General features: G+C 54.4%; 54 protein-coding genes, 2 tRNA genes and 1 pseudogene (1 of these 57 running past the window's edge). 30 read left to right on the top strand and 27 right to left on the bottom strand.

Annotated features, from left to right (window positions below; translation table 11 throughout):
• The 3 genes in view from K5R33_RS17965 to K5R33_RS17955 are tightly spaced (each overlapping or abutting the next) and all read right to left on the bottom strand, a layout consistent with a single transcriptional unit that may run on beyond the window.
• Window positions 1-164, bottom strand: partial view of a site-specific integrase gene (locus K5R33_RS17965; RefSeq protein ID WP_220750465.1) — the 5' end (the start) only. 700 nt of this gene lie to the left of the window's left edge; the window shows 164 of its 864 coding nt (coding positions 1-164); it begins with the start codon at window positions 162-164; the stop codon falls past the left edge of the window.
• A complete protein-coding gene (locus K5R33_RS17960) occupies window positions 151-414 on the bottom strand; it encodes a hypothetical protein (RefSeq protein WP_220750464.1) in 264 nt (87 codons plus the stop codon). Before K5R33_RS17960 ends, K5R33_RS17965 begins: the two co-directional genes overlap by 14 nt.
• Window positions 414-629: a hypothetical protein gene (locus K5R33_RS17955; RefSeq protein WP_220750463.1), complete on the bottom strand. Its 216-nt coding sequence runs from the start codon at window positions 627-629 to the stop codon at window positions 414-416. Before K5R33_RS17955 ends, K5R33_RS17960 begins: the two co-directional genes overlap by 1 nt.
• 118 nt (window positions 630-747) lie before the next feature.
• On the opposite strand from K5R33_RS17955, the gene K5R33_RS17950 reads away from it, so the two are divergent.
• Window positions 748-1,557, top strand: a complete 810-nt coding sequence (locus tag K5R33_RS17950) for a helix-turn-helix domain-containing protein (RefSeq protein WP_220750462.1) — start codon at window positions 748-750, stop codon at window positions 1,555-1,557.
• A gap of 366 nt (window positions 1,558-1,923) precedes the next feature.
• On the opposite strand, the gene K5R33_RS17945 is transcribed toward K5R33_RS17950, so the two are convergent.
• From K5R33_RS17945 to K5R33_RS17900, 10 genes are all read right to left on the bottom strand, one after another.
• Window positions 1,924-3,789, bottom strand: coding sequence for an ATP-binding protein (locus K5R33_RS17945; protein WP_220750461.1), 1,866 nt, complete (start codon window positions 3,787-3,789; stop codon window positions 1,924-1,926).
• A gap of 111 nt (window positions 3,790-3,900) precedes the next feature.
• The gene (locus tag K5R33_RS17940) at window positions 3,901-6,504 is read right to left on the bottom strand and encodes a DEAD/DEAH box helicase (protein WP_220750460.1); all 2,604 of its coding nucleotides are present in this window, start codon (window positions 6,502-6,504) and stop codon (window positions 3,901-3,903) included.
• Between the two features lie 3 nt (window positions 6,505-6,507).
• Window positions 6,508-8,643, bottom strand: a complete 2,136-nt coding sequence (locus K5R33_RS17935; RefSeq protein ID WP_220750459.1) for a site-specific DNA-methyltransferase — start codon at window positions 8,641-8,643, stop codon at window positions 6,508-6,510.
• Between the two features lie 333 nt (window positions 8,644-8,976).
• Entirely contained in the window at window positions 8,977-9,831 is an 855-nt protein-coding gene (locus K5R33_RS17930; RefSeq protein WP_220750458.1) for a pentapeptide repeat-containing protein, read from the bottom strand.
• Between the two features lie 78 nt (window positions 9,832-9,909).
• Window positions 9,910-10,230: a hypothetical protein gene (locus K5R33_RS17925; protein WP_220750457.1), complete on the bottom strand. Its 321-nt coding sequence runs from the start codon at window positions 10,228-10,230 to the stop codon at window positions 9,910-9,912.
• 312 nt (window positions 10,231-10,542) lie between these two features.
• Window positions 10,543-11,400, bottom strand: a complete 858-nt coding sequence (locus K5R33_RS17920) for a hypothetical protein (protein WP_220750456.1) — start codon at window positions 11,398-11,400, stop codon at window positions 10,543-10,545.
• Between the two features lie 75 nt (window positions 11,401-11,475).
• Complete coding sequence (locus K5R33_RS17915; RefSeq protein WP_220750455.1) at window positions 11,476-11,973, bottom strand: relaxase/mobilization nuclease domain-containing protein; 498 nt, start codon at window positions 11,971-11,973, stop codon at window positions 11,476-11,478.
• A complete protein-coding gene (locus K5R33_RS17910) occupies window positions 11,970-12,332 on the bottom strand; it encodes a plasmid mobilization protein (RefSeq protein ID WP_220750454.1) in 363 nt (120 codons plus the stop codon). The genes K5R33_RS17915 and K5R33_RS17910 overlap by 4 nt, the downstream gene beginning before the upstream one ends.
• A gap of 88 nt (window positions 12,333-12,420) precedes the next feature.
• Entirely contained in the window at window positions 12,421-13,899 is a 1,479-nt protein-coding gene (locus K5R33_RS17905; RefSeq protein ID WP_220750453.1) for a type IV secretion system DNA-binding domain-containing protein, read from the bottom strand.
• 12 nt (window positions 13,900-13,911) lie between these two features.
• Window positions 13,912-14,589 (bottom strand): helix-turn-helix domain-containing protein, encoded by a 678-nt coding sequence (locus K5R33_RS17900; RefSeq protein ID WP_220750452.1) that lies wholly within the window; start codon window positions 14,587-14,589, stop codon window positions 13,912-13,914.
• A 1,000-nt stretch (window positions 14,590-15,589) separates the two neighbouring features.
• Here K5R33_RS17900 and K5R33_RS17895 point away from each other — a divergent pair.
• Window positions 15,590-15,964, top strand: a complete 375-nt coding sequence (locus K5R33_RS17895) for a hypothetical protein (RefSeq protein ID WP_255576508.1) — start codon at window positions 15,590-15,592, stop codon at window positions 15,962-15,964.
• Window positions 15,961-17,286 (top strand): relaxase/mobilization nuclease domain-containing protein, encoded by a 1,326-nt coding sequence (locus tag K5R33_RS17890; protein ID WP_255588520.1) that lies wholly within the window; start codon window positions 15,961-15,963, stop codon window positions 17,284-17,286. Before K5R33_RS17895 ends, K5R33_RS17890 begins: the two co-directional genes overlap by 4 nt.
• On the opposite strand, the gene K5R33_RS17885 is transcribed toward K5R33_RS17890, so the two are convergent.
• Entirely contained in the window at window positions 17,283-17,894 is a 612-nt protein-coding gene (locus tag K5R33_RS17885) for a tyrosine-type recombinase/integrase (protein ID WP_255576510.1), read from the bottom strand. The genes K5R33_RS17890 and K5R33_RS17885 overlap by 4 nt on opposite strands.
• 230 nt (window positions 17,895-18,124) lie before the next feature.
• On the opposite strand from K5R33_RS17885, the gene K5R33_RS17880 reads away from it, so the two are divergent.
• Together K5R33_RS17880 and K5R33_RS17875 are read left to right on the top strand one after the other, a co-directional pair.
• Window positions 18,125-19,303, top strand: a complete 1,179-nt coding sequence (locus K5R33_RS17880) for a hypothetical protein (RefSeq protein WP_220750451.1) — start codon at window positions 18,125-18,127, stop codon at window positions 19,301-19,303.
• Between the two features lie 80 nt (window positions 19,304-19,383).
• Window positions 19,384-19,656, top strand: a complete 273-nt coding sequence (locus K5R33_RS17875) for a hypothetical protein (RefSeq protein ID WP_220750450.1) — start codon at window positions 19,384-19,386, stop codon at window positions 19,654-19,656.
• A 75-nt stretch (window positions 19,657-19,731) separates the two neighbouring features.
• Here the strand turns inward: K5R33_RS17875 and K5R33_RS17870 are convergent, their stop codons facing one another.
• The gene (locus K5R33_RS17870) at window positions 19,732-21,216 is read right to left on the bottom strand and encodes a hypothetical protein (RefSeq protein ID WP_220750449.1); all 1,485 of its coding nucleotides are present in this window, start codon (window positions 21,214-21,216) and stop codon (window positions 19,732-19,734) included.
• 386 nt (window positions 21,217-21,602) lie between these two features.
• Here K5R33_RS17870 and K5R33_RS17865 point away from each other — a divergent pair, with 386 nt between their 5' ends.
• The 3 genes from K5R33_RS17865 (at window position 21,603) to K5R33_RS17855 (ending at window position 26,920) form a co-directional block, all read left to right on the top strand.
• A complete protein-coding gene (locus K5R33_RS17865) occupies window positions 21,603-23,432 on the top strand; it encodes a type IV secretory system conjugative DNA transfer family protein (protein ID WP_220750448.1) in 1,830 nt (609 codons plus the stop codon).
• Window positions 23,433-24,024: 592 nt separating this feature from the next.
• Complete coding sequence (locus tag K5R33_RS17860) at window positions 24,025-25,068, top strand: SIR2 family protein (protein WP_220750447.1); 1,044 nt, start codon at window positions 24,025-24,027, stop codon at window positions 25,066-25,068.
• 40 nt (window positions 25,069-25,108) lie between these two features.
• A complete protein-coding gene (locus K5R33_RS17855; RefSeq protein ID WP_220750446.1) occupies window positions 25,109-26,920 on the top strand; it encodes an ATP-binding protein in 1,812 nt (603 codons plus the stop codon).
• A 44-nt stretch (window positions 26,921-26,964) separates the two neighbouring features.
• On the opposite strand, the gene K5R33_RS17850 is transcribed toward K5R33_RS17855, so the two are convergent.
• The 4 genes from K5R33_RS17850 to K5R33_RS17835 form a co-directional block, all read right to left on the bottom strand.
• A complete protein-coding gene (locus K5R33_RS17850; protein WP_220750445.1) occupies window positions 26,965-27,732 on the bottom strand; it encodes a hypothetical protein in 768 nt (255 codons plus the stop codon).
• 29 nt (window positions 27,733-27,761) lie between these two features.
• Window positions 27,762-28,271 carry an antirestriction protein ArdA gene (locus tag K5R33_RS17845; protein ID WP_220750444.1) on the bottom strand — a complete coding sequence of 170 codons (510 nt, stop codon included), beginning with the start codon at window positions 28,269-28,271 and terminating at the stop codon, window positions 27,762-27,764.
• A gap of 762 nt (window positions 28,272-29,033) precedes the next feature.
• Window positions 29,034-29,354: a hypothetical protein gene (locus K5R33_RS17840; protein WP_220750443.1), complete on the bottom strand. Its 321-nt coding sequence runs from the start codon at window positions 29,352-29,354 to the stop codon at window positions 29,034-29,036.
• The gene (locus tag K5R33_RS17835; RefSeq protein WP_220750442.1) at window positions 29,351-31,426 is read right to left on the bottom strand and encodes a hypothetical protein; all 2,076 of its coding nucleotides are present in this window, start codon (window positions 31,424-31,426) and stop codon (window positions 29,351-29,353) included. The genes K5R33_RS17840 and K5R33_RS17835 overlap by 4 nt, the downstream gene beginning before the upstream one ends.
• Window positions 31,427-31,623: 197 nt before the next feature.
• On the opposite strand from K5R33_RS17835, the gene K5R33_RS17830 reads away from it, so the two are divergent.
• Window positions 31,624-32,553: a hypothetical protein gene (locus K5R33_RS17830; protein WP_220750441.1), complete on the top strand. Its 930-nt coding sequence runs from the start codon at window positions 31,624-31,626 to the stop codon at window positions 32,551-32,553.
• Here K5R33_RS17830 and K5R33_RS17825 read toward each other — a convergent pair.
• Window positions 32,537-33,307 carry a hypothetical protein gene (locus K5R33_RS17825; protein ID WP_220750440.1) on the bottom strand — a complete coding sequence of 257 codons (771 nt, stop codon included), beginning with the start codon at window positions 33,305-33,307 and terminating at the stop codon, window positions 32,537-32,539. The two genes, K5R33_RS17830 and K5R33_RS17825, sit on opposite strands and share 17 nt — an antisense overlap.
• A gap of 229 nt (window positions 33,308-33,536) precedes the next feature.
• Between K5R33_RS17825 and K5R33_RS17820 the strand changes: the two genes are divergently transcribed.
• Window positions 33,537-33,818: a hypothetical protein gene (locus K5R33_RS17820; RefSeq protein WP_220750439.1), complete on the top strand. Its 282-nt coding sequence runs from the start codon at window positions 33,537-33,539 to the stop codon at window positions 33,816-33,818.
• 13 nt (window positions 33,819-33,831) lie between these two features.
• Window positions 33,832-35,391: a recombinase family protein gene (locus tag K5R33_RS17815; RefSeq protein ID WP_220750438.1), complete on the top strand. Its 1,560-nt coding sequence runs from the start codon at window positions 33,832-33,834 to the stop codon at window positions 35,389-35,391.
• Here K5R33_RS17815 and K5R33_RS17810 read toward each other — a convergent pair.
• Window positions 35,370-35,444 (bottom strand) — tRNA-Thr (locus K5R33_RS17810). The genes K5R33_RS17815 and K5R33_RS17810 overlap by 22 nt on opposite strands.
• A gap of 132 nt (window positions 35,445-35,576) precedes the next feature.
• Between K5R33_RS17810 and K5R33_RS17805 the strand changes: the two genes are divergently transcribed.
• Window positions 35,577-37,895, top strand: coding sequence for a calcium-binding protein (locus tag K5R33_RS17805; protein WP_220750437.1), 2,319 nt, complete (start codon window positions 35,577-35,579; stop codon window positions 37,893-37,895).
• A gap of 117 nt (window positions 37,896-38,012) precedes the next feature.
• Here K5R33_RS17805 and K5R33_RS19135 read toward each other — a convergent pair whose 3' ends face one another.
• Complete coding sequence (locus K5R33_RS19135) at window positions 38,013-38,135, bottom strand: hypothetical protein (protein WP_255576512.1); 123 nt, start codon at window positions 38,133-38,135, stop codon at window positions 38,013-38,015.
• Here K5R33_RS19135 and murA point away from each other — a divergent pair.
• From murA to K5R33_RS17715, 18 genes are all read left to right on the top strand, one after another.
• A complete protein-coding gene (gene murA, locus K5R33_RS17800) occupies window positions 38,125-39,399 on the top strand; it encodes a UDP-N-acetylglucosamine 1-carboxyvinyltransferase (RefSeq protein WP_220750436.1) in 1,275 nt (424 codons plus the stop codon). The two genes, K5R33_RS19135 and murA, sit on opposite strands and share 11 nt — an antisense overlap.
• Complete coding sequence (locus K5R33_RS17795; protein WP_220750435.1) at window positions 39,392-39,859, top strand: DUF2948 family protein; 468 nt, start codon at window positions 39,392-39,394, stop codon at window positions 39,857-39,859. Before murA ends, K5R33_RS17795 begins: the two co-directional genes overlap by 8 nt.
• A complete protein-coding gene (locus K5R33_RS17790; RefSeq protein WP_220750434.1) occupies window positions 39,856-40,350 on the top strand; it encodes a GNAT family N-acetyltransferase in 495 nt (164 codons plus the stop codon). The genes K5R33_RS17795 and K5R33_RS17790 overlap by 4 nt, the downstream gene beginning before the upstream one ends.
• Window positions 40,351-40,440: 90 nt before the next feature.
• Window positions 40,441-41,754 (top strand): histidinol dehydrogenase, encoded by a 1,314-nt coding sequence (gene hisD / locus K5R33_RS17785; RefSeq protein ID WP_220750433.1) that lies wholly within the window; start codon window positions 40,441-40,443, stop codon window positions 41,752-41,754.
• Window positions 41,755-41,915: 161 nt separating this feature from the next.
• Entirely contained in the window at window positions 41,916-42,389 is a 474-nt protein-coding gene (locus K5R33_RS17780; RefSeq protein ID WP_220750432.1) for a UPF0262 family protein, read from the top strand.
• Between the two features lie 3 nt (window positions 42,390-42,392).
• Window positions 42,393-42,833 carry an arsenate-mycothiol transferase ArsC gene (locus K5R33_RS17775; protein ID WP_220750431.1) on the top strand — a complete coding sequence of 147 codons (441 nt, stop codon included), beginning with the start codon at window positions 42,393-42,395 and terminating at the stop codon, window positions 42,831-42,833.
• Between the two features lie 21 nt (window positions 42,834-42,854).
• On the top strand, window positions 42,855-43,247 hold the full coding sequence (locus K5R33_RS17770; RefSeq protein ID WP_220750430.1) for a nuclear transport factor 2 family protein: 393 nt from the start codon (window positions 42,855-42,857) through the stop codon (window positions 43,245-43,247).
• Window positions 43,244-43,822: a GNAT family N-acetyltransferase gene (locus K5R33_RS17765; protein WP_220750429.1), complete on the top strand. Its 579-nt coding sequence runs from the start codon at window positions 43,244-43,246 to the stop codon at window positions 43,820-43,822. The genes K5R33_RS17770 and K5R33_RS17765 overlap by 4 nt, the downstream gene beginning before the upstream one ends.
• Window positions 43,819-44,685, top strand: a complete 867-nt coding sequence (locus K5R33_RS17760; RefSeq protein ID WP_220750428.1) for a carbon-nitrogen hydrolase family protein — start codon at window positions 43,819-43,821, stop codon at window positions 44,683-44,685. Before K5R33_RS17765 ends, K5R33_RS17760 begins: the two co-directional genes overlap by 4 nt.
• 71 nt (window positions 44,686-44,756) lie before the next feature.
• Complete coding sequence (gene infA, locus K5R33_RS17755) at window positions 44,757-44,975, top strand: translation initiation factor IF-1 (RefSeq protein WP_007205486.1); 219 nt, start codon at window positions 44,757-44,759, stop codon at window positions 44,973-44,975.
• A 16-nt stretch (window positions 44,976-44,991) separates the two neighbouring features.
• The gene (locus K5R33_RS17750) at window positions 44,992-45,564 is read left to right on the top strand and encodes a Maf family protein (protein WP_220750427.1); all 573 of its coding nucleotides are present in this window, start codon (window positions 44,992-44,994) and stop codon (window positions 45,562-45,564) included.
• The gene (locus K5R33_RS17745) at window positions 45,561-46,571 is read left to right on the top strand and encodes a ribonuclease E/G (RefSeq protein WP_220750488.1); all 1,011 of its coding nucleotides are present in this window, start codon (window positions 45,561-45,563) and stop codon (window positions 46,569-46,571) included. The genes K5R33_RS17750 and K5R33_RS17745 overlap by 4 nt, the downstream gene beginning before the upstream one ends.
• Window positions 46,568-46,759, top strand: a complete 192-nt coding sequence (locus K5R33_RS17740; protein ID WP_220750426.1) for a DNA gyrase inhibitor YacG — start codon at window positions 46,568-46,570, stop codon at window positions 46,757-46,759. Before K5R33_RS17745 ends, K5R33_RS17740 begins: the two co-directional genes overlap by 4 nt.
• A gap of 80 nt (window positions 46,760-46,839) precedes the next feature.
• A tRNA-Phe gene (locus tag K5R33_RS17735) sits at window positions 46,840-46,914 on the top strand.
• Between the two features lie 92 nt (window positions 46,915-47,006).
• Window positions 47,007-48,377 carry a site-specific integrase gene (locus tag K5R33_RS17730; RefSeq protein ID WP_220750425.1) on the top strand — a complete coding sequence of 457 codons (1,371 nt, stop codon included), beginning with the start codon at window positions 47,007-47,009 and terminating at the stop codon, window positions 48,375-48,377.
• A 146-nt stretch (window positions 48,378-48,523) separates the two neighbouring features.
• A complete protein-coding gene (locus K5R33_RS17725) occupies window positions 48,524-50,641 on the top strand; it encodes a hypothetical protein (RefSeq protein WP_220750424.1) in 2,118 nt (705 codons plus the stop codon).
• A 297-nt stretch (window positions 50,642-50,938) separates the two neighbouring features.
• Window positions 50,939-51,622 carry a recombinase family protein gene (locus tag K5R33_RS17720; protein ID WP_220750423.1) on the top strand — a complete coding sequence of 228 codons (684 nt, stop codon included), beginning with the start codon at window positions 50,939-50,941 and terminating at the stop codon, window positions 51,620-51,622.
• A gap of 203 nt (window positions 51,623-51,825) precedes the next feature.
• Window positions 51,826-52,737, top strand: a complete 912-nt coding sequence (locus K5R33_RS17715; RefSeq protein ID WP_220750422.1) for a ParB N-terminal domain-containing protein — start codon at window positions 51,826-51,828, stop codon at window positions 52,735-52,737.
• 906 nt (window positions 52,738-53,643) lie between these two features.
• On the opposite strand, the gene K5R33_RS17710 is transcribed toward K5R33_RS17715, so the two are convergent.
• The 5 genes and pseudogenes from K5R33_RS17710 to K5R33_RS17695 form a co-directional block, all read right to left on the bottom strand.
• The gene (locus K5R33_RS17710) at window positions 53,644-55,368 is read right to left on the bottom strand and encodes a coiled-coil domain-containing protein (RefSeq protein WP_255588519.1); all 1,725 of its coding nucleotides are present in this window, start codon (window positions 55,366-55,368) and stop codon (window positions 53,644-53,646) included.
• A 62-nt stretch (window positions 55,369-55,430) separates the two neighbouring features.
• Window positions 55,431-55,529, bottom strand: a pseudogene (locus K5R33_RS19255) (AAA family ATPase); the annotation flags it as partial.
• Between the two features lie 35 nt (window positions 55,530-55,564).
• A complete protein-coding gene (locus tag K5R33_RS19250) occupies window positions 55,565-55,996 on the bottom strand; it encodes an ABC-three component system middle component 5 (protein WP_373314193.1) in 432 nt (143 codons plus the stop codon).
• Window positions 55,997-56,072: 76 nt separating this feature from the next.
• Window positions 56,073-56,660 carry an ABC-three component system protein gene (locus K5R33_RS17700; protein WP_220750419.1) on the bottom strand — a complete coding sequence of 196 codons (588 nt, stop codon included), beginning with the start codon at window positions 56,658-56,660 and terminating at the stop codon, window positions 56,073-56,075.
• Between the two features lie 72 nt (window positions 56,661-56,732).
• The gene (locus tag K5R33_RS17695; RefSeq protein ID WP_220750418.1) at window positions 56,733-57,275 is read right to left on the bottom strand and encodes an esterase/lipase family protein; all 543 of its coding nucleotides are present in this window, start codon (window positions 57,273-57,275) and stop codon (window positions 56,733-56,735) included.
• Between the last annotated feature and the right edge of the window lie 396 nt (window positions 57,276-57,671).

Here is a 57,671-nt window from a genome sequence, read left to right as displayed (position 1 = left end):
ATCGCTTCGGCGTAAGCGATCAGAAATTTCGGATCACGTGGTTCTCTGACCGTGTCAGTCCAAAACTTAGGACCACCCCGCCAGGCATAGAAATGGTACTTCATGCCTTCGACGGTCTTGCGTCGAACCCTGTGGACGCCCTTCGGCAAGCTACTGCGCGGCACGTCTCGCCCTCCTCGCTTCCACAAGGTCGCCTTCGTTCGCGGCAGCCGCTGCAGCCGCAGGTAGCCCTTGGGCTTGATCCAAGCGAAGCCTTACAAGTTTGGGGTCGAAGAAGTTCGGGTTTCTTCGAACTGGCGTGATCCCCAGATTGCGACAGAACCCGCGAAACGCATCGTTCGGGGACGCAAAGCCAAGCGCCGATGCGAGGTCATCAGACGAAACCAGGCTGATTGCTTTGACGCTGAAATCCATCACTCTGCCCCCTTGTTCGAAGCATCAAGCCTCATGAGGGTTTCGAGCTGCTGGGCAGACAACATCATCGCACGACCAATCGAATAGTACTGACCATGCTCGCGCGCCTTGGTCCGCAATGCCCTTGCCGACACGATTGCGCCTGTCTTGCGCAGCTTCTTACACCACTCTTCCGGGGTCAGCATGTCGTCGAGATTTTGCACTTGCAGCCTCATCAAAATGTCTTGCTTTTCAGGTTTCTACAAGTTTCTGCATGTTTCCAGAGACAATCCCGGCCTAGACAAACCTTCCGGCCATATGGGAAGATATTTTCTCAGAATTTAGGAGGCGCGAATGTCCAAAGGTCGAGTTTTTGAGTTTCCCGGAAGTGATCTGCGCCGACTCGAGACTTGGGACCAGAAACAACGCGAAGCTGCGTGGCAGAAGCGGTATGAAATTACCCTTGCCGAAAAGCGCACAAAGGAACTCAAGCGAACACGAAAGCCCGCCTCACTCGCGAAGGGCATTACCGAGTACCGCAAGAAACGCGGGCTATCCCAAACAGACTTCGCCGATGAATTGGATATAACTCGCCGTTCACTCTACAACTATGAGACTGGCGCTACGCCCGTGCCGGGCGACATAGTCGAAGAGATCGTCACTCGTGGTGACGTTGAGCTATCCGATGTCTTTGGACTGCCACCGGAAGTACCACATAGGCGTTGCCGACTAGACGACGCCAGGCTTGCCATCAGCCTCTTTGCGGCTTGCCTGAAGGCCTATCGCTCCGCGCCAGTCGATAAGGTCGTAGCACACGTTGTACTCAAAGTCGCTGACTGGCCTCACTCCATTCGGCGGACGGATCATTCGATCAAGAGAGTCGCTCAACGGTTGACCGATGATCTGGCTGACGAGGAAATGGCTGAAGAACTAGACAAAGAGCTGAAGAACCCGAGCTACCAAAGCCCGATACTTGCCGGAGATAGCGACAAGGCTCTTGCCGAAAGCGTTGAACAGCAATTCCAGCTCTTGCAGCAATCCTACGCAACCGGCGACGATGAGCAATTTGACCAAGCTTTAACCCGCGTGACGCAAGCCCGAAGAATGAAGACCAACGGTGTGCTGGACATGATCCGGGAAAACTGTGCGGAGACTGATCCTTGAACCCCGGTCCGGAAAGCTTGCGGGAAAGCTTGCGGCCGCTTTCAGATCAATGCAAGGGCGGAACGCCGGTATTCGCGTTTGAGAGCAGGTTTTGTGACGTTATCTGTTAGCGAGCCCCAGTGTTCAACCGACTTCTCTTTCGGTATATTCACCGCGCCAATATCCTGGCGTAACCGAGGGAATTTCAAACCCTACAGTCAACATCACATTGCCGCCGCCTCGCCTTACGGCTGAAGGCGGGTATCGCCGACACTGCCAAACATCCTCGTTTGATACGCCAAATTTGCAGTTTTGGCACGCCGGTTTTCCTTCAAGCCCTTCCAATATTGGAGCTTTTCTTCGTTTAAACATTTGAGCAGCCTCATTCTACATTCGTTCAGCCAAACGTTCCCTAACGATTTGCGTCATGTCGCGAAACCACCCCACAACCTCGTCTGCTTGATCGGCTTCCCGTAACCGGTCCGCATTCATTTGCTTCGCCGCGCGCTCATTCAAAAGGCGTTTTGCAGTTCCTGCACCCATATCAGGAGCTAGTTGGGTGTTTTTGCTCGCTTCACTGACGAGGCTAGGAACATCAGCAAAGTCTGTGACTTCGACCTCTACGTCTAGCGCCTCTTGGATCGCCGCCGGGTGCAGATAATTTTCCGTTTCTCGCTTAGTAGTAAGGCGAGCCGAATTGGCATCCTGTGCATCGTTTACCTGATCTACGTATCCGCCATAGCTAGGGGCGTCGTCTGGTCCACAGTCTCGGTCATAGATGTGATATTCAACGCAACCAGCGCCCTTCAAATACTGTTTGGACACCCAGTGCTTTAGGTCCGAACCGCCCATGGGAACGATTGCAATATTCTGCGACGACTCCAAGTCGATTACGTCCGGGTCAATTCCGGCAACAGCACCGTAGATGTTTCGAAAGAAGTTTACGTCATTCGGCCCCTCGACCATTAAGAGAGCGACCAAACGGCTATCTGGGAGAACACCTAACTCGTTGGCAATTGCCTCAAGGATCCCGTCAGCATCGGGATCACCTTCGACCACTTGATCGATGATCGGAAGCTGATCATCATCTTGCTTCCGAACAAGCTTCAATGACGCAACAGGCAAGTTCTGAGCCACCAATGGCGAATGGGTTGTCAAAACAACTTGGGAATTTCCGCTTTCGGAAAGCCCTTTGAAGCTATCAAGCAAAAGTCTCTGATTTTCAGGATGTTGGGAGCTTTCAGGCTCTTCAAACGCATAGATTATGCCTCTTCCGTCCTCTTCCGAACGCCGTTCGGCCTCGGCACGAAAAAAATTCAACAGTACGAGGCGCTTCGTTCCAGAACCTCGCTTATTGAATGGTATGCCCCCTTCTGTCTTCAAGGTCGTCTTGAAGCCGTCCCACTTGGGATGTCCTGCAATGTCAGGACTTAAGCCAACCGCAAGTTCAGGCGCCATCTCTTGGAGCTTTTCAAGCGTTCGCATCACCAAATCAGTTGCTCGCTCTTCAACACCCTCGACAATCTTGGCAATTTCTTCTTCACGCTCAGCTATCGCGATCTTCGCTGCGGCGGCCAACGGGTTTTTCGCTTCATCATCTTGATCTGAGCTCGCGCGATCCACCTTGAACAGACAAAAGTACGGGATGTGCGGCCGTATCTGATCCCAGATTTTCTTTGCGTCGTCCTTGGTAATTGGCACCTCGACTTCAATGACAGGAGCAGCTGCAAAATATTCAAAAATAGCGGCACGCCAAGGCGGGTTTTTGGTCCGTTCGGCACCGGGAATACCGTCTTCCAATCCCAAATCTCTTCCAAGCGCGCGAAGGTCAGCCTGTTTCAAGAGAATGGGGTGACCGACACCGTCGATCCCAGGAACCATCGCCTGGATGAAAACCTCCGCAGCTTTTCCCGCCGCATAGCGCTTTATGATACGTAACAGAGGCGGCAACCCATCTCGAACGTACAACAACTTCTCAGCAGAAAGGCTGGTCGTGGACGTTGCATCCAAAACGATTTCTTCGGGAAAGCCGGTAAACTCGGCAACCAGTTCGACTTGCGCAACACCTTCCGAAACACAAAGATCGTCCTTGTCGAGCTTGGCCGCCGCATCAAAGAACAGGTCCATCGCATCCATCAAAGAGGATTTTCCCGCGTCATTTTTGCCGACGAATGTCGTCAAATTCGAAAACGCCACTTTTCGTTTTTCGCGATACCCACGAAAGCCGTGGATTTCAAAGGACTCAAGTTTCAAAGTACTACCTCAAAAAGTACGGCTTTAGCCGAGTATTCTTCGCCTTAACCGCCAGAAAAATCAAAGTTCTGAGCTTTTGCTATATGTGTTAAAAGCTTCAAGTCTGATTGCTCATACCTCGTAATCGTCCGCTGATTGGCCAGCATAGAGCCCTTCAGCACTTGTCCCCGCAAAAATCGCAGTTCTGACTTCTTCCCGAGTAAGGTCGAGCATCTTGTAGCGGTCCGGGTTCGTAAATTTCGTGATTGCTTCAATCCGGCGGAACAGCCTTGAATTGTTTGCAGCATAAGCTGCGAGCCCTTTAAGCTTAGGAAGCGCGTCTGCTAGGTAGTGTCCGTGCGGATCGACCAGATCGGCAACGACAGTTCCGCTTTCCGAGCGTGAGAAGAAAATAAAATCGGGACGCACAATGCGGTTCTCATCTGCTTCTTCATAAACGACCCCAAGAGAGTCCTGGCTTGCGCGCCCTGGATTGCGATACCAGCCGATATTTCCTTCACGGCTCAACTCAGCCTTCAAAACAGCAGGCTCCCAAGACGACTTAAAGAACTCCGGGAACATTCCCTCCTCATCACAGAGGAGATGTCGTTCAAACCTCTCCAACTCCCGCTCAACACCATTTTCACGAAGTGATGTTGGCTGGAGCCACATGTGCGGGCGTGCAATTTCAACCGGAAGAGGATCAGTGCTCATCTCTTGGATTTGGCGGTATACTTCTTGCCGCTCGTCAGTCAGCCCCTTGATCCCGTCTTTGTATTCACCCAACCACTGCCGGGCCAACTTCTCGGCCTCTGCTTCAAGATCGTCTTTGATCTTCGGCACTAATCCGAGTGCGGCAATGATCGTATGCGCTTCGATCAAAGCTTCCTCTTCGTCCTCTTCATCCTCCATGCTCGCTGCAAGATGTTCTGCGTAGCTGGTCGCAAGATCAGGGCTAATTGCTCGCCCTGCGCGCCTGTAAGCATCTTCGATAACGGCATAGTCCGCAGCTTCGACAAAGTCATTGAATGTTGTCTTCTGGGTCTCGGTGTCGGCCGTAAGAGTTTTCCCTTCGACCGTCATCACACCGGCACGTGCATCAGCGATTTTTGAAGCATATGTCTGTTGAGCTGTGTCAAGAACCGCATGCATCGCAGCATGAGCTTTGCTACCCGCATCTGGCAGAAGATCATCCATAGCCAGCTCATGGGCCAAAGCAGTCAGACGCTTGACTGGCCGGGCTTGTTTCTTCGGCAAGGTCTGTGAAGGTAACGATGTCAGCTTTTCGAACACGTCGTCATCGATGGCCGGATTGGGCTCCATCTCTTTGGGATTAATCAGAACACGGCGACCTGGTAGTTCCTCGCCACCATCTCCACCCTTCATCAACTGATCGACCACCGCCTCAACGGCTTCTTTGTTGAAGTTTGGCAGCAAACAATCGACGGCATTCAAACGGTCGTTGCCTGATATCCGGCGTGCAAGTGGTGTGCGGACCATCCGGCCCAAAAGCTGCGTGATATGAGTCTTGTCTGACGCGGCCCGCAGCGAAACCATCACTTCCGCCCTTGGGCAATCCCATCCGGTGCTGATCGCGTTCTTGGCGATTAGAATCCGCACCCAATCGTCCTGCTGCACCCGCTGCGGCTCGATATACGGGACAGTATGCTGCCCAAAGGTCTCGGTTTTGTGTTCGCCGAACACATTTGCAATACTTTCTTCTGGCAGCTCGGGATAGCGTTCGAGGATTACGTCGAGCCATTTCGCGATATCCATCTTGTCTGGCGCATCCGGCACCTGCAGGACCATGAGCGGCTCAACCTCGCTTCCATCTCCCTGCTCATCGGCATAGGTCGCCCAAGCCTCGCTTATCTCGCGAAGCTTGTCGGCCCCGCGACGCAGAAGGACGGTTTCGAAATCCCCGGCTTCATCGGGCACGTCCATTGTGATCGTGTCCTTCAGAAGTCCCGATGCTTGGACAAGCCCGGCATCCACCTGGACATGCGGCAGCGTTGTTCGCCCTTGCATCCCTTCCAAAGCCTTATTGAAGCGATCCACGGTAGCGGAGACCCCCCAGACAATGGGAATGGCAGGCGTCCCGCCTGACCCGTTGATAAGCTGCTTTACGATGGTCTGCCTGCCAGAGGCCGCAGACATACTGCCGTCGGGCTTCATGCCACGGTGTGCTTCGTCCAGCACTAAGTAGAGTGTCAAATCAGGATCATCGATGGTGTTGCGGATCGTGTCCCAGATGGTGAAGGCCCGCATGTCAGGCATTATCTTCTGTCCGTCCGCCGTTTCTAGGCTTTCGTCATCTTGGTCATGGCCGCGCGTCAAAAGGCTCGTTTTGGACAGTTTTTGGGTGTTCAGGAAGTAGATCTTCCCGGCCTCCAACGTCTCACGATTAAAGGTGTTCTCGACTGTTACCAGGTCGGAGATCGTCAGCTTGTCAGACGCTTCCTGCAAACGCCACTTGGATTGTGTGTTGAGTGAAGGATCATCGCTAAACCAAATAACAACTGCGCCGGGGTCCGGCTCAAACTCCAATTCGTCGTTGCCAAATAGCAGCGCTTCGAACACGGCGGCTGCCATCACGGTCTTACCGGAGCCGGTCGTCGCGGCTAGAGAAAACGCGGTTTTCATCTTCCGATCCTGCCAGAAGAACCGCGCATCTTTCATGTTGCGAAGCACCTCGGCGACGGCTTCGGTTTGGTAGTCTTTGAGCGTAAATTTCATGTCTTAGCGCCCCATCGCGAAGCGGAAATTGGTCAAGTAGGATTCGTAAAGACGCACCGGCTCGACACCTTTTGGCAATTCCCGCGTGATTGCCTGAAAGCGCCGCTCGTCGTTGGTGACAATGTAAGCGATGCGGATTCCGTTCTTGGCGGCAATTTCGCTGCAGAAAGGCCCCGCTCGATCGAGATTGGTGAGAAGGCCATATGTATCGGCCACCTCCCAACCTTCTGCCGGTTCAGCGTCGATCCGCCGCCCTTCGCTACCAGCCCGCATCCATAAGAGTGGAGCGATACGTGCGAATGCGCGGTTGTGGCTGACCGCGATAGGGGTTTCGTAGGTGAGGGTTAAGAACTCAGCGTTCTCGTCAAAACCTTCGGCTATGGGAAACTCATCGGTGAACTTGTAGTCGCCCTTGATCGGTTTGTTCTCGGGAGTTTTCCCGGTGATTGCTGCCTCGATGCGCGGTTTTGTTATGTAGTCGCAAATACCCCACTTTTCCCAGTCCGCATCACCCGGTCTAAGTCCATCTTTCCTAAGTTTCGACAACTCGGTGGCGCTTACTTCGTTGTTGGTGACTGAGATGCACTGTCTCCGTCCGCCGTCTTGCTTGTTCAGACGCATAACCGCATGAGCCGTGGTTCCAGAACCAGAAAAGAAATCAAGGACCGTCGCATTTGGCTTCTTTGAAACGAAGAAACGAAGTGCATCTTCAACGGCATACAGGGATTTGGGAAACGGAAATTCTCGCCCAAGAAAATTCAGTAGGAACGTCTTACCGTGTTCTGTTGCATCGTGAGAGCCAACATTCCAGATCGTCTTGGGAACTCGGGGGCGATTGGCCATATCTGGATAGCTAAGAATATGAGCACCATTTTCGTCGCGTCCGGAAGAAACGATTTCTCCCTCTTCCACGCGCTTTATGTCTTTCGTGATCAGATAGTTGACGGTCCACATGCCCGTCTGTGGGTTTTTCCTACCCAGTTTCACAAAGCCGTCAGCCATTCGCTTGCGAAGGTTCTCAGGGGTCATTTGCCAAACGCCTTCGTCTCCATTCCGTCGTATTGGCCAAGATGCAAAAAGACCCTGCTTCACAGGGGCTTCGCGTCGGCTTCTACCCGAACCAAGAGCTTCACCGATCTCCACGATGCGCTGATTTTCTTCGTCGATGTAGATCGGAAAAAAGCACCCCTCAGAATGGGTTCTTTCTGCGTTACTGCCCCTTCGCATTACTGGGTTCCAAATATCGGGCAGTCTTTCTTTTGTGATGCCTACACCGAGACCAAGAACATCCAATGGCGCGGGCTGAACCCCTGCATCTCCGAGTGCAACAAAGAACAAGTATTCATCAACTCTCGAGAACCCCTTGGCTCTTGCAACACCCTTACGGTTGATGACCGAAGAAACCATCTGAATTCGGGCTTCTGGAAAAGTCTGCTCCAACAAAAGACCGAGACGAAGGTATTCCTTCTCGTCGATTGTAACAATCAATGCGGAGTCGTTTGGGTTGAGTAGTTGCCTAGCAACCAACAGCCGCCGCTCCATCATGGCAAGCCACTTTGAATGACGATAGATATCGTCGCCTTCGACGTAGTTATTGTTGTACTTCCAATCCCTCGCGCCAGAATTGTATGGGGGGTCAATATATATCGCGTCAACTTTGCCACGATGGGTGAAGGTGAGCGCCTCCAGGGCGTGGAAGTTCTCGCCGTTGATCACTGTATGATAGGGCTTGTCGCCGCCGCGCTCGACCTTTCCAGTGCTGACGAGCCCTGGATAGATGTAATCGCGAAACTCGGCGATCACGATCAAGTCTGCAACCGCAACGTCTTGCGTCTCAGGCTCCGCCGCACCGATCAGCTCCAACTGCGCCATGCGCTCCGCCCCTCTGCCAGACAGGCTGCGCACCTTCCAAAGCCGTTGATCACCCTTCTTCGTCTCACCGCGCGGGGGGAGCACGCGCACCTTGTCGCCTTTGCGTACCGGCCTACCCGGAAGCTCAACACTCTCGGGCCGATGGCGTTCGAAGTTGAGCCCAAAGGCACGACGATTCGTCAGCGCCTTGAACTCTCGCTCAAGTTCCCGCCCGAGATCGGCGTCTTTGGATTTCGCCTGGGCGATTAGATCAGTCAGACGCGACATGTGGACCGATCCTTTGGTGAGGGCTCATTCGAAGTTCGATTTTGACTGCTACAGTTCATTTTTTTTGCTCTTGCGGCGAAATTGCCGATGTCCGTTAACGATTGAATCAGCGTGTTTTTCCAGGTTTCTACAAGCTTCGCACCTCGAAGCCTGAGTTTCTAGGTCCGAAATGGATGGAAAGCGGAAGGCTTGCGAAGAGGCTTGCCGGTTTGCATTTGTGGATCAAGAGAAAATCTTGTCCCAATCGGACAATATCGGAATGGCTGTGCGGCCCCCTAAACCATTGTGCCAAGAAACAATCCTGCCAGTTCGATCTGCAATCTCAGCTGATCCTTAAGGCTGTTCTGGGCTCGAAAAACCTTCCTGCAGCGTACAACCTTGCTCAATGACGCTCATTTCATAGGGAAAAGGCGGCTCTGCCCTGCACTCATATATTCGGTGGCTAGTTTGCTGCCAGAGAACCAACCCAAAAGGCTCAAACCCGGAAACAAAGAAAGCATTCAGGACACTGAAATCAGAGCCCGCAAAGTCTGCCGCTGAGATACTAGCCGCATCAAAAAATGCTCTATTCAGGGCAGCTGCTATTGGCGCGAATTGAACGCATTCAAAGCTTGCAGAACTGAGATCAGCACCTCTGAAAGAAACCTCATTAATAGTAGCTTCATCGAAGACAGCGCGATGCAATCGAGCGTTCGCAAAGTCGGCTCGCCAAAGTACGGTATCCGAGAAATCAGCTCCAAACGCGTCCAAGCCCATAAGGCCTGCATCTCTCAGATCAGCTTCGCCAAAGTTGGCGTCGGTGAATACTGCGTCAGTCCGTGAAAGGTTCAAACCCTGAAGATATACGCCACCTTCGCACTTCAAGTCCGGTGATATGCCTTGCATTGGATTGCAAGACAGGTCGATGCCGGTGAGGTTCACCCCAGCTGAAACCAAATACTCAATTGCCTCAATTTTGCCAGAGTTGCCCAGGGCCTGAGTCGTTAGCAAATCCCAAGCTGCAATTTCCCGCTGATCCTGACGCCCGCTCCAATCCAAAAAAAATTGGAGCGGAAATGCGAAAATGGCTAAGATAGCTAGAAGTCGTGTAAAAGGGTTTGCCTCAAAGGCCACGACCCGCGATGAGAGATTAGAAATTTTAAGTTTGACATAGGCGACAATGGCAGTTCGCCAACTACTCCACATCATCAACTCCGATCCTTAAAAAATTCTTACATCTATCGACAACCAAAAATGTCACGCGTTGAAGAAGTTGAGTCTCCATGGCTACTTGTTAGAAACCTCTGCGAGTACTTTTCTAGCCCAATGCACCGTAGACTGATCGCCATGCTCTTTGGTATCGCTAACCTGCTCGACAAGCTCTGCCAAGGCCCGAAGAGCATTGACTTGAGCTTTAGGCATCCCGCCTGTTTCTAAACTGACGCTCAAGTACTCGTATTTCTTATGGCATTGCGCGCTGCCGCCACATGCCTTGGCCAGCGTTTCAATAGTATTGGCAAGCACGTCCCAGCCCGGACGGTCCGGCCATCGTTCCATGTGGTTAGCTTCCGCGGTTTTGCCTTCGGTTTCGCAAATTTTATCGGCCATCGCTCAACGTTCCCGATCTTGTGTTTTCCCTATTGCCACAGAAGACCTCGGGGATCGCAGACCCGCAAGTGCATCCTTGGCCTTAGATTGTGCCAAGGATTTATCCTGCAGCGAACGCTTCTCGACTACGCCCCGGTCCTTGGCTGCCGCCTTCTTCTTCGCATGTTGCTGTCGCGCCTTTTGTGCGGCTTGGGCTGCCCGACTGTGAGCCTTGGCTTGTGCATCCACTCTTTGTTCCAAATGCGCCTTGGCCGCGTTTCTGTCCTGCTCACCCTGCTTGCGGTTTGCTTCCCGAAACTTGGCATTTCTCTCCTATAACTGGCTATCCAGTTGCTCCGCCTGCATCTTCGCCGTCGGGCCGTTTGACAGTGTTGGCCGAGCAACCGGTTTCGACTTGTTTTCAGCGCTTTGGACGTCATTGTTCATTTTTCTTCCCTCCATTCCAGTTCTGAGTGTTTGCAAAGATCGGGCAGCCCCGTCACTGGCGGCTCTGGTCTCCCGCCTCACACCTCGATCATTCCTGCGCTCGGTGCTTCGCCACTGCGATTGAAGCTCTTCGCGCTCCACTTTCTGCCGCGTGATGAGCTCTGCGCGTTCACCCTGGAACCGGGAATAAAGATCGCGGTGGTCCTGCGCCCGCGCCGCACTCAACCTGTCGAGGCGTCGGCGCAAAGGGCGGTCGTACCAATCCTTGAAGTTGGCCAAGTGTTGCTTCTCAAGGCCAAGGATCGTCGCGTTTCGCAGCCGTGCGTTTTGGAGATTTACCCAAGTGAGCTTAGCCAACCCGATATCCTTGAATGCAGGATCGCCTGAAGTGCGTTGCAGCCGCGCGGCCTGGATCGACAGCGACAACCGTCTGTAGAACGTGCTGTCGAGCTTGTCGAAATCACGCTTCCGCCGCCACTTGTCTCGGCCGTACTGCTTCCACAGGCCTTTGTTTGCCGCGTTGTAGACCTTCCGCTCGTTCCGTATCCGCGCCTTCCATCGGTCGCGCAGATACCCCTTCCGTGCTTGATATCTGGCACTCAGATCAGCCCATTCCCGTTTGTGCTTCGCGCTCAGCTCCTTTGACCGGTTGCGAAGGTCTTGGCGCGCATTGGATCGCGTATTCTCAGACTTCTGCCGCCGGACATGGTTTCTTCGCTCGTCCGCGTTGTACCGCTTCTTCATGCGGTCCTGCCGCTCGTGCTTTTCGGCGCGGTTGGGACTGACGATATTGCCACGGTCGCGCTCATATTCGTAGGCTCAACGGTCCAAGGCGCGGTTTTCGTTCGGGCCGCACTTTGCCAGTTTGCCGTTTTCTGGATTTACCCGGTTCACCACGACATGGACGTGTGGATGGCGCGTGTCGTTGTGGCAGATGATGATCGCTTGATGCTTCTCCATGCCGATGGCCTTGAGAGCTTCATTGGCCGCTCGTTCCATCTCGGCCCGGTCGAGCGATGCAGCCTCATCGGGATGCCATGACAGGGCGAAGGTCTTCACCGGCGTCTTGGCCTTGCGCCCAGTCGCCTTCACTCCTGCCTGCTGCTTCAGGCGGTTGGCGTCCTTCGCTGTCGAAATCATGATCGCCGTCGCGACTTCGGTTCGATCCGTCGCAAGGTTTCGCGTGGAGGTCCATTCAACCCGATCCGAGCTTGTTCGATGCTCCGTTTCGCCGGGCTCTTTGCGGTCATGCAAGTAGTAGTCCATCGCCCCCTTGAAGCTCATGCCGGGGGCATGATCCGCAAAGCTGCAATTCATGGATCGTGCCCCAATGCTAAGCGTTCTATGGCCGCCAGCACAGCGCTGAGCGTTTCCGGGAATGACCGGGGCAGCGGCTCGCCTCGATTGGCAACACGGGCGATCTGGTTGAGGTTCACACCGACGCGGTTCAACTCCACCAACGCCTCGGTATTGACCTGCTGCGGTTCGGTCGATGCGGTGACCCGATGGCCCAAGATCGCGCGGCGGCAATAGTCAGATAGCGACAGTCCAGACTGCGCAGCCTTGGCTTCCTCGCCAGCCCGCTCAAAGGTGGTCAGCCGGATACCAACCACCGCCACACGGCCCTCTCCCGGCGCGGCCTTCGGGCGTCCGATTGGCTCACCCAAATCACTCATGCCCGGCCTCTGGACGTGGCCCGCGTCGCGCAGCGACAAGCGTTTTTGTTTACAAAAACTATGCTTGCTACCCTAAACCCGAAATCGGTCATGGCTGATAGACCGGTATTGGTGTCAGGTAGGTCGTGTCCTCTCCTGCGAGTTTGACGAAGCCTTGGAGGGTTGGCAGCGCCGTGATCTCAGAAGCCAGAACAACACGCACGACTCCCTCTTTGACAGACTGCGTTGTCGAACGTTTTCCATCGGCACCGGAAGATTGGCCAAGCGACATGACCTGGTAGCGCGCATCGCCAATGAGCTTGGATTGGCGCTCTGCAGAGGTCGTATCCGTGGCCCGTAGGATGACCTTGTTCGAGAGACTGTTGGTGATCGTGATGGCACCATTTCGGCCATATAACAGTTCGACTTGTTCAAAGTTCTGGATGCCCGCGACAACGCGGAAACCAGTCTTCCGCAGCTCCGTGACCGCAGTTTTCAGCGACGGGATTTCGCCTAGGCCTGAAAGCTCATCAATGATAATCCAGACCCGATTGTCGCGGTCTTCTCCAAGATCGCAGGCGGTGGTGATGATTTGATCTAGCCAGCAGGAAATGAGATTCTTTGCCTCGGGCAGTTCCCGCTTCCGGTACGGGATGAAGATCGACTGTCGATCCTTGCCCCGCTCTACCCATTCGCGGACAGAGAAGCCGCCTGGTCGCAGATGCTCCCAGAATTTGAGCGTCTCAAAGTACGTCATCCTAACGTTATTCAGCGCCTTGTCATTGATCCCAAGTGATGCTGCCGCCGTTCCATGAATGAACGGAGCCAAGGCTTCGGCCTCCGCGCCCGTCAACAGATGGAAGAGCTCAGAGTGATCGAAGGTGTCACCGGCGTCTTCAACTATGCGCTGGTATCCTCGCGCGGTCGCAGAGAACATCGCCTTGGCCATCTGATGCCATTGCGCCGCTTCGCCCACGCCATCCCCGATGAACGACTGAGCGAGCGCTGACCAATCCGAAGGCGCGCGCACTTCGTTCATTGGCAACCAACCCGGGAACGCGGGATCAAACGGGGACAAGATCACATCGTCAGGCTGATTAAAGGCGGTCCACATGTCGTAGTTGGTATCGACCACAACGACGGTATCGCCGCGCGCTCTAAGGTGGGCCACCATATTCTTGAGTAACTGGGTTTTACCTGTACCCGTCGCCCCTTCGATCAGCATGTGCAACGATTCCAAATGCTCTGGGAGGCGCACGTTGCCAAGGGGAACCCCTTCGGCTTTCGTGTGCGTGTCCATTCGGCTGACCTGTGCACCGCCCTTGTGGCGACGTTGGGTGGCAGGCCGTCCTGGGCTTGCAGTCAGGCAGATCAGCCCGGCGATCCCGCCAAACACAACGCCAAGCGCTATGAGAAACACTCCCGGCCAGCCGCTATAGTCATTGGCACCGGTTAGCCCCATCAAAAGGCCTAAACCGGCAAGACCTGCAAACGGCATAACCCCAAACTTGAACATCGACTTTCGAAAATGTGCTTGCGCTTCAAGCCCTGCACGGCGGGCTGCAACATCATCTTCTCTGGTAATCATCGTCTGCCCTCCTCAAGCCGCGACAGCGAGTTCAGAAGCATTGCGATGCGCTTCCATCAGTTGTTTGACGAACAGGATTTGCTGGTCCCTTAGAGAGCTTCCTCGCCTTGCCGGACAGCGGTCAGGTAGAAGGTAGCCCTTCTGTCCATCTTTGATGGCTTGAGGCAGCGCCCTGTGCAGCGAAGACAAGCCGTAAGACCGCAGCGCGTCGTCCCATTCGCGCTCGAAGTACCCCCCGCCGCCTGGCACAAACCGCAAGGTTTCGCCGGGCTGCCCTTCATGGGGCAAGTCCGGCAACGGCGAAGGCCGCGCCTCTTGTTCTTTTGATTGTTCTTTATAGGAAAGCTCATAAGTGGACCCTTTCTGAGCCACCTGTGAACCCTTTTTCTTGGGGCGAAACGGAACGATCTTGCACGGTGCCAAGAGCTTGTAGTACGTGTAGTTTCCCGCACCGCGCCCTTCACTGCGTGACAACCAGCCCGCATCAATCAACTGCCTTATGGCGCGTTTCAGGGTTGATAGCGGCAGACCAAGAAACTCCATCAAGGTCGCCAAACCAGGACTAAGCTGGCCGGTTTCTTCGTTGGCGAACTGGACAGACAGGGCAGAGGCGACAAGCTTGGCGGTTGAATTCAGGTTTCTGACTTGCAGAACAGCCTTCTGCCATTCGAAGCGGTTGAGCCTAGACATTTGCACCTCCCGCGATTGCGTTGAGGGCCGCGAACGAGTAGAAAGCTGATGTAGATTGAAGACCAAAGCCGTTGAGGTGGGTGGCCGCCCCCTCGACGGTTTTTCCTTTTTTGGGGCTTGCAATAGCCCGGAAACCGTTTACCGTTTCCTCGCAAGCTGTTGATTTCCCGTCGTGAACAAACGGGGTCCGTTTACAGAAAAGCCTTTGAAAAACACTCCGCCCATGCGGATTGCAAATGCGTTTACACCGGTTCGATTCCGGTACTCGCCTCCAATATTTTCAAGCACTTATCTCTCTCCTCTCTTTGCCCATCGGGGTCGTTTACGGTTTTTCCCTCGCGGGGCTGCTTTTCGCGCTTCAGTAAGTCGAGGACTTCCGCGCTCTCAGCAGGCGAAACGGCGGCTTAGTGCTCGATCAAGGCAGCGGCCTAACAAAGCGACCAATTCGTGTCATTTGCCACTTGGTCGCGGCGGAGCCTCGCGCGACGTGGCCACGTGGCCGCTTTTCCGCGTGTATCTTCCAAGCGTCTTTTGGACTGTCGGCCTTGTACACGATGCGATCTGACGGGTCGCGGGTGCCGAGCGACGTCTTGACCACCTGTTTCCCGATTTTCACGGCGGATCGTTCGTCACCCACTGGCAAGGACACGCGGCGACCGCTCAGCCGCTTCATATCCGCAGGAACGCGAACGTTGAGTTGGAGGATTCCCGTTCTGGGGTCTTTCGTTGGAGAACCCATCCGCAACACTGTCATGTTCACACGCCTTGTTCACAGATGCGGCGCGAGAAAAGTGCGTATCGCCAACACCCTAGCAAAATCAATGGCTGAAAATGGTGCAAGTACGCTCCAAAACCTAGAACACGAAAACCCCGACGAATTGATCGCTGCATTGGAGGATTTGGAAGCCTGTCTGAGGGCTGATCCTGCCCTTGCTGCACGGCTAAGACGTGAGCCAGTTCGTGGTGCGATCCGTGCACCTAAGCCCTTGGAGCCAAGGCCATGACGCGGTTGGCTCCTTTCTCAATCCGTCTTACTGAAGATGAACGGCGGTGCCTTGAAGACAAGGCCGGTGGTCGTCCGTTGGCGACCTACATCAAAGCCGTAGTTTTGGACGAAAATGCGGAGCGGTTGCGCAAGACGCGCCCTCTGCCTCAAGCTGATCAAATGCTTCTGGCACAAATCCTTGCACGTCTCGGGCAATCTCGGTCGGCCAGCAATCTCAACCAGATTGCCAAAGCTCTGCATCAGGGAACACTCGCGCTGGACGATCAACTCGCGCGTGATCTCAATCAGGCATGTTTGGACGTCGCTTGGATGCGCACAACTTTGATGGAAGCGCTCGGGTCTCGCCGCAAAACGGAAAAGCCAGCATGATTTTGAAAGGGTCTCAGCGAGCTGGTGGGTGGGCCTTGGCAAACCATCTGATGAATGATCAGGACAACGATCATGTGATCCTGTTGGAGACGCGCGGCTTTGTTGGCGAGACATTGCACGATGCGCTTGACGAAGTGCATGTCATCTCAAAGGCAACGCAATGCGAGAAGTACCTGTATTCTCTGAGCATCAATCCTCCCCCTCATCATATTGCGAATGAGGATGAGCTGATAGATGCGATTGAACGGGCAGAAAGAGTATTGGGCCTTAGCGATCAACCACGCGCTATCGTCATCCACGAGAAAGAAGGCCGACGGCATGCCCATGTCGTGTGGAGCCGGATCGACGCCGATAGGCTCAAGGCCATTCCAATCTCACACGACAAACGCAAGCTGATGAGCTTATCAAAAAAGCTCTTCCTCGATCATGGGTGGGAGCTGCCCAAAGGGTTGCAAGCCTATGGGGGGCGCAACCCTTTGAACTTCTCCCTCTCAGAATGGCAGCAAGCGAAGCGTCTCGGCGTTGATCCTCGTGAGATCAAACAAAGCATCCGAGAATGCTGGGAACGGTCTGACAGCAAAACAGGCTTTATCCATGCGCTCGAAGATCGGGGGCTATTTCTGGCGCGCGGTGATCGGCGCGGCTTCGTCGTTCTCGATGTCCATGGTCAGGTCTACAGTCTGTCCCGATGGTCGGGTGTAACGAGCAAAGATATCAAAACCCGTTTGGGTGCCCCTGACGAACTACCCGACGTTGGTGATGTTCGGACACGTGTTTTGGGGGAGGCAAAACAAACGCTGCAAACCTTCATCGCCGATACGCGCAAGTCGCAACAGGCGGAACTCTTACCTTTGAACACCGAAAAGGTCCGAATGGTGTCAGCACACAGAGCGGAACGCGCAGCCCTCAAGCAGGCGCAAGAAAGGCGTTGGGTTGAGGAAACCCAAGCGCGTCAAGCGCGATTGAACGGAGGGCTGAAAGGCGTTTTCGATTGGATCAGCGGCAAAACGCGCCAAACCCGAAGGGAGAATGAGCAAGAAGCGTATTTCTGTTTGAAGCGCGATCAACACCAGCGGCATGTGCTGGTGGAAGCGCAGATGCGAGAAAGGCTGGCTTTACAACATAAATTCAGGCGCTTGCGGAACCAGCACACCCAAGAACGTGCATCGCTCGCGCGGGACGTTGGGAGATATTTGAAGAGTTTTGGCGATAGGAAAACCCGCTTCAACGGGCCGGTGCCAAACAACCCGACGAAGGCATTCAAGGCAATGCGCAAAGGATATGAACGGGATAGGTATCGCGGTCCTGATCTGTCGCTCTAAAGCTCCAGCCCGTATAAGTCCTGTATCTCGGTTTCTTGGATGCAGAGATAATCGAGCGTCTGGGCTTGGGTGGCGTGTCCGAACGCTGCCATCAGAAGCGCCACGGGCTGGTTCATCTGGACGCGTTGATGATAACCCCATGTCTTGCGCATGGTGTGCGAGCCGTAATTGCCATGAAGTCCAGCATCACGACACCAGCCTTTTACCAGCTTGTGGACGGATGAAACAGTCAACGCTTTGCCAGATTTTGGCGAGATAAACAAAGGCGCATGGCCGGATGGTTTGGGATGGACAGCTAGCCAGTCGGCGATGGCATCGACCACCATCCTGTTCAGCGTGATCGCTCGGTATTTGCCCGACTTTGACTGTTTAAGTTCCAGCCTGTCACCGACAGCAAGGTGCTTCACCTGTCCAACGTTCAGAGAAAGGATTTCTCCGGCACGATAGGCCGTGTTGATGCCAAAGGTGAACAAGCAAAGATCACGCGGTTTGGTTGCAAGCTGTGCCTTGATCCGCTTGATCGCATCAAGATCACGGATCGGTTCGACCTTGATCGACGATCCCTTCTTCGGGCGGTTGTCTGGTGCTTGTGTTTTACGTGGCTTCACGGATGGCTTTGTCTTCAGAATTGATAAGTATCTGGGATCACGACGTTAAATCAAACGCACATTAAAGCCAAGTCCTACTTAAAACTTGGCATACTATGACAAATGCCTGTGTCGCAAGCCTGATTTGAGAAATTGGCGAGGTTTTGCCACCGTCTAAACGACACTCAGCCTGCCCTAGGGAGCAAAGCCAACTTCTAAGTAGATGTTGTCTTTAATCGCAGGCTGAACCGATGCCCTCACACTCGATTTTCACCAGAACTGCCGCCTCTGTTTTTGCTCTTTCTCTCGGCTTTGGTGGCCTTGCCCATGCCGATCAGGCTTGGGAAAATCCCTCAGCCTTTGACGGCGAATGGACACCAGGAACCACCCAATCGCCGAACGCGATGATCCGGGCAACGCTTATCACTATTGGCGGGGTTGGTCAGGTGGAGTTATCGATCTCAGCTTTTGCGCAATCTCCCATGGCCAATGCCCGGTGCGGGTATCTGGTTGAACTAGATGGCGGTGTCGTCACTGCGAGCTATCCGCAAGATCTGCGCGGCCCATGTCCTCAGGATGTCGGATTTAACCTTGAGCGTGTGTCCAACAACCAACTGGCTTTGAAGCTCTCACCAACTTCGATTGAAGAGTTCCAAGAACCGCAGGCGATGATCTTGACGGGCAACCGTCGTCCATTGCTTGAAAGCGAGTTAGCAGCGCCAGTCGCCAATCTCGACATTCTTGGGATCGCTCCCGGCATGGAGCGTGCAGCGGTAGAAGCCAAACTCAGGGAGTTGGGGTTTGAACTGGTTGCAGAACCACAAATCAGGCTCGTTTTCGATGCTTCGCGAGAGACAGCCATTTGGGGACGCCAGCCGAGCGAAGATCGACGTCGCGGCGTTGGTGGGATGGGTGATGTGGTCTCAATCAGCTTTACAGCGGCTGGTGCTCGGTCAGAGATGCCAGCACGTGCAGCGTTTATCAGCCGTCATTGGTGGCCTGCGGATGGTGACAACTTCCCAGTGGAGTCCGTAAAGCAGAGCCTGATCGACAAACACGGCCCGGAATACCTGAACGGTAAGAGAATGTATCAGCGCGATGGTAGCCCGGCCAATCTCACGGAAGTTACTAACTGCACCTACAATGCTTCGATGCCGCTGCTGCAAGCACACCATTTCGAAGGCAGTAAAAGTGAGACCGTCTCGTACAAGAGACGAACCGAGGATGTCAGCATAGCTTGCGGCCCCACCGCCAACACACATGCCAAAGGCAATCCCTCCGGGATGCTCGATAGACTAACAGCTTTGGTCTTCAACCCAGATATCATCTGGCAGGATATGTGGAGTGATTGGGCGTACCAGAACTTTGTTCGTCTGTCTGATCAGATCGATACGGCAAAGTCGGCAACAACCGCCGCGCCCGAACTCTAGGCACAAAACCCGCCATGACCCGCGCCTTACCACGGACATGGCGAGAAGCGTATCCAGATACTCAATGCATGAGGAAAACCATGAACCATCAATACGGACTTGGCATGTCCGGCTCACAGCACGGCAACTACAACGATCCGAGCTACATCGTCGGCAAAAACAACCGCGCGGCGGCGGACAAGCTCGCAGCCTCTATGAGCAAGCCTTCGGGAAAAACACCCTCAGGCGCCACTTTCTCAACCGGGTCGGGTAAATCAGGCCGAAAAGAGCTGATGATTGTGGTCGGTGTGCTCCTAGGCTGCCTATCCGTAACTCTTGGGTTTATTCAGATTATCAGTTTCATCGGACCCTAATCGAACACACTTTGGACAGATAGCTTCCAATTTATAGCTTAGAAATAATGCGGCGAGGAGTTAAATCAAATCAGTTCAAAATCCGCATGCGTCATTCGAGGCCATTCGGTCAAGATGCACTAAAGAACCCACAAGAGAAATCGAGCCATAGCTAAGATCATTAACAAACAACGATGCTTTCAGACCATTTCGCAAGCTAAGAAAAAGGCTCTCCGGGGCAAAAAATGCGAACGAGAAGTTGTCCACTTTCCGTGCATAATAGCTTTGAACTGAGCCGTCGTCTATGGAAATCCCTATCTCCATGCCTTCTCCCAATTGAAGTCGAGGATCAAGCAGCTGTTCCTCATGATCTCCTTGCCCATATCGATGAAGTACTATGCCCGCAGAGAAAGCCCCATCGCATGCCATCGCAAAAGAAAATGCTCTAGTGCTTACAGATTTCAATAAGACACGCCCGTTTCCCGAGAGTTTCCAGTCGAAGAATTCTTCATCCCTTTCTGGGCTCATCGTATAATGAACGTAGATATTATCTTGAAGAGTCAAGCTATCACTAACCTCGCCGACCTCTATTAAATAGTTGCCACCTTCATAAACTCCAAAGAGAAAGCTTCCAATGCAAGTACGCCCTTCTCCAAAGCACTTCTTTCTTGCGGAACCATCGTTCGGCAGAACTGCCTCGTCGAAAAAGATATTGAACTTCGCGCCACCTTGTAGGATTTGAATTTTATTGCCAATAATCCTAAACCCAGTTTTCCCCGAAAAAAATCCGCAACACCTATTTTTCCCCAAGACGGCGTAATCCAAATACTGCGATCTAATAATCACATCAGAATCGGGTCGAAGGGAGAATAGATCAATTTCATCATAATAATTACCGATCCGCCGGTTTAATTCATTGAGTCTGTTTAGGATAGAGAATGTGAAAGATGTTTCACTCAACTCACAATCAGAGCCGGAGGCTATGAGTAGGAAGGGACTGCTAGCTATGCTAGTATCCTCACATAGCTTCTTTCTGAAACTGGGAAAGCGCTTTTGGTTCTGAATGTCCAAAAGTAAGGCGCGCAAATCAGCCCTTACAGAGTCGAGGAAGCGCACCTTGTAGGAGTGATCTAGTGCCAAAACTGCGTCTAGTATTCTTTCACGCTTGTATATTGGAAGATTGGGATTGGCCAAGAATTCAAAAATATCTTTTTTTGAAGGTATCACATTGGATGCAATATATTCATCCTCTAGGGAAACTCCATCTGCCAAGGAGTTCAGTAAGCCTAACTTTGTTAACGGATATCCAGCCGTGATGATCTTGTCACTAGCGGCGATACCGCCTTCGTCAGGGCTTCCTAAATCCGGTTTTTTTACATCCCCAAAAATTGATGATAATATTAACGGGATAATAAGACTTAAAAGACAAAAAAGCAGCCCAAGCCTAAAGTCCCTTTGTCCAAGTTTGGCATCTTTTATTGATTTCTTAGCATTCTTTAGGGTATTATTAATTATATGAATAATTCTAAAGATCATCTGCCGGGTGCGGTTCAAGAAAAAAACGAATTTAAGATCGCCCATTGTTTCTACATCGCTGCGGGATCCACTATAGGGACTGCGATCTCGCAGAGTCCTTTCGAACTTGGTGTGAACGCTAGCTCAGCTGCATATATTTTTGCGCTTTTTTCAACGATTTCTCTTTCATTAATTGGGGCGAGATCAATCGTTCTTTCTATTCTAAATTCCTCCTTAGACGCAAAAGAAGTTGACGAGCCAACAGTTAAGAGATCGGCAGAGCTACAAGCAAGAAAACCACAGTAGGCGTTCTTAGATCCCGCAACCGTCCTCCACAATGCAGGATAGATTGGTGTCATAACCTTTGGCAACCTTCTGTTTACCCGTGCAGTCAGAACTTTGCTTCGGCCACGATTGAGGCCTCTTTTTCTCAATCGTGATGGAGGTACGTCATGCGATGGCGTCAAAAATTATGCTTTTTTTCAGCCGGGTTCGGTGCGAGTTGCGTGCTTGCTGCGTCGCCAGCCTTAGCTGAATACGTCTACTTCAACGGTCAACTCATCGAACAAAGCACGCTCAATCTTTGGATGACGGTTGCCCGTATCGGCATACCTGTCCTGTCCGGTGGTGTCGGGTTCGGTCTGGGGTTTCTGTGCAGCCCCAAGGCTAAACCCGTGCGGATGATCGCTGGTGTTGGCCTGTTGGGTGCTGCGGGTCTGGCTCTGGTGTTCTCAAACGGCTGGCTCGGTTGGGGCGTCAGTATGGTTGCCAGTGCCGGAGCCTTCTGTGCGGCTCTTGGGTATTGGCTGGGTAAGGCGGCACAATCGCTCTTTGAGGTGCCACCAACATTCGGGTCTGCGTCTTGGGCAACTTCAAAAGAACTGTCTGAACGCGGGCTGTTTGCTGATGACGGTCTTCGCTTGGGTGGAGCTTTTAACGGCGAAGACCTGCAAACTCTGTCTTATTCCGGTGATCGGCATCTATTGACGGTGGCTCCAACGCGCTCCGGGAAAGGGGCCACTCAGATCGTTCCCAATCTCTTGACCTATGAGGGGTCCGTTCTTGTGATCGATCCGAAGGCTGAGAATGCCAAGATCACAGCCAATGCCCGGATCAATATGGGACAAGAGGTGTACTTGCTAGACCCTTGGGACATCGCAGGCATCACCACAGCAGACGGCAAGCTCGCCCCTTCCTGTCTCAATCCGCTTGATTGGCTGATGCCAGACGATCCCGATGTTGCCGAAAACGCCATGTTGCTTGCCGATGCGTTCATCGAACACGACAACAAAGGCGATAGCTTCTGGGTGGAGGAAGCCAAGGCCTTGTTACAAGGCGTGATCCTCTATGTCGCGTCCGATCCTCGGGAAGCGGAGCACCGTCATCTGGGTCGTGTGCGCGAACTGATGCTGCTGGATGGTGACGGGATCGACATGCTGTTTCATTGCATGTTGGAGTCACCCCATCACGTGGTTGCATCCACAGGTGCGCGGTCCTTACAGAAGGACCCGAAGCTCCTCGCCAATGTTTTGGCAGCGGCACAAGCGCAGACCCACATCCTCGATAGCCCGCGTCTGCAAGAAACTCTCAGCCGATCAGATTTTGATTTTGCGGAGTTAAAGCGCAAGCCGATGACAATCTACCTGATCTTGCCTGCGGATCGGCTGCACACCTTCAATCGCTTCTTGAGACTCATGGTGCAGCAGGCTCTTGTCGTGAATGCCCGCTCCATTGATGTACAACCCCAAAAGCCGGTGTTGTTCCTTCTTGATGAGATGGCGGCTCTCGGCAAACTGCCCATGATCGAAGAGGCTTACGGCCTGATGGCCGGGTTCGGGATTCAGCTTTGGGGGATCGTGCAGGACCTCTCTCAACTGGAAAAGCTCTATGATAAAGGATGGCAGAGCTTCATCGCCAATAGCGGTGCGATTGGCTACTTTGGCTCACGCGACAAGAAGACGGCGGAGTATTTCTCAAGCCTATGTGGTGTCACCACCGTCTGGTCTATCGCGACGGCCCTAGGCCGCGCATTTAGCGTCACATCTTCCCAGCAAGGCGGCTCGACCACCAATAACTCGTCCTCAACATCTACGTTCACTCCGGCACAGCGCAATCTGGCCTATCCCGATGAGCTTATGCGGTTGTCGCCAGAGAAACAGCTCCTGTTCATCGAAGACATGAACCCGATCCAAGCCCACAAACGGCCTTGGTTTGAAGATGATGACCTTAAATCGCGAGGTGTCGATCTTCATGCACCCGAGGCGGACAAACCCTTTGAGTGACGAATCAAACACACCTTTCCCATCCCGATAACGGGGTGGATTTTTCCTTGTTCTCATGCAGACGCACCCACCATGGAAGATATCCACAAGAAAGGCGACCGCGCCACAAACGCATTCCGGTATGCGTCCAAGGGGTTAGAACGCCCTCAGTTCAAACCGCCACAACCAAAGCTTCGCGACAAAGACAACGCTCAACCCCGCATCCAACCGCCTCGGTTCGTAACTACGCCAGCTCCGAACCTTGCTCCACCGGGAATGTCGGGTATCAAGACAAACAAGCGGTTGTACGGGCAAGAGAGAACAGTGCGGGGCAGCGCGCCCAAACCACCGCAATACAAGCCCGGTGAACGCGGCACGGTCGCCAAGACGTTCAAATCCATCGCCGGGAAAGATCATGACAGAGGGATCGAGAGGTAGGGTGTTGAACGGAATCACAATTTGGATGCGTCGTCGATAAGGCCATCGTACGGCGGTACATATGCAAGTTTTTTTGAAGTTTTCTGCTTTTATGTGCATAAGCTGGTTGGAAGACCTTACTACCGATAGGAACTCTGACGTAAGCTTCTCATGATTAAGTAAGAGTGTGAGGCGCATGGAAATTCTCAAACTAGACGACGCCGAGAAAGTCGCAAGGCTTTTGGAGCGCTACATTCAGTCCGCTCACCTAAATTTTCTATTCGGCTCTGGTGCTTCGATGCCGGCTATCCAGCTTGCTGGAAACGTTGAGCAAGAAGTCGATCAACACTTAGTGGCATCAGAATATGAAGAAGCAAATAAGAAAGCCCTCACTTTCATTGAAGAATTGGAGTATCAGCATGGCTTTCTTCCAGCAGGTTATACAGAGGGCGACGACACCGATATAACCCTGAAAAACTACCTCCATTTCTTGAGCTCCATCGATCGCATTCTCTTTGAGCGTAAAAATATACTTCTGCCTCGCCAAGCCAATGTGTTCACGACGAACTATGATGAGTTTTTTGAAGTTGCAGCATCGCTTCTTCCTTCACTAGTTCTAAATGATGGCTTCAATCGACGCATTGGGAATTCAGGATTTGAATTTGCACCAGAACTGTTTTTCGACCGAGTATATAGATCGGGCACAGTGTATCAGCATCAATCTGAAATACCGGCGATAAACCTAATTAAAGTTCATGGATCGATCTCATGGAAGCGCCAAGCCAACGAAAAGATAACGCTTGGCGAGCCAGAAACAGATCAGCTCACGGTGGTCCAGAAAAACAACCCGAAGGACGTTAGTGATGCGCTTGCTAAAAGAGCCGTGATTTTACCAAATATGCGGAAATTCGAGTCCACACTATTAGATCGAGTATATTTTGACCTGTTACGTTTATACTCGAACGCAATGGAGATGGAGAACGCATTACTCTTTGTATTTGGTTTCTCGTTTGCTGATGAGCATATCTTGGACATCACTCGAAGAGCACTACGCAACCCTACCGCACAGGTCGTAGTATTTAGCTATAGTCAGAAAGGTGCTGTCGATCTCGAGGCAAAGTTTTCAGCCTATCGCAATGTAATAATTATTAAACCCACCGATTCTCAATATATTGATTTTCCGGTGCTGAACTCTTTGTTTGATAAGATCGGTGCTGTCCCCGAGGCGCTTCATGACTAGTGGGCGGCTTCAGCAGGAAGCTGTACTCAGGGTTGGCGAGGTGACCGAAGTCACAGGCCGCAAAATTTCAGTGACAGTGGATAAGGACAAGAACCTATCTGAACTGTTCTTTGACGGTGAGTTGATCAGGAACGTAGCAGTGGGTAGCTACATCGATATTCGAAAAGGCTTTGTGAGTCTAATAGGTAAGGTAGATGGTGAATACGCTCGTCCCGATTCGCCCTATCCTGTGGAAGCTACTAGGGTGCCAAATTCAAAGAGGTCGCTGTCAATAAGCCTTGTAGGCTATGTGGACCGCTCCGGAACGTTCTTTGGCGGGACCAAGGAGCTACCCTTGGTAGGTAACGAAGCCTACTTGCTGACCAGCGAGAAAGTTCATCAAATACACAACCTCGTTTCGGAAGACGCAATACCTTTGAATGTTGCGGTCTCGGATTATGAGGGATTTGAGATCAGCCTTCCAGTCGACGGGCTAATGAACAGTCACATCGCTATTTTCGGCAATACAGGCAGCGGAAAATCGAACACAGTTGCTTTGTTGTATCAGAGCTTCATCGAAGCTATGCGAAACAGAAATCAAGTATTGTTTGACCAAAGAGTGCGAATTCTGTTCTTCGACTTCAACGGCGAGTATTCCCGAGAGAACTGCTTAACCACAGATAAGATAGTTTACAATCTGTCCACCAGACATGACCGGGGTGATAAGGTTCCGCTATCTGAGGCTGGGTTTCTTGATTTTGAAACTTTGGCCATACTTTCAGATGCGACTGAGAAGACTCAACGCCCTTTCATACGACGAGCCCTAGGTTTAGCTAATCGGGTTGGACAGGGTGAGGAAGGGAGGAACCATCTGCGAAATATGTTGCGCATGCAGATTACGCAGATCTTGCAAATGGCGGACAAGGAGCGCGCCTTTCTCCTTATTGACTACATGCGTCAAATCCTACCTGAGCGCGAGGAAGACGGCGTCGATGTACCTCTTGAACGCGACCTGGAATGGCACAACACGACGGCCCAGTTTATTGGCGCTGGCGATTATCTAACCAGTAATCCAAATGCAATACCAAATACAGAAATCTATCAACGTGTTGAAGTCTACGAATTTTCCAATGATATTATTGCCGACTTTATATCAACTTGTTACGTTCAGCTGATTTGGGATGTCCTCAACAATCGCGCTCAAAACGATCATATTGCTCCAGCAATAAACAAGCTCAAGAGTAAGCAGGCGGACATAAGGAAAGTCTTTGATCCTGAGAACACTGGCGACGTCTTCGGTAGAAATGTGGTCGTCATAAACCTGCACGACGTCAATATTGAAATGAAAAAAGCGCTTCCTCTTTTGATTTCTAAGCGTATTTATCAAGAGCAAAAGGACCGTGCCGATATGGATACTGCGTTGAGCATCGTCATTGATGAAGCCCATAACATCCTATCTTACGAGTCGTCTCGAGAAGCGGAAAGCTGGAAAGATTATAGATTGGAAACATTTGAAGAAATCATCAAAGAAGGTAGAAAGTTTGGGGTCTTTATAACCGTATCTAGTCAACGCCCGAGCGACATATCCCAAACGATCACTTCACAAGCCCATAATTATTTTATTCATCGGCTGATTAACAACCGTGATCTGCAGTCTATTGCTACCGCAGTCTCTTACATTGACAAAATCACGGAAGACTCGATCCCCACGCTGCCGACTGGAACTTGCATCTTCAGTGGGATGGCGGGCCAGATGCCCATGAAACTAGCGATGAGACCTCTGCCCAATATGCAGCAGCCCAAGAGCACAACACGGAAGTTGTCTGATATCGTTCCCTCGGCACAAGCTGATATCATTGATCAGAGTATTTAGGCTTTTGCTTACCTGAGCAACTTAATTTGGTATCACTTGACCATTTATCGCTGTGGGAACTGAGACAACCATTTCTCTCCACCCTCCAAGGATCGCCACAGATCATAAGCCTGCACTGCATGAGCCTTCGCCTCTTCAATCGATCCAGCCGCTACCCATTGCTCGTTAGTTCTCTTGGGATGACGCTTGAGAAGTAGTTGCCCGACCATGTAAGGGTTTGCCTTTCTGGCTGAGGCCACCAGCTCAGCCGCTTTGTCAAGATTGCCGTCTTTGAAAGCATATAGCGCAGCCCACATACTCATTTCGGTGCGGACGTTATCCCCGCAGTCTGCCAGCACTTCTTGACCGATCGACCATCTGCCTTGTCTGGCCAACCACTCAGGCAAAAGAAACCTCATACCGATATTGTCGTTTGGGCAGATACGAAGCATGTGAAGTGCGATTTCAATGGCCTCTTCTTTCGCGCCCTTTCTACTATCTTCCCAAAGTGACAGGGCTAGAGTATGCAGGCCCCGCATGTATGGTCGAGTCCTTGTAATGCCCCAAAACGGAAATTCATCCGAAGGCGCAGCAGCTATTTCTTGTTCGAACTCGACTTCACCTAGGCGCACTGCTTCCCTTGCATAGGCCTGTTTTTGGCCTACTACATGGGCTAGCTGGGCAAGGATGACATAGCAATCAATCGCGTCCGGCTCCAATGCGATGGCTTTTAGTGCCGCATGGCGAGCGCCAGTATGGTCGCCAACTTCCAGCTTGCCCCACGCCAAGTCTTCAAATTCTTGCCATTTTGAAGGCTGCCAATCTGAATGCACTAAAGTCTCCTATTCTTTTGCTCAAAGCCTTACACTGCACGATAAATCAGGCTCTCACTGGCAACATATGTCTCTGTGTAGTCAAAGGCCAGATCACGCGCGATAGCGTCTAGATCGATGTAGTTGGCAAGGTGTTCGGGGATGTCACCGAACAAGCCTTCATCAACAAACTGCTCGGCAAGCTCGCGCATGCTCTCGACATAGTGTATGTCTACATCAAAATCATCTGGTGCAACGGTCTCGGGATCGAATGTGTACCCGGCCTCTCCAACAGCGATGATGAACACACGCTTGTCGTGATCGTCCCACGCATCCACGGCATCGAAAAACGCACCTAGACTAGCTTGGTTAACTTCCCATGCCTTTGCGAGCGCACAGTCAATTGCTTCACCGTCGATGAACTGAATTTCATACCCTTCGACAGGGTCATCACCATACGCGTTTCGGTTCTGGGCGACCTTTTCGGTGTATTCCTCAGCTGAACCAAAGAAGAACCCGTTTGCGGTGATGTCATAGGGTTGTGCGAATAGCTGTGTCATCTGTCTTCTCCTCTTTGAACTGACGTGTTGCGCATGCAACCGTCTGGCCTCCGCCGAGGAGTGGGGGTGCAAGGATCAAAGACAGGCGAATGCCTGGGACCGGAGCCACGCGCAGCTGCACATCAGGAAGCGAGCATGGTGAGGACCCACTCTTTGATCTGCGCGGGGGCGGCAGCCCTAGTTCTTTTTGATCGTGGTCCAGCGGACGAACCCGCTGCGCCATAGGGGTTTTGGGGGAGCATGGAAGCTCCCCCCGAATGGCGATTAAACGGCCAATCGTTTATGCATGGTTCGGTGCAGGTGGAGAGGCATATCTCCAAGCCCTGCGAGTGTTTGACCGGCGATACGGTCTCTCGGTTGGGGTTAGGGTCAATCCCGATCTCAGCCGACAAGCCGGGGGGATGCAACGGGGGCGCGCAGCGGGTCCCCTTGCCAAGAAAGCGTGGTACTACCACGCACATCTTGCGATCATCACAAAGACACCTCCTACGCCAAAACTCTGTAAGTCTGCTTCACCCATGACCCAATCCACCGCGTCACTTCTTGGTAATGCTCTGGGGCAATGAGCTCATTTTCTATAACCGACTAATATTACAACTCTCGTAGTTTCATCGGTTGTAACAATACCGCTACCATCAAGGAACTTATACCTTTTATTTTCCCTCCAATATTTTTTGACACCACTACAAATACAATTCTCTAAACATCTTGGAGGTACGCTTGACCCATTTCCTTGCAAGGTGCGTGCAGGTGATGACTATGCTAAGAATTCGCAGTTGACTCTGGGACCAATTCGAGTTGAAGACGCTCATATACTTTATCGATTATCCGCTCGACTAAGTACATATTAGGAGCAGGATTGATAGGATAAAAATCACCATCTCCCACTAATCTAATTATTTTCTGGCCTTTGTCAGCTAAAAATTCTCGGAAATCCTTTTCTCCAACGCACAAAATATCTTCCGCAGTTAGTTTAATATTTATAGCCAAGCGAAGGGATAGCTTGCCGTCAAGAGGTCCTTTTTTTCGCACCTCTTCAATAGCCTCTATAATTTCTTTTACATCATCAATGTACGCGCTCATTTCCCATAGCCAACTGAAATAACAAATTTTTTACTGAAATCTGTTATAACTCTAACATTTCCATCTTTGAATTTGTATCTATTATTTGGCTGCAATTCTGACGATCCATTTCGGATACAATTTTCAACAAAACGAGGCGATATACTATGGCCAGTCTCGATGTTCTTTTTTACACCCACATAGTTCTCATTGGCTACCGCTGGATCACCCGCATAAAAGCCAAAGGCTGGCAGGTTCATGCCTTGCACAGCATGGTGAGTGTAGTACCGACCGGCAAGCTTAGCGTAGACCTTGCCATCGACAGTCTCTTGCGGATAGTGAGCCCACGTCGTCCATTCGGGTCTTATGGACTCCCAGTTGAAGTCTTTTTTGACTGACGGCGCACCCTTTTCGTCGTCAAAGATTGTTCTAGTACTTTCTCCTCCAGATCCTCCAACGCCTTTTGTGAACAGTGTTTTCTGTGTCGATTTCACCTTAGCGGTAGCTTGTATCTCCACCCCTCCCGTGCAGAAGCATCCACCTTCATGAAAGGGTCTTGACACTAACTCCTCTTGCGCAACAGTCCGCTTCAACGGTCCTATAGTTCTTTTCAGGCGTGCTTGCTCAGAAGCGCTGAGTTTTACCCCTGCATGATGGGCATAATTTACTGCCGCCATCAGGCCAGCAAGCAACCTCACCCGCTCAAACACAGGATACATTCTTGAAACTTCGTAGTAATTCTGATGAAAGGTCTGAGCCTGCATTCCTGCCAGCGTCTCGGGATCATTGCGCCTAAAATGTTCACGAGTTCCATCGGCAAGATCACGATACATGCTGCTATCAATCCAGACAGACGGATGTGGGCGCAACTGTATAACATCACCATTTTGCGCAACATCCAGAGGCGTTTCCATTGCTACAATGGCACCGCGATTTTGAAGACCGGCCTGTTGAACACCCACCTTTCTTGCAAGCTCATCAAACAATGGTGGCTGCTGCCAACTGTTGTCCATGGCACTACTTTTATGAGGTTCTAAAACGGACGGAACACTGCCCATTGTTAGCCCCTTCATTAGCCAATCCGCAAAGAACATGCTTTGCCCAAAATTGGTTGCTGCCAACCATGGCGGATCAAATACTTTTAGATTGAGATGAACTACATCGGCTCCCGTTCCCTCAAGAGAAAAGGTCGGGGCAATGGGCGAAGAGTGAGCAAGATATGTCAGATACAGAGCAACATCTAAATCTTCTGCGATCAGCAACGGAGGGACATGTTCTGCTGTCTCTCCAACGACAAAGAATGCTCCATCCTTCACTTCAACGAAGTCCAGACCGTGCCATCCACTAGGTAGCGGAGCAGTGTTTTGAACATATCGCTGTGGTAGTGGGACACCGTTTTCGTTCAAATTGTTGTGCAATATGCCCACTCTAGAGATTGAGCGCTCTAAGCGGCTTGCCGTATATCCCAGAACTTCTGCATCGGCATAGGTTCTAATCTCATGCCATAATTTCTGCGGGGCGCTGTCAGCGTTCTGTTTCTTTGCCTGTGCCGCATATTCAGAGGCGATGACTATGGTTCTGTAGGCTGCTTCTGAGAGTGTTCCATCATCATCACGCCAACTATCAGAGAGCTGGATTTGATCTTCTGGTCCGTTGGCCTGATTGATATCCATTTGAAAGAAGCTCTTACCTTCCTCTATCCATCTCGAGAAAAACCTGGCGTTGGGGTGACTACCTCTAAGGGAGCGCCGATAGTATTTTTGCGCTGATTTGAGGTGTTTAGGTCCTGTGAGATTGCAGGCCAAGCCATATTTGTAGCTTAAACAACAATCTATGAGAAAGCGGCTTGGTAGGTCTTCTGGGTTGAAGTTTTCGTCCTTGTAATATGATATCCAAAACGCAAAGGACCCAAAAATCATTAATGCTGTAACAACAAATCCAAAAAATCCAGCTAGATAAAAGAGGAGCGGAAAATTTGAAAGAAGACGCATGATTGCAGCTGAAGCGGCGACAGCTATGGTAGCGAGGAGTATGCAGAGTAGTGAGTGGGTCAGATAAGCTTTCTTTTCTTCAGTCCAAACCTGATTGGTCATATTTCCTCCAGAATAGAAGAGGTATTTTCTAGTGACGAAAGTGAAGAGGTCACTGGCTTCTTGCCCCCTGACGAATGTAATACCGGCACATTCTGTCTCTGTTCTACGCTCAAGCTGACCGGGTTAGTTATAACTGTTCCATGATTCAATCCACAGCGTCACTTCTTGGCAACGCTCTCGCGCACTATGAGTTTGTCATGGAAGAGCCGTTTGGTATTGCTGTTGACGCGACTGACGTTGACGATGCGACCTTTTGGGCAACAGCAAGTATCAAGGGCAACGTTCTGCACATCGATGCCAGCACCGCCGTCGCAGAACAGATCACAGAGCTTTGGGAACGACTTGACGGTTTCGAAGGTATCGACGCCGACGTGATGGTTCGTAACTCTCTGGTCTGGCTCCTTCTCCACGAAACACAGCACGCCGAACTGGGCCACTTCACCCTCATGGGGACCGCTCGAATTTCCGAGGGACATCCTCCGTCCTTTGGGTTGGTTAGCCGTCCACAGATGCCACAAGCCTTCGGTGACCTTCCGGCTGCTACCTTGGCCGCTCTGCCGTTTTGTCTAGAGATGCAGGCTGACCACAACGCCATTGCGTTGATGGTTGAGCAATACAGCACTGGCGAATGGGGTATTCTGAGGAAACGCGTTGCGGCGATGGTCGCGATGACTGTTCTCATCGAGCGTGCTGATCTGGACCGCAAAGGTAATCCTCGAAGCCATCCACAAGCCGCAACGCGCCTGTTCCAGCTTTTGGGATATGTCCATCAGTTGCCTCTAACCCCGGCCATGATGGAAGCTCGGGAACATGGGCGCGGATCGCTCAACCCAGCCGATATCCCGGATCAAAGCGAGCTAAATGCGTATTTTGAGCAAGTTACTAAACCGTGTTTGGAAACCGCTCGCCACATCATCGCACAAAGCGAAGTGTCATCGCTTGATGACCTTGGCAACGATGAAGCGTTCTTTCATGATCTGGATATCATCGCCAACAACCAGACGGCGCGGTTCTCTCGGTTGCAAACACCCGGCGCACAGGAACTCGTTCGCCTCATTGATCACAACAACCTGATCATGGCTGCGCTCAACCAACCGATCCCATGGGCACCTACGCCACAAACCTGACCGCCACGCGGAACAGCGCGAAGCGTTCTAAAGAACGGGACTTAATCTCGCTTGCAAGGCTGTTCAGCAATGCGGGAGCGATAGGCCCACCTAGCTGGGGAACTGCTTTCTCAATCGTTTTAAGGGAAGCAAGCTTGATCTCCTCATCAATCACCAAGCAAACAAACTGATGACGCCCGGTGTCATCGTTCTCCGTTAGAGAGATTGGCTTGCTATCCCCTGAGTGCGGCACAACATTGATGCCTGCACCAACCATGCAGCGTAATCCTGTACCATCTTTCGATAGCGGCAAAGGATACCAATAGCCTTTGTGCTCTTGGAACATGATTGCCGATCCAGACCTTGGCGCGTCAATCTCAAAACAAAACGGTGTGCCGAGTTGTAGGCTGGTTATCTCCTCCGCGCTGTCACGAACGCGTTGAACGATCCCGAACTGATCCAGACGTTGGATTTTAAGTCCTGTTGCCTGCGCCCGCTCTTCTATCAGACGCTTCCATGGGCCAGCTTCAGGGGCTGGAAACAGGTCTGGCACAACCTCATGCACATCTGCCCAGTGGTTCTGAGACAGCCATGAGTGGATTTTGCGGGCGCGTGCTTGTGCGATGTTGCCACGCCTGAAGTTGGAGATGTAGTCCGTCCCAAAAACGATGTCTTGACCAACCGCCCGAATGATCAACACCTCAATATGAATGTTGGATAAATCAGCCACAGCGCGCAAAGCGCGATAGAGCTGCTTGCGGTCTTCGATGCTCATATCATGCATGTGTATTCACCCGCCTTAACCGCCTCATTACCCCCAGCTTTCATGGCTGATCTGACATAGGTTTATCGCAAAACCACTGCCTATAGGCCTGAAAATTTTCTTGCCAATTCAGACCAATAATGGCAGTATGTTCCCTTTTTGTTCTCACGTGAGGGTGTGAGAGAAAAGGAGCTTAACACTAAAAATAATCGTTTGGCAGGCCAGACAGAAAGGACGCGATATGACCTCAGATTTCAACGACACAGCACACCACAAGGATCAGTCGAGACCACCCAGCCTGTCAATCGATTGGGATGCTTATCTTCCCTACCTTGAGGATGATGATATCTCTGATGCTGACAAGCGCGCGTTGATTGAAACGCTTTGGTCCATCGTGACGTTCTTTGTCGATCTGGGGTTTGAGGTTAGGTCTCCGTCCAAACCTTGTGGACAAGAGCAACCCAATATCCCGCAACGAGTCGCGGATATGGTAGGCTCTCACCATCACCAGAAAAACCAATAGCAAAGGAGGTCGTATGCAGGATCACTCACTCAGGATTCAAACCGCACAGCAAAGGGCCGTCATCTACGCGCGCGTGTCCTCCATCGCGCAAGAAACCGAAGGCCATGGTCTAAAGTCGCAAGAAACCCGATGTCGGGAATATGCCCTATCCAAAGGGTATGACGTCGCCGCAGTATTCCCTGACACGATCTCGGGTGGTGGGGACTTCATGAAGCGCCCCGGCATGGTCGCGCTATTGTCCTTCTTGGATGCGCAGCCAGATACGAGCTTTGTTGTCATCTTTGATGATCTCAAACGCTTTGCGCGCGATACGAGGTTCCACCTCGACCTACGTGAAGCGTTTCGCACGCGCGGTGCGACCATCGAATGTTTGAACTTCAAGTTTGAAGACACGCCTGAGGGTGAGTTCATCGAAACCATCATGGCTGCGCAAGGCGCGCTTGAGCGCAAGCAGAATGGTCGTCAAGTTGCCCAGAAAATGAAAGCCCGGATGCAGAACGGGTATTGGATTCACAACCCACCTGTCGGCTACCGCTATCAGACTGTCAGAGGGCATGGGAAACTTCTCATTCCGAACCCGCCACTCGATGAAATCATCATGGAAGCGTTTGAGGGATTTGCCTGTGGGCGATTTCATTCTCAGGCGGATGTCGCCCGTTTCCTACAAAGCCATCCTGAATTTCCCCGGAACAAACACGGCGTGGTTACGCAGAAGCGCGCCGTCGATGTCCTAACGCAGCCCATTTACACAGGGCATATTTGTAGTGAGCGATATGGCTTGCACTGGCTCAAAGGTCATCACCAACCTCTGATCTCTGTCGATACGTTTGAGAAGGTCCAGCAAAGGCGTGCAGAAGCGACCTATGCGCCAAAGCGCAAGAACATCGGGGAAGACTTCGCCTTACGTGGATTCGTTTGCTGCGATGGGTGCGGAGCGCCGCTCAGGTCGTCTTGGCCCAAAGGAAAGTACAAGCGATACGCATACTACCTGTGCCAAACAAAGGGCTGCGATAGCTACGGCAAGTCCATCCCTCGCGACAAGTTGGAAGGCGAAGTTGGAGACCTGATCAAGACCTTGGAGCCAACCAAACCGCTCTTGGCGCTTGTTACCAAGATGTTCTCTGACGCGTGGGATGCGCGGATCGCGCAAGCACAAGACAAAATCAAGGCGGCCAAACGCCAGATCGCGGATGCTGACAAGCAGATCGAGTCTTTACTCGACCGGATCGTCGGCACAACCAACGCACGGGTCATCTCTGCCTACGAGAAAAAGATCAGCGAGCTTGAACGCGCCAAGGCTGGATTTGCCGAAATCGCCGCAAATCATCGTCCGAACCAAGGTAGGTTTGAGGAATTACTAGAACTCTCTCTTCGGTTCATATCAAGCCCTTGGAAACTCTGGGAAACAGGCGACATAAATCTACGCAGAACAGTGATAAAACTGACTTTTTCAGGCCGATTAAACTATTGCCGGATCAAAGGAACTAGAACACCAAATCTGTCTTTACCTTTCAAGGCTTTAGGGGTGTTTTCGGGGATCGAAATGAAAGATGGTGCTGCTGGAGAGAATTGAACTCTCGACCTCTCCCTTACCAAGGGAGTGCTCTACCTCTGAGCTACAGCAGCGCCGTGCGGGGCGATTACTGCCTCCTGCGGGCGGGTGCAACCCCTGTGATGTGACCTCCGGCATCTTTGCAATTGATCGGGCTTGTGGCGCATGATGTCGCCGCGACGCCATTGTTCTCGGAGGTCTTGTTTATGTCTTTTGCCTTTGATCCCTCCCGGTATGCACTGACGGGCTTTGTCGTGACATTCGATGGGGCGGGGCGGGTCGCGACATCGGCCGCTGCAAGTCTTCTGGTGCCGCGGACCCCTGATTTTGGGCTTTTGCGCTACGTGTTCGATACAGATCCGCTGGCCGAGCCCGGAACGGCAATCGTGACCAAGGGCGAGCAGGTTCTTGTGGACTTAGACGGCGACGGTGACGACCGGCTTCGCTTGTCGCTCAGCCCAGAAGAGCCTTCGACCACAGTGCGCGCCATGACTTACGAGGTTGATGGACGGGGCTATACCGTTCTTGAGGTGGACATTGCCGGAACAGACGAGCGGGTGTTGATCCCGATCTCACCCTTGCCCCTTGCACGCGCGCCGTCCGCGGACGTGCAGACCGTTCAACGGCTGCTGGACGCTGTTACAGATCGGCGGCCGGCGGATGCGGGCACTGGCTTTGGACCTGGCGAAGAGATTGATACGCTTGCGGCCCGTCGGTTCGGTGGCGAGTTTGATATGGGCGACGTCTTCCGTGCGTCCAGCGAAGGCCGAAGCACCGTCAAGGGAACCGAGGGCAACGACGTGCTTGTGGCCCGGGGGCCGCTCGACGTGCCAACACAACTGCAGGGCAACCGAGGGGACGATTGGCTCGACGGGTCGCTGGATGCCCGCGCCATCTTGGACGGAGGTTTCGGCAACGACACGATGATCGGTGGAGAGTTGGCGATCGTGCGTGACGCGGGTGACGTTGTCATCGGCACCCGGTCGGTGAAGTCCTTCGTGGACTATACCTTGGGGGAGGGCACCGAAGACGGGCAGCTTGTGGGCACGCGGGCGCGATCTCTCGTCGGAAATGACGAAGACAATCTGCTGATCGGGAATTCCGCTTGGAATGCGACCTTGAATGGCGGTCTGGGCGACGACACGATTGTTGTGGGCCGCGGGCGTGGGTCTCAGATCACCGGGGGGGAGGGACGCGATGTCTTCGTGTTTACCACCGCAGACTTCGCTCGCAGGATCACCGACTTCGAGACGGGCGTGGACAGAATCCTAATAGACGACGCAGCGCGCTTTGCGCCGGTGCTCGATTTCTATGATGCGGACGAAGGGACGTTCGTCCTAGACCCGATGTATACCGAGTTTTACCGTGAGGGCGAAAACGGCGCTCGCGTCAGGATCAGAGAATACTCTTCTGACGAAAACACCTCTTACATTTCTGTAATGACCCAGCATTACCACCGCGATGGGAGCCCGAACTTTGCGCGCTTACTAAGCCTGGTTGGCGTGACGGGTACCGTTTCTGCATCGGACATCTTCGTCGGGTCGCGCACAGCGGACCCCTCCACCTGGGTAAACCTCGCGGACTTTGTACCGCCGCCCGTCGTCCTGCCGCCGATACCGGACGGTCTTGGGCCGTTCGACGCGCAGGGAATATCGTCTGATGAGGAACCCATCGCACGTGGCACCAACGGAGATGACTACCTGACGTCACACGGCGATACCGCTGGGGTGCCGACGCAGTTGCGGGGCTGGCATGGCAACGACTACCTTGATGGCAGCCTCGATCCGCGCTCGATCCTTGATGGTGGGCGGGGCGCGGATACCATGGTCGGTGGTGATCTGGCCGTGGTGGATAGCCGTGACGACGTCGTGATAGATGTCCGCGCCGTCCGCACGGACATCTTTGATTACACGCTGCCGGATGGTGTCATAGAGGGACAGGTCGATGTGCACAGCGAGCGGGACAGCGGAGACCTGACAGGTAACGATGCCGACAACCTGTTGATCGACCTATCGGGGCGCGGCTTTAACGTCCTGCGTGGCGGCGAGGGCAACGACACCTTGATTGCGACCCTGGATGGCGCCGGTTTGCCAGGTGAGTTCCGCAAGATCGACGGTGGGCCTGGCGCCGATGTATTTGTATTTGCCAACCTGCCAGAGATGGTCGTTGGTGGCTTTGAACCTGGTGTGGATCGTATCTTGTTGGATGGAGAGACGACCTGGGCCCATGTACTCGAGAACTATGATGCCGAGGCTGGCGGCTTTACAGTCCCGCCTGTCATCATCGCCCCGCCTGACGAGGTGAGTGATGGCGGTGGAACGTATTTCTTTCCCGACGGCACCAGTCTCTGGATATCGCACAACCGCTCGAACTCAAGTCTGTGGCAGGTTAAGACGGATAGGCCGAACGACACCCCCTTAGGTTGGCTCTCGTTATCCGGCGAGGTCACACCGTCGGATATCTATATCGGCTCGATCGCCGCGGACGAATCCACCTGGATTAACCTCGGCGACGTGATCCTGTAGCGGACCGGCAGCGGCGTCAAAACGAACCCCGCTGGACCCGCCCGCGACGCTTCGCTATGCGTCGCGTCTATGGGCAAGAGCGATCATCCAAAGGGTGCGGCGGACCGTGATGCACGGTTAAAAGCCGCACTGAAAGCGAACATGGGCCGCCGCAAGGCGCAGGCCCGCGCGCGCAGGCAGGATGACACCCCAGACGCTGAGCAGGCCGAGCAGAAGGACGACGCACAAGATGGATAGCATTCTCGTCACCGGAGGCGGTCCCTTATCGGGCACAATCCCCATTGCGGGGGCTAAAAACGCCTGTCTCACACTCATGCCTGCCACGCTGTTGTCCGACGAGCCTTTGACGCTGACCAATGCGCCGCGCCTGTCCGATATCCGCACCATGAGCACCCTGTTGGAGTCGCTCGGGGCCGAGGTCAGCGCGCTGTCCGATGGTCTTGTTTTGGCGATGTCGTCCCATGCCTTGAACGGCAACCGGGCCGACTACGAGATCGTGCGGAAGATGCGCGCCTCGATCCTCGTCCTCGGACCGCTGCTGGCCCGTCTGGGGGAGGCCGTGGTGTCGTTGCCCGGCGGTTGCGCCATCGGGGCGCGGCCCGTGGATCTGCACCTCAAGGCGTTCGAAGCCATGGGCGCGACCCTTGAGCTGCGCGATGGCTATGTCCACGCCAAGGCGCCCGAGGGTGGGCTGCGTGGCGGCGAGGTCGAGTTTCCCTTTGTGTCCGTCGGTGCCACCGAAAACGCCCTTATGGCGGCCACACTGGCCCATGGGACGACGATCCTCCGCAATGCCGCGCAGGAGCCGGAGATTATCGACCTGGCTAAATGTTTGACGGCCATGGGGGCCAAGATCGAGGGCGCGGGGACGGATACGATCACGATCCATGGCGTGCCAAAGCTGCACGGTGCAACGCACCGGGTCGTCACCGACCGGATTGAGCTGGGCACCTATATGCTGGCGCCGCTCGTGGCCGGCGGTGAAGTCACCTGCCTTGGGGGTAGCCGCGACCTTCTTGAGGCCTTCTGTGCCAAGATCGAAGAGGCCGGGGCAGAGGTAACGGAAACGCCCGAGGGATTGACCGTCAAGCGCGCCAACGGCCCCATGAAGGCCGTCAATGTGGAAACGGAGCCGTTCCCCGGCTTTCCGACCGACCTTCAGGCGCAGATGATGGCTCTGCTGTGCACCGCCCAGGGCGAGAGCACGCTGGAAGAGACGATTTTTGAGAACCGGTTCATGCATGCCCCCGAACTGACCCGCATGGGTGCGCAAATCGACGTGCAAGGTGGGCAGGCCAAGGTGACGGGCGTTGCCCGGCTCAAGGGAGCACCTGTCATGGCGACGGATCTGCGGGCGTCGGTGTCCCTGATCCTGGCGGGCCTGGCGGCAGAGGGAACCACCCGGGTCAGCCGTGTTTACCACCTGGATCGTGGTTACGAACACGTGGTCACCAAGCTGCGCGGTGTTGGGGCTCAAATCGAACGGGTCCGCGAGGATGGCTGACGCCCGCTTCCGCGACGGTGATGATCGCCCCCTGCGGCTGTGGGCGACCGATGGCGAGGACTTGCAGGTCGTCTCGGCGCTTTGTCAGGATGCGGTCTTGCCCGCCTCAGAGATGCGGTGGCGCAAGCAAGCGCGCAGCCTGGATTTGCTCATAAATCGGTTTCGCTGGGAAAATGGCGCCCGCAGCGCGGAGCGGGTGCAATGCCTTCTGACCATCGGCGATGTCACCGCCGTGCGCGGGCAAGGTGTCGTCCCGGGCGATGCCGACACGGTTCTGTCGCTGTTGTCGCTGACGTGGGTGCCGGCGGAGGGGGACGGGGCGACGGACGGCCTGTTGGAATTGACTTTCGCGGGCGATGGCGCGGTGCAGGCGCGCTGCGACTGCCTTGACGTGACCCTGCGCGATGTCACGCGGCCCTACGGCGCCGTCTCAGGCAAGGTCCCGGATCACCCCGAATGATGGTGCGTCGCCTGAACGCGGGCGATGCCGCCGCGTGGCACGGGTTGATGACCGAGGCCACGCGCAGCCACCCGGCGGCCTTTCTCTTGTCGCCAGATGAACTCGCCGCCATGACGCCGGAACAGATTCAGGCAAACATGGACCAAGGGCGCTTGCGGGGCCTGTTCCATGGCGACCGTCTTCTAGGGTTTGCCGGCTTGCACCTTTGGCAAATGGACCGCTTGCGGCACCGTGCGGATATCGGGCCGTTCTATATCACGCCTGACGTGCGTGGCGCGGGTGCGGCAGATCGCTTGATGGATGCGCTGGCGGATGTGGCGCGGGCAAACGCCGTGACCTGGCTCGATCTTTGGGTCGCGGCGTCCAACGGGCGGGCGCGGGCCTTTTACAGGCGCCATGGATTCAAAGAGATCGCGACGCGCGAAGATGCGGTGCGCATGGGCGATGTCTCCGAGGACGACGTTCTGATGACCCGCCGACTTGGCCGTTGAGCGTCGCACAATCGCGCCGCGACCGGGCGACACCTTGAGGCTGCGGGGCAGGGGGGCTAGGTCCGCGATGACCTAAGTTTCGAGAGCCCAATGCCGCAGTTCCTGTCCACCACCGATGCCGATTTCGAGACCCGTTTTGAGGCGCTGCTCCATATGAAGCGCGAAGACGCGCCCGATGTGGACGCGGTGGTGGCTGAGATCATCGCCGATGTGCGGGCCAGGGGCGATGACGCCGTGATCGACCTCACGGCCAAATTCGACCGGTTGACCCTCACGCCGGAGGCCCTGCGGATCTCAGATGCGGAGATCGCCCAGGCCGCCGCGCAGGTCTCGCCTGAAGACCGCGCCGCGCTGGAATTGGCGGCGGAGCGGATCCGTGCCTACCATGCCCGCCAGATGCCCGAGGATGCGCGTTGGACCGACGCGTCGGGGGCAACGCTTGGGTGGCGCTGGGGCCCAGTGGACGCGGCGGGCCTCTATGTGCCGGGGGGGCTCGCGTCCTACCCATCGAGCGTTTTGATGAACGCCATTCCCGCGCGCGTGGCGGGCGTGTCGCGCCTTGTCATGTGTGTGCCCAGTCCCGATGGCGTCTTGAATCCGCTGGTTCTGTTGGCGGCGCAAATCGCGGGCGTTACCGAAATCTATCGCATTGGCGGGGCCCAGGCCGTCGCGGCCATGGCCTATGGCACGCAGACGATCGCGCCGGTCGATAAGATCACGGGGCCGGGCAACGCCTTCGTGGCGGCTGCCAAGCGCCGTGTCTTTGGCAAGGTCGGGATCGACATGATTGCAGGCCCGTCCGAGATCCTGGTCATTGCCGACCGCGACAATGATCCAGACTGGATCGCGGTCGATTTGCTGTCCCAGGCCGAGCACGACGAAAGCGCGCAGTCCATCCTGTTGACCGATGACGCGGCCTTTGGGCGGGCCGTGGCCGAGGCCGTTGAGGCGCGCCTGGAAACCCTGGAACGCCGGGCGATTGCTGGCCCGTCCTGGCGGGATTTCGGGGCGGTCGTCACCACGCGGGACCTGGACGAAGCCGCCACACTGTCGGACCGCTTGGCGCCGGAGCATTTGGAACTGGCGGTCGCGGACCCTGATGCCTTGGCCGATAAGATTACCCATGCGGGAGCGATCTTCCTCGGCCAATGGACGCCCGAAGCCATCGGGGACTACATCGGTGGGCCAAACCATGTCCTGCCCACGGCGCGCTCAGCACGGTTCTCCTCCGGGTTGTCTGTCATGGACTTTCTGAAGCGCACGACACTTGCGCGCATGACGCCTGAGTCCTTGCGCGCCATTGGCCCTGCGGCTGTGCGCCTTGCGACCTCCGAAAGCTTGGAGGCCCACGGCCTGTCCGTTCAGGCGCGCCTTGGCCGCCTCAACTCCGACGAGACGGCCTGAGCCATGCCTGCCGTTCGGGCATGGCGTTGTTGCTGATTGGCCCGTTTCCGGACTGATGCCTTGGCCCGTGCGGCCAACCCTTCAAAGGTGCCTTGCGGTCCGGGCGCTGTCACGCAATGGTCACGCAAGATTCTGTCGTCGCCAAAGGATATCGCCGGCCCATGACTGCCGACCGCCTGATTCACATCGAAATCGACGACCGCGGCTTGCCCACACCAACGCCGGAGATCGAGCAGGAACGGGCCGTGGCGATCTTTGACCTGCTCGAAGAAAATGCCTTTTCGTTGGAGGCGGATGGCGCGCCCGAGGGGCCGTACCGCCTTCACCTGGCGATCCGGGACCGCAGGTTGGTGTTCGATATCTCCACCGAGGCGGCCAAAGCGGGCGAGTTCCACCTGTCCCTCGGCCCATTTCGGCAGGTGGTCAAAGACTACTGGCAGATTTGCGAGTCGTATTTTGACGCTGTCAAAAAGCTGCCGCCCAGCCAGATCGAGGCCATCGATATGGCCCGGCGCGGGATCCACAACGAGGGCGCGCGCATTCTGCAGGAGCGCCTCGAAGGGAAGGCCCTGATCGACAAGGATACCTCTCGCCGCTTGTTCACCCTTATCTGTGTTTTGCATTTCGGGGCTTGAGCAATGGGCGACAAGCCGCAATCGGTGCTTTTCTGCTGTGATCACAATGCGGTCCGCTCCCCCATGGCAGAGGGTCTGATGAAAAAGCTCTGCGGCATGGACATCTACGTTCAATCCGCCGGGGTCAGAAACGATCTGGAAATCGACGGCTTTGCCATCGCGGTCTGTGAGGAACTTGGTGTGGAACTGGCCCGCCACCGCGCGCGGTCCTTTGATGAGATGCAGGAATGGGGCGACGATTTGGAAGGCTTCGACCTGATTGTCGCGCTGTCGCCCGCGTCCCAGCGCCGCGCGCTGGAGTTGGCGCGCCACGCCCATATCGACGTGGAGTACTGGCCGATTATGGATCCCACAGGGCTGGGCGAGGGGCGGGAGGCCAAGCTGGCCAGCTACCGTCAAACGCGCGATCAGATCATGTCGAAACTGACCGCGCGGTTCGCCTGAACCCTTTGTAGGAGGTGAGCGATGTCCAGCGACCTCATCGTCCGATACTACGGGGCCTTTAATGCTGGCGACCTCGACGGGATGGCGGCCTGCGTGTCCGAAGATCTGGCCCACCATGTCAACGAAGGTCAGGTTCGCAGGGGGCGGGCGGCCTTCGTGGCGTTCAATGCCCACATGGCGCGCTGCTATCGTGAAGAGCTGCGGGACCTCGCCGTACTGTCTGGACCTCCGGGGCGCTTTGCGGCGGAGTTCACGGTGCATGGAACATACCTGCGCACGGATGACGGGCTGCCCGAAGCAAGGGGGCAAAGCTACGTCCTGCCTGCGGGCGCGTTCCTTACCGTTGCCGAAGGCGAAATCACCCGCATTGTCACCTATTACAATCTCGCCGATTGGCTGCGTCAGGTGGCATGACTGTGCGCCTGGAGGTTTTGCGCGGTGACGCCATCGCGCCCCACCTGACGGCTTTGGCAAACCTCCGGATCGCCGTGTTCCGCGACTGGCCATATTTGTATGATGGCGACCCAGGGTATGAGCGCGACTACCTCTCCGCCTATCAGTCACCAGGTGCGGTGGTGGTCGGGGCATTCGACGGGGGTCAAATGGTCGGTGCGGCGACGGCCGCCCGCATGGAGGACCACGCGCAGGATTTCGCGGCCGCCTTCGAGGGGGAGCGCTTGGACGAGATCTACTACCTTGCCGAGTCGGTTTTGTTGCCCGGCTACCGGGGCAGGGGGCTTGGCCATCGCTTCTATGACTTACGAGAAGAGGCCGCGCGGTCCGAAGGGCGGTCGCGCGTGGTCTTTTGTTCCGTCCTGCGGCCTGACGACCATCCCGCTCGCCCACGGGAGGCAAGGACCCATGATCTCTTTTGGCGGGGGCGTGGCTATGCGCCGCTACCCGGAGTGACGGCCACGTTTGCGTGGAAGGACATTGGGCAGACGGCACAATCCCCAAAGGTTCTTCAATTCTGGGGGCGTCGCCTGTGAGGATCGCTGCCGCCGCATACCCAATGGATCCGGTGGTAAGTTGGGACGCTTGGCGGGCGAAAACCGCGCGCTGGGTGACCGAGGCCGACGCGGATCTGCTTGTTTTTCCGGAATACGGTGCGATGGAATTGGCGTGCCTGGACGGTTTGGACGCCGCAGCGGATCTGGAGCGGTCCTTGCACGCAGTCGCCCGTCACGGACCCCAAGCGCAGGCCCATTGGGCGGCGCTCGCGAAGGACCATGCCTGCGCGATCCTGACGCCGTCCGGTCCGTGGGACGCGGGTCAAGCGCGGCCCGTCAATCGGGCCTGGTTCCATGGTGCTGATGGGACGCTGGGATATCAGGACAAACAGATCATGACCCGTTTCGAGCGGGAGGTTTGGGATGTGCAAGCGGGCGATCCGCTTCGCGTGTTTGAGGTTGGGGATGTTCGGATAGGGGTTTTGATCTGCTACGATGCGGAGTTCCCGGTTCTGGCCGAAAGCCTGTTTCGCCAAGGTGTTGATCTTCTCTTGGTCCCGTCCTGCACGGATGGTCTGGCGGGATACAACCGGGTGCGCATCGGCGCCATGTCCCGCGCCCTCGAAGGGCAGTGTGTTGTCGTCCAGGCCCCGACCGTTGGCGCCTGCGATTGGTCCCCAGCGGTGGACGAAAACCGGGGCGCCGCCGCGATCTATGGGCCGCCGGATCTCGGCTTTCCGGACGATGGGATCTTGGCCGTTGGTCCGCTGGACGTCCCCGGCTGGGTACGGGCAGAGATTGATCCTGTGGCCATCGCCCGGGTGCGCGCCGACGGCCAAGTCCTGAACCACGCGCATCGGTCCGAGGCGGCCCGGCGCGCGGCACGCCTGATTAGCCCTTGAACATTTGCCGTTTTGCGCCCATCTACCCGCATCCGCCGCAGGTCCTCTGCGGAGCAACATTAGGAGAGATCATGGCCAAGGAAGAACTTCTCGAATTCCCCGGCGTCGTGAAGGAACTCCTGCCGAACGCGACATTCCGGGTCGAACTCGAGAACGGCCATGAGATCATCGCGCATACGGCGGGCAAGATGCGGAAGAACCGCATTCGCGTTCTGGCAGGCGATAAGGTGCAGGTGGAAATGACGCCCTATGACCTGACCAAGGGCCGCATCAACTATCGCTTCAAGTAAGTCGGGTCCCGCCCATATGGCGCGCCTGATCCTCGGCTCCGGCTCGCCGCGCCGTCTCGAATTGCTGGCTCAGATTGGTATCACGCCTGACGACGTGCGCCCACCGGACGTGGACGAGACCCCTTTGTCCGGTGAACTGCCGCGTGTCTATTGTGAGCGGGTGACCGCGGCCAAGCTGGACGCGGTTGAGGCGTCCGATACTGATATCGTCCTCTGCGCCGATACAACTGTCGCCGTCGGACGTCGCATCCTTGGCAAGCCGGAGGGTGCCGACGAGGCCGCCGAGTTTTTGCGTCTTTTGTCAGGCCGTCGCCACCGCGTGATCACTTCGATTGCGGTTCGCTTGGGGGACAGCCGATGGCACCGGACCGTTGTCTCAACGGTTCGCCTCAAGCGCCTGACCGAAGCGGAGATCACCGGCTATCTGCGCACAGGCGATTGGCAGGGAAAGGCGGGCGCTTACGCGGTCCAAGGACCCGCCGCGGCATTTGTCGCCTGGATGGAGGGCAGCCATTCCGCCATCGTCGGCTTGCCGCTCCATGAAACTGCCAGTTTGTTGCAAGCGGCTGGATGGAAGGTTTGGACATGAAGGGCGATCAGATTGTCCTAGGCAGTCACAAAGGGCGCTCCGCCGCCGCCTGGTTTCGGGACGGGCGCCTGCATGACCTTTGCATTGATCCCCCCGAGGGGCGGCCAAGCCTCGGCGCGGTCTACCGCGCGGTGTGCGACCGCCCGATCAAGGGGCAGGGCGGGATGTTCCTGAAGCTGCCCGGCGGGGCCACCGCATGGCATCGCAACGCCAAGGGCCTCGTTCCAGGACAAGTCCTGCTGGTGCAGGTGTCCGGTCACGCCGAGCCGGGCAAGGCCATTCCCGTCACAGACCGGGTGCTGTTCAAGTCGCGATATTGCATCGTGACGCCCAATGCGCCGGGCCTCAACGTGGCGCGGTCTATCACCGATGATGCGGAGCGGGATCGCTTGCTTGAAATCGCCCATGATGTCTTGCCAGATGATCGCGGCACAAGTGGTGTGATCCTGCGCAGTCAATCGGCGGAAGCGGATGAAGAGGCGTTGGAGGCAGACCTCGCCCAAACCTGGGAGCTGGCCGAAGCGGTATTGTCTGACGCTGGGTCTGAACCCGAGCATCTGCTGGACGGACCAGATGCCCATACCCTCGCCTGGCGCGACTGGCCGGAGGCACCGACGTCAGAGGCCTGGGATGACGTCCTGGATGACCTTGATCGTCTCACGTCGCCTGAGGTCAGGGTGGGGCCTGTCACGCTTTTCATCGAGCCTACGCGGGCCCTGGTGGCCGTTGACGTCAATACCGGGGAAAGCGGCGCGGCAGGTGGGCTCAAGGCCAATCTTGCCGCCGTGCGAGAACTGCCCCGACAGCTTCGCCTTCGTGGCCTCGGAGGCCAGATTGTGATCGACATGGCTCCCATGGCCAAGAAAGACCGTCGCACGGTGGAACAGGCCCTGCGCTCAGCGCTGCGCGACGACACAGTCGAGACATCACTGATCGGTTGGACACCTTTGGGCCATCTCGAGCTGACCCGGCGCAGGGAGCGTTTGCCTTTGGGAGATCTGCTGTGAGTTGCCCGATCTGCGACAAAGAAAGCGATGCGAAGTACCGCCCGTTTTGTTCGCGACGCTGCGCCGATGTGGATCTTGGGCGGTGGCTGAACGGTAGCTACGCGGTTCCCTCTAGCGATCCCGATGACGCCGACGCACTGGCCGATGCCGCGCGCGACGGTTTGGGGCAACAGAAGCGTCCACATTGATCATTTTGATCTAGACACCGGAATCGCGCTGACTTAGACGAGGCGCACCTCAGCAAAGGCAGCGCCTTTGCACCTCCCGTGCCCGGGTAGCTCAGGGGTAGAGCAGTGGATTGAAAATCCTCGTGTCGGTGGTTCGATTCCGCCCCCGGGCACCACAATATCTACCGTAAGGCTTTGATATGGTTGGACACTGCCCCTGAGGTTTGGCTATGTGTGTTCACACCCGTGTTCACAAACGGGAATAGCCATGCCGATGATCGCCGTGAAGTACGCCAAGACCGACCCCAGAAATGGAAACCTCAATTACCGCCGCCGCGTCCCCAACGCGCTGAAACCTTACTTCCCCGGGAAGACGATGCTGGTGAAGGCGCTGGGCAAAGGCGGTGCGGCCATGATTGCTTACGGCAGGTATCACGACCAAATCGAACACCTTCTAGCCTTAGCGAAGAACGGTGTGACAGGTCTTTCACAGACCGAGCAACAGACACGCCTCAAGGCGATGCTCAAAAAATGGGAGGCTGACCCCCATTCGCCGGGGCTGGATGACAATGAACGGACATGGCGGAGTGAGGCGGCTGACCAGATGCTCGCGCCCTATCAGGACCCCGATACTGGTGTGTGGTCTGAAGTCCCCGCTGAGGTGGAGGCGCAGGCGACCGCCCTCCTAACTGGTATCCCTAAAACGAACCCAGAACCGACCATAACTGATGCCTTCAAGTTCTATCTTGTAGAGAAGGCCATGACGATCCCGGAGAAGCGCAAGAAACAGCAGCAACGTTTCAGGCGGGCCGAACAGAACCTGATCGCCGCAGTGGCGTCAGATAAGCTGGTGTCACAGATCACCCGCGAAGATGCTCGAAACTGGCGAGATATGCGACTTGCGACGAAGGTATCGCCAGACACAGTGAGGCGTGAGAAGAACGACATTCATGCGGTGATTGCCTTGGCCCAGAGTGAGCTAGACGCCAGCGGGAAAAACCAATTCACCAAGCTCACCCTGCCCAAACCGCCGGTCAGCCGTCAGCAACAACGCGAACCCCTCCCCCCAGAGGTGATTGCAGGCGTTTATGAGAGACTGGAGGCCAAGCGACCGGACCTCCTGCCGATCTGGACCCTTCTTGACTTTACCGGGGCGCGGCCAAGTGAGATCAGTCAGTTACTTGTCGGGGAAATTGCGCTGAACCACCCTGTCCCCCATATCATCATTCACGAGCGCGACGACCGGACGCTTAAGACTTCATGGTCTATTCGACAGGTGCCTCTTGTCGGTGCCGCATTGGAAGCCGCCAAAAAGGTGGTCAGAGGCGTCAATAATGCAGACACCCCGGCTTTTCCCCGCTACTTTGGGGAAGGTGGAATGGATAACCTTTCACAGGCCTTGAGAAGCCGTGTCAGGGCGTTGACGAAGAACCCCAAGCATGTTCCCTACAGCCTGCGCCACAACATGAAAGACCGGCTGATCGCAGCAGAAGTCTTCCACAACACACAGACGGCCATTCAGGGCCACGCCTCAGGTTCGGGCGAGGAAGCGTCTTACGGAAGCGCCGTCTCTTTAGAGCAAAAGCGGGATGCACTGCTGAAGGCACTAGATGGCTACCGGTCAAAATCGGTTGAATAATCGACGGGAGCAAGGCACTTTCTCTTATGAGGCTGGCCCAGCTGAAAGCAAAGGGCAGCGGGCAACGTCGGGCGAAAAATTGATCGTTGCCGCAAACCAGATGAGCTTTCCGAATTTGCTTCGGAGGCCGCAAGATATGGTACGAGATGACACTTGATATTCGCGGCAGCCTAAAAAACACCAAGCCCAGCCGGAATAGATATGTCGTTTTTGAGGAATTGCTTTCTAACGCGCTTGATTCCTACTTGGTCCGAAAGACCGCGAGCGGCAATATTGAGCCATTTGAAGCCAAATTTGAGATAGCTCTACAAAGCCTAAACTTGTTCGGAGATGATTTTTCTGCCTGTATCAGGTGCTCGGATAACGGTGCCGGGATGGGAAAAGAACAGATGGCCGCGTTCGTTACGAAGGACACATCGTATAAGGACGACTTGGCAGTTCCTGGCATAGGTAAATGCAAGGGAACGGGCCGAATTCAGTTCTTTTTGCACTACGAACAGGTTTCGATTGAAAGCGTATTCGAGGAGGAAGGCAGGCAATACAAAGTCACGGCTGAATACAACGCACCAAGAAAACTCTTTAGCCTTGAAGACTTCGACGTGGCCGCGACAGAAGGGCAATCCATAGGTACGACCATCACGCTTGATCGTCTCAGACCCGAAATCAAAGAGCCCGTCTATGATACCTCAGACATTTCCCAGTTCTTTTCGGCCGATATTCTAAGGAGCCACCTTTTTGGTGCGTTCGTTCACCGGTTGGTCGGACTTTCTGAAACTCTTGGAGAATTCAAGATCGCGATCCGGAGCGACATTGCTGGCGCTACCGAGGAACGAGCAATAATACAGTCTGATCTCCCAAACCCTGACAATATCTACCCGCTAAAGGTCTTTGTAAAAGACCCAGACACGGGTGAGGACACAGAGGATTTTCGGGACATTTCTGTCGCCCATTACACTTTGCCGGTCACTGAGTTTGATCTCAAAAAGAATATGATTGCGCTTTGTGCAAAACAGACACCAGTACTAGAAGTAACAGGGAAGTTTCTACGAACTCGTGCCATTGAGAGTGCGCCTGTAAACGGAAACTACCATATTTTGTTAATTGAAGGCGCTGTATTTGACGATAATGTGAATGAGAACCGCGATGGTTTTCTTGGTATTCCTGAAACGCCAGACTCAAGCGGCTTTCTCGACACGGAGAAGGTATCTTTCGACGACGTTTACAAGACCATTGAGCCATTGGTTGTCCGCCTTCTCTCGCCACCGACGTGGACCCGCGAGCAAGTCGTCGAGGAAATGGCCAGCGACTTTGGGCTATCTGAAGAGATGATTACAGATACGGTGACAAGAATTCAATTTGGCGAGACCGCCAAGGATGTTGCCGTGAGGGTCTTGGAGAAACACCAAAAGAAAGTAATTGATACGACTGAAGAAATTTTGACGATGAAGTCGGAAATTCTTCATCTGGACCCAGCAACGCCCGAGTTTAGAGATCGTGTGAATGATCTTGCTTGGAAGGTCACATCCGCCATCGACGAAATAGACAAAACCAACCTTTCTCAACTTGTTGTTCGCAGGTCCGCCATCATTGACATCTTGGCCCATGCAAAGGACCTAGAGCTTACGGCACAGGCTAGCGAAAGCGGCGCTCGAAGAAGAGATGAGAGCATCCTGCACAATATTTTCTTTCCACGCTTTACAGATAGCACTGAGACGAAAGATCACGACGTCTGGCTATTGAGCGAGGAGTATCAGTACTTTGACTACATCACGTCCGACAAGCAGCTTTCTAGTATGAGGCTTGAAGGACAAGTCCCGCTGTTTGATGCGGATGTGGATGAGGTCCTGGAGGCCGCATTCGAAAGTACAAATTCGCAGTTTGGCGGCAAGCGCCCTGACATTGCACTTTTCACCAAGGAAGGTGCGGCAGTAATCGTCGAATTCAAGGCCCCCGGCGTTGGCATGCAGGAACATCAAAACGACCTTGTGGAGTATGCGAACATACTATGCGCGAAGTCTAATGGGCAGATTAACCGTTTTTACGGCTATCTCGTCGGGAATACTATTGAGCCGATGCGGGTGTTTGGATGGGAGCGCTTCGCCAAGGGTGGAGGCTACTTTAGAACGGCGGACCTTAAGGAACCGAACACAGGCCACACAATCGGTCAGCTCTATTCGGAGATGCTGAAGTACGACGATATTGTGGATAGGGCTAGGACCCGCATTAGGGCTTACCGCGAGCGCCTAGGCCTCAGGTCAGCTTAGCTACCCAATAAGGGCTTTCCCAGAGTTTTTGGGGTCAGATTTTCGAGAGGCCATATCGCTATCTCGCTGTACGCGCTTCCCCCCCTATGCCCCCCAACGCGACCCCAGAAGCACAGCTGGGGCAATCTCCCGGAAGGGGGTGGGGTCTTTCGTGCGATAGCGACCGACAGGTGGGGGCCGTTGCGCTGGGTAGGGGATGGGGTGTCATCAAATAGGATGTTACATGCACAACCTACTTTGACATTTGCAACGGCAAGGCGTAGAGCGTCGATCCGGGGCGAGAGGAGACCACAGACCATGCGCCAGTTCGTGACATACAAGCGGGTCAGCACCGCAGAGCAAGGCCGCTCAGGGCTGGGGCTGGAAGCCCAGACACGAGACATAGGGATATTCCTTGAGACCTATGCGGAAGAACCCTTTGAGGTGCTTGCAGAGTTTACAGAGGTGCAGAGCGGAGGGGCGGACGATAGACCCGAGCTGGCAGAGGCCCTTGAGCTGGTGCGCAAGGCCGGGGCTGAGCTGCTGGTGGCGAAGCTGGACCGCCTGAGCCGGAAGGTTTCCTTCATAGCGACCCTGATGGATGACAAGCGGGTGAAGCTCAGGGTCGCGGCCATGCCCAGCGCCGACAAGTTCCAGCTCCATATCTATGCCGCACTGGCAGAACAGGAGCGCGAGTTCATATCCCTCAGAACCAAGGCTGCACTGGCAGAGGCAAAGGCCAAGGGAACCAAGCTGGGGGGCCTTAGGGATAAGACAGGCAAGCGCAACAAGGCTGTGCAGGCACAGGCCCTCAGAGGGGCAGAGCGTGTCGCGGGAATTGTCGTGCCGCTGCGCAGTCAGGGTGCCACCCTCAGAGAGATCGCCACCACCTTGAACAGCTCAGGCGTTCCTACGGCACGGGGCGGGCAATGGCAGGCATCACAGGTGCAGCGGGTGTTGCAGCGCCTAGAGGCCGCAGAGACGCCACAGGAGGGCCGCTAGATGTCCCTGGCCGCTTGTCCTCTATCTGTTTTGTCTGGCGCTGAGAGGTCCGCACATAGCTTCATTAGAGCTGGTTTTGATGGTTGCCCTATAAGGAACCGACAAACACCATTCACGACCCACAGACACCCCTCAGCAAGCCCTGTTATAGGCGACCACCCGTCCGCCGTTTCCCCCAAACGGACCCCGTGGAGGGCCGCAGAATGACCAGCCCCAGGACATTTTCCCTTGAGAAGCTCAGAGCCGAACACGCCAGCGGTACCACGGCCCCAAAAAAGAACCCCACTAAGTTGCCGCTAGACGAGCTGACAACGGAAGCGGGGGCCTTCCAGATGCGAGAGGACGAATTGGTGGAGAGTTGGGCGCATGACCTGCACCAGCAGATCAAGCAGGGTGATGGGAAGCTAGACCCGATATTGGTCTGGTGGACCGGGGCGCGTTGGGTGGTGATGGACGGCCACCACAGGTTAGAGGCGTATCGCCGTGACCGGGGGCGGAGCGCCAAGTATCGCCGGATACCCGTGACGGCTTCCCAAGCCCCTGACGTTGAGGCCGCAATCCTTGAGGCCAACCGTGAGAACGCGAAAGACAAGCTCAACACCACCCCAGAGGACAAGCACAGACAGGCATGGTTTCTGACGGTGGAGGGTATCGGGGGAAGCGTCCGTGACGTGCAGGAGGCCACCGGCACTAGCAAAAGCACGGTGGACAGGATGCGACAAGTGCTTAAAGCACTGCGCGGTAAGGGCTGGATCAACGAATACCTCCTGAGCCTAACGTGGCAGGAGGCGCGGGAGGCCGCGAAGGACAATGGCGAGCGGGTGATGCTCAACCTCAGCGAAGATGAAGAGCTTGAGAGGGAGGCAAAGCGATGGGCCGAAAGGCTGGGCCGGGAGTTCGGTAGCAAGCTCAGCGATGCGCCTGACATAGCTGCACTGATGCTCTTGAGCTACGGACGGGAGACAACCAAGCGCATCCTTCAAAGCCGCTTCCTGTATGAGCTGAGGGAGGAGCTCGAGGAGGAGGAAAGCCTAGAGGCGGAGGAGGACGGATGGATAGAAGAACCCGCCGACCGCCGTATCCCCCTCAAGGACACCTCAGACGTTCCCTTCTAGCACCCAACGCCGATCAAGGCTGGGGTCTACCCCTTCCTACCTGCGCTTCGCAGGAAGCCGTAAGCGGGCCTTTCAGGTACATTCCGGGCGGTGTGGAGGAGATACCCCCTCAGAACGCCGGAGGGGCCTGTGGGGCAGCCTTAGAGGGGCCTTGAGGGGAGAAGGCAAGGAGAGGACCACAGAGCGACCGTGACCCCTAAGGAGACCCGGAAGGAAACGTGAGAAGTGTCCCTTACATGTTATGTCCCAATGGGACAGAACGAAGACCCCTTGATAGCGCCCAAAATCCGTGTTTTATCGTTTAAGGAGAGGATGTTACGCACAAGTGGAATGTTCCCACTCCTGCAATGAAACTTGAAAAGCACAGGGGGGAATGAACCGTGCGGTTTTACCCATTCTATCATGGACGGATCACAGGCGAGCGGTGGGCTTGGATCGAATACCGACCCCGCAGCATTTGGGTTGTCCTGAACGGATACGCCTTGGCGGTATGCTGGGGGCCAGTCCAGAGGCAAGAGCCGTGGTGTCCTTCTGGGGATACGCCAAGCGCGACCCCAGCGGAGACCTAACCCCAATAGCTCAGACGGTTTGTGTTCACATTTGACTTCACATCCCGCCAAATGAGCTGCATTATCCCTTTGAAATCAATAGGGTGTGAATGCGCAAGAAGCCGCCCCCGGGCACCATTTTTACAAATGAAAACAATATCTTGATTGCATTGTCAGTGTGCCCAGCGATTGCACAATCTGACTTGGGTGTCTTTTGGGTGCCAGCTGCACATGGGAGGATGTCTAGGGGAGCATCGGCGTAGGCATAGATGTTCGCATCCGGAACAACGCTCTTATCTTGGAAGTTTGAGCTTTGGGTCGGACCAAATACAAGGACTAGGGCTTCGAGTGCCGCAGCCTAGGACCGAGAAGCACCCGTCTGGATTTTGAGAGTTCTATTCTCTTTGGTGTACTCAGGCCCAACGATATAGTCCTCGCGCTCTAGTTCAGGATTTAGCGTCGAGGTCGTCAAAATGATCTGATGCGGTTTGCTTTCGACATCCATGAGATCGGCAATGACCTTTTGGAAGTTCCTGACACGGTCACCGACCATACCTTTATCCTCCACGTTGTCGAGCAAGAGCATCCTTGGATATCTCATTTGCAAATTCTGTAGGGAGGACAGGAGCAAACCAATGAAAAGACTGTTCTTGACCACAACCATACCACTGGCACTTGTTGTGATGTTTGGATCACCGTTGATCGCAAACCAGTCGTCTTCAAAACTGAAGTCAAATTTCTCCAGCGCCTCAAAATCATTGTGTTCTTCCAGGTCCATTTCGAGCACACGTTTTGTTTGGTCAGAAATGCGGGTCTTCACTTGACGCCGGCGATTATCCCGAGCCAACTCCAATGCTTGAATTTCGTTCCTTAGCTTTTCGACAGCGCTAGAGGCGTTCTCTTTTGCTTCTTTGACCTCATTGATTTGTTGCCTGAGGTCCGACAACTTGCCCAGCTCGTCCAATCGGGAGTCTATCTTTCCGATCTCGCGACTTTTTTCTGATACCAGGGCGGTTCGGCCATCGACGCAAGCATTTCTGACTTCATCGAACTGCCTCATCTGGCGAGACATACTTGTCTTCAAGCGAGTAGCTTCTTTCTTAAGTGCACTTAGCTTGCCTTCACGCTTTTCTTGTAGCCGTAAGCTCTCAGAAATTTGCCCTTCTATGTCCAACCGGAGTTCAAAGAGCTTTGTATCTCTGTCCTCTTTTGGAAGCTCTTCCTTGCATAGATGACATTGGTGGTCAGACGCATCGGCCAGCGGCTGCAAGCAGGCCGGGCAAAGCTCAAAGGGAACTTCTCCAATCGCTAAATATGTTGCTGCTGTTCTGTCAAACTCTTTGAGAAGCTGCTCGAGGTGTCTGACGAACTGATCACTATCAGAGACCTCAAAATTGAGCGACACAATTTTACGCTCAATTCCCACCAGTATGTTGCGCTCTTTTGAAATTTTCTCGTAGAGCTTTCGACGCTCACTCTCAGCCGATTTTGCCATTTGAGAGCTGTCAATGTCTGCACCATGGAGATCTTCAATCTCCTTTTGAAGCGTCTCTCGTCGCCGTGATAAATTGGTATTCTCGGCTTCAAACGCTCCTTCGACGAAATTTTCGCCTAGAGTCGCAGTAGCCCTCAGCAGATTTGTGAGTTTCGTGCTAAGATCGCTCTCTATCTTCCGGCTCTCTCGCAAAGCAATGCGCTTCGAGTAAAGTTGGTTGTTGCCGATCCCACAGAGCAGTTCGGACACAGCTTCCCAAGTATCTCGGGGATCAAAGTCTTCGCTTCGGAAAATGCGTTGGAACGGTGTGGTTTGATCTACGTACATCAGTCTTAGGATTTGATGCATTGTGATGTTTGAACCCTCATCTCCCGGAATCGCCGGAAGGCCAAGCGCTCTAAACAGAATCTGACTGAAAGTTTTTGAGTGATCGTTCCGCGTATAGGGATATCTCTGCCAACCATCTGCCGCGGCTTCAAGGCCGTCTTGCAATTCTCCAAAATAGATGTGCATGGGCCGATTGCTGTCGGTTGATACGTCTCTTCGTAGGGAGAGTTTCGTTCCGTTGGCTGAAACTTCAGCAAACACAGTATCACATCTTTGGGCAACGGGCTTCCACTTGGTGAGGTTTCCCCCCAAGGCAAAGAAATGAAATCTAGTATTGAGGACTTTCCCGATCCATTGGACCCGTGAATGATGTTCAAGCCAGCGTGAAACTTCTGATCATAAGCTCTCTGAACACTCTTCATTACAATCAAGCGATTCAGTTTGAGAATTGACGACATTACCTAAATCGTCCTCCCAACTCCAAATTTGTGCGCCGGAGCAAACCACTTGGGCCATCCAAGGGTATATCACTTAGTCCTTCAGTGATAAAGGTGAGCTGGCGCGAGTTTTCAGTTACAAACGCGTGCAACACCTGGTTCAACTCGGCTGGAATACCTCTTGGCGACAGCGTGAGGTTCCCCTCCTTGAACGCGTCCGCTGATAGTATGTTCTTTGCCACCAACTGGCGAAGCGCTGCTTTTTGGAAGACCTGTAACTCGCGAAACGCTGTCCGAATATCTGGAAGGCTGACAAAACTGTCGCTCGGCTTGGGTATGTTAAGGTCCCTCAGCGATGACCGAAGTGAGCCAAATCCTTGGTATTGAATTTCATACAAATACTCAGGGAAAAGCAAAAAGGTATCAAGAAGGGATGCTCTAGGAATAGACAGTTGCCTATTTGTCGCTAAGCGCTATGCCAATATCCTGAAGCTGCAATGATGGGGGTCTCTCATCGGGTGCCAAATCCTAATCATTTGGCTTCGTCCAGTTTATATGACAGTTTCCTGTTAAATAGTAGATCGCGCTGTGAATATCAGCGATATTGAACAGGTCATTCGACGCTTGCTTTTCACTCAGCGGTGATAGTAGTTTGGAGTGTATAGCCGTATTCACAACTACGTCGTCTGCCCCTGCTCGAATTAGAGGCGCAATGTGAATGCGGAAAAGCGTGAGAACTTCACTCAGAAACTGACGATACTTTTGGCGAGCGCTTCCAGATATGGCATTTCGCCTCACCATTTTATGGATTCGTTCCTTCTCAGCCTCGGCGTCGTCAGTTTCTTGATCGCATTTACCTCCTTTTGCGAGCTTTTCTGCCAGCGAAAGTCGGTCGCCCTTCACGGTGCTTATGTAGTATTCAAGGTCATCGACAGAGACCCGGTCATCAACGTCAAGCCCTTCCGAAGCAAATAGCTCTTCCAGAAAATTCTGCACGCACGAGTAGCCGAGTTCATCTTTGTGGCCAAATTTACAAATTTCGCGATGGTTCGCGTCAATTGGGATGGGGTCACAGTCTGGGACGCCGGGGTTGGCCGAGCCTGCATCAACGACCATAGCGCCGTTCGTATTCATCGTTTCATAGAATGCGCAGGATCGCACTCCTGCTTCTGGAGCTTTATTTTTGTACTACGTGTTCAAGTCAACGAGCAAAGCACCGGCTTTCTCAAGTTCCTTCGTCTGTTTCGACGCAACACCAGGAATTAATGATAGGATGGATGCCAAGGGTGACCCGGAGTGTGGGCTAGCAAAGAATACTACCCCCTTGCAGTTTCCGAAGATGGCTTTCTTTGGGAGCGTCGTCGAGCTTTCGCAGGCGCGAAGCATAGCTTTTGTGATCACACCACCAAGGCTATGACAAACAAAAACCAGTGGCCTTCTGCCAATCTTTTTTGCGCGCAAAAGCTCGGACATGCTCGCCGCGACTGTAAGCAGAGAAAGATCGGGGCCGCTCAGAAGAGCGCTATACTTTGATGTTGGGTAGTCCAACCCCCAAATCGAAACGCCCGGAAAAGCCTCCGACAACCAAACCGGCCATACATCGCCAGAACTACCGGATGGGTTTTGCCAGCAGCTTTCAAAGGCATCGCCCAAACCATGGATAAATACGATGTCAACGGCGGGCAGGCCGTTCGGAGGAGTATAAATTTCATTTAGTTGAAAATCAGACAAGAAGTACCTGCGCAGGCTGATCCTTTTGGGTTCAACAATGCGCAAATACTACATGTAGTGCAAGGCGGCAGTCACTTCATCGAACTGATAGCTTTGCGCGCCTCTTTCTCGGCCACTGAGCCTTTCACCCACTGCCACTGTGTGCGCGGTTTACGAGCTTTCGCCAGTTCAGGGTTCGCCTTGGCATCGCTGACGGCAGCGCGCAGGCGTTCACGGGCTTCGCGTGGGTCAATCTTCAGTTCTTCGCAAAGTGCTTTCAGTGTGACGATATCGGCTATGTCGATCTCCTATGTTGCTGATGCAGATCGATAAGACGCGCGCCCTGCGCATGTCAGGGACAATGACCTGCTCCCCTTAGAGTCCGCGCTTATAGGTTAGCGCTGTTCAGGGTTTGGT

The organism is Jannaschia pagri, assembly GCF_019655435.1.
In the GTDB taxonomy this organism is placed as follows: Bacteria; Pseudomonadota; Alphaproteobacteria; order Rhodobacterales; family Rhodobacteraceae; genus Jannaschia; species Jannaschia pagri.
Note: the sequence above shows the minus strand (reverse complement) of the source record. Positions and strands in the feature narration are given on the sequence as shown.

Bases quoted from the DNA above. Each gene is read 5' to 3' on its own strand.
- K5R33_RS17960 (WP_220750464.1), bottom strand. From the start codon at position 414: ATGGATTTCAGCGTCAAAGCAATCAGCCTGGTTTCGTCTGATGACCTC.
- K5R33_RS17955 (WP_220750463.1), bottom strand. From the start codon at position 629: ATGAGGCTGCAAGTGCAAAATCTCGACGACATGCTGACCCCGGAAGAG.
- K5R33_RS17950 (WP_220750462.1), top strand. From the start codon at position 748: ATGTCCAAAGGTCGAGTTTTTGAGTTTCCCGGAAGTGATCTGCGCCGA.
- K5R33_RS17940 (WP_220750460.1), bottom strand. From the start codon at position 6,504: ATGAAATTTACGCTCAAAGACTACCAAACCGAAGCCGTCGCCGAGGTG.
- K5R33_RS17935 (WP_220750459.1), bottom strand. From the start codon at position 8,643: ATGTCGCGTCTGACTGATCTAATCGCCCAGGCGAAATCCAAAGACGCC.
- K5R33_RS17930 (WP_220750458.1), bottom strand. From the start codon at position 9,831: ATGATGTGGAGTAGTTGGCGAACTGCCATTGTCGCCTATGTCAAACTT.
- K5R33_RS17925 (WP_220750457.1), bottom strand. From the start codon at position 10,230: ATGGCCGATAAAATTTGCGAAACCGAAGGCAAAACCGCGGAAGCTAAC.
- K5R33_RS17920 (WP_220750456.1), bottom strand. From the start codon at position 11,400: ATGAAGAAGCGGTACAACGCGGACGAGCGAAGAAACCATGTCCGGCGG.
- K5R33_RS17915 (WP_220750455.1), bottom strand. From the start codon at position 11,973: ATGAATTGCAGCTTTGCGGATCATGCCCCCGGCATGAGCTTCAAGGGG.
- K5R33_RS17910 (WP_220750454.1), bottom strand. From the start codon at position 12,332: ATGAGTGATTTGGGTGAGCCAATCGGACGCCCGAAGGCCGCGCCGGGA.
- K5R33_RS17905 (WP_220750453.1), bottom strand. From the start codon at position 13,899: ATGATTACCAGAGAAGATGATGTTGCAGCCCGCCGTGCAGGGCTTGAA.
- K5R33_RS17900 (WP_220750452.1), bottom strand. From the start codon at position 14,589: ATGTCTAGGCTCAACCGCTTCGAATGGCAGAAGGCTGTTCTGCAAGTC.
- K5R33_RS17895 (WP_255576508.1), top strand. From the start codon at position 15,590: ATGACGCGGTTGGCTCCTTTCTCAATCCGTCTTACTGAAGATGAACGG.
- K5R33_RS17890 (WP_255588520.1), top strand. From the start codon at position 15,961: ATGATTTTGAAAGGGTCTCAGCGAGCTGGTGGGTGGGCCTTGGCAAAC.
- K5R33_RS17880 (WP_220750451.1), top strand. From the start codon at position 18,125: ATGCCCTCACACTCGATTTTCACCAGAACTGCCGCCTCTGTTTTTGCT.
- K5R33_RS17875 (WP_220750450.1), top strand. From the start codon at position 19,384: ATGAACCATCAATACGGACTTGGCATGTCCGGCTCACAGCACGGCAAC.
- K5R33_RS17870 (WP_220750449.1), bottom strand. From the start codon at position 21,216: ATGGGCGATCTTAAATTCGTTTTTTTCTTGAACCGCACCCGGCAGATG.
- K5R33_RS17865 (WP_220750448.1), top strand. From the start codon at position 21,603: ATGCGATGGCGTCAAAAATTATGCTTTTTTTCAGCCGGGTTCGGTGCG.
- K5R33_RS17860 (WP_220750447.1), top strand. From the start codon at position 24,025: ATGGAAATTCTCAAACTAGACGACGCCGAGAAAGTCGCAAGGCTTTTG.
- K5R33_RS17845 (WP_220750444.1), bottom strand. From the start codon at position 28,271: ATGACACAGCTATTCGCACAACCCTATGACATCACCGCAAACGGGTTC.
- K5R33_RS17840 (WP_220750443.1), bottom strand. From the start codon at position 29,354: ATGAGCGCGTACATTGATGATGTAAAAGAAATTATAGAGGCTATTGAA.
- K5R33_RS17835 (WP_220750442.1), bottom strand. From the start codon at position 31,426: ATGACCAATCAGGTTTGGACTGAAGAAAAGAAAGCTTATCTGACCCAC.
- K5R33_RS17830 (WP_220750441.1), top strand. From the start codon at position 31,624: ATGGAAGAGCCGTTTGGTATTGCTGTTGACGCGACTGACGTTGACGAT.
- K5R33_RS17825 (WP_220750440.1), bottom strand. From the start codon at position 33,307: ATGAGCATCGAAGACCGCAAGCAGCTCTATCGCGCTTTGCGCGCTGTG.
- K5R33_RS17820 (WP_220750439.1), top strand. From the start codon at position 33,537: ATGACCTCAGATTTCAACGACACAGCACACCACAAGGATCAGTCGAGA.
- K5R33_RS17815 (WP_220750438.1), top strand. From the start codon at position 33,832: ATGCAGGATCACTCACTCAGGATTCAAACCGCACAGCAAAGGGCCGTC.
- K5R33_RS17805 (WP_220750437.1), top strand. From the start codon at position 35,577: ATGTCTTTTGCCTTTGATCCCTCCCGGTATGCACTGACGGGCTTTGTC.
- murA (WP_220750436.1), top strand. From the start codon at position 38,125: ATGGATAGCATTCTCGTCACCGGAGGCGGTCCCTTATCGGGCACAATC.
- K5R33_RS19135 (WP_255576512.1), bottom strand. From the start codon at position 38,135: ATGCTATCCATCTTGTGCGTCGTCCTTCTGCTCGGCCTGCTCAGCGTC.
- K5R33_RS17795 (WP_220750435.1), top strand. From the start codon at position 39,392: ATGGCTGACGCCCGCTTCCGCGACGGTGATGATCGCCCCCTGCGGCTG.
- K5R33_RS17790 (WP_220750434.1), top strand. From the start codon at position 39,856: ATGATGGTGCGTCGCCTGAACGCGGGCGATGCCGCCGCGTGGCACGGG.
- hisD (WP_220750433.1), top strand. From the start codon at position 40,441: ATGCCGCAGTTCCTGTCCACCACCGATGCCGATTTCGAGACCCGTTTT.
- K5R33_RS17780 (WP_220750432.1), top strand. From the start codon at position 41,916: ATGACTGCCGACCGCCTGATTCACATCGAAATCGACGACCGCGGCTTG.
- K5R33_RS17775 (WP_220750431.1), top strand. From the start codon at position 42,393: ATGGGCGACAAGCCGCAATCGGTGCTTTTCTGCTGTGATCACAATGCG.
- K5R33_RS17770 (WP_220750430.1), top strand. From the start codon at position 42,855: ATGTCCAGCGACCTCATCGTCCGATACTACGGGGCCTTTAATGCTGGC.
- K5R33_RS17765 (WP_220750429.1), top strand. From the start codon at position 43,244: ATGACTGTGCGCCTGGAGGTTTTGCGCGGTGACGCCATCGCGCCCCAC.
- infA (WP_007205486.1), top strand. From the start codon at position 44,757: ATGGCCAAGGAAGAACTTCTCGAATTCCCCGGCGTCGTGAAGGAACTC.
- K5R33_RS17750 (WP_220750427.1), top strand. From the start codon at position 44,992: ATGGCGCGCCTGATCCTCGGCTCCGGCTCGCCGCGCCGTCTCGAATTG.
- K5R33_RS17745 (WP_220750488.1), top strand. From the start codon at position 45,561: ATGAAGGGCGATCAGATTGTCCTAGGCAGTCACAAAGGGCGCTCCGCC.
- K5R33_RS17730 (WP_220750425.1), top strand. From the start codon at position 47,007: ATGCCGATGATCGCCGTGAAGTACGCCAAGACCGACCCCAGAAATGGA.
- K5R33_RS17725 (WP_220750424.1), top strand. From the start codon at position 48,524: ATGACACTTGATATTCGCGGCAGCCTAAAAAACACCAAGCCCAGCCGG.
- K5R33_RS17720 (WP_220750423.1), top strand. From the start codon at position 50,939: ATGCGCCAGTTCGTGACATACAAGCGGGTCAGCACCGCAGAGCAAGGC.
- K5R33_RS17715 (WP_220750422.1), top strand. From the start codon at position 51,826: ATGACCAGCCCCAGGACATTTTCCCTTGAGAAGCTCAGAGCCGAACAC.
- K5R33_RS17700 (WP_220750419.1), bottom strand. From the start codon at position 56,660: ATGGTCGTTGATGCAGGCTCGGCCAACCCCGGCGTCCCAGACTGTGAC.